This is a genomic window from Mycobacteriales bacterium (genome assembly GCA_030697205.1).
Lineage (GTDB): Bacteria > Actinomycetota > Actinomycetes > Mycobacteriales > SCTD01 > JAUYQP01.
Map to the genome: position 1 here is coordinate 1 of JAUYQP010000001.1, position 57671 is coordinate 57671.

General features: G+C 73.4%; 52 protein-coding genes and 2 tRNA genes. 28 read left to right on the plus strand and 26 right to left on the minus strand.

Annotation, left to right across the window (positions count from 1 at the left end):
* The 10 genes from Q8R60_00005 to Q8R60_00050 form a co-directional block, all read right to left on the minus strand.
* Positions 1–2411, minus strand: a 2411-nt coding sequence (locus tag Q8R60_00005; protein ID MDP3710851.1) for a hypothetical protein, incomplete at its 3' end; no start/stop codon positions are given.
* Positions 2412–2505: 94 nt separating this feature from the next.
* A complete protein-coding gene (hemB, locus tag Q8R60_00010) occupies positions 2506–3486 on the minus strand; it encodes a porphobilinogen synthase (protein MDP3710852.1) in 981 nt (326 codons plus the stop codon).
* A complete protein-coding gene (locus Q8R60_00015) occupies positions 3483–5012 on the minus strand; it encodes a uroporphyrinogen-III synthase (GenBank protein ID MDP3710853.1) in 1530 nt (509 codons plus the stop codon). Before Q8R60_00015 ends, hemB begins: the two co-directional genes overlap by 4 nt.
* A 73-nt stretch (positions 5013–5085) precedes the next feature.
* Positions 5086–6009 (minus strand): hydroxymethylbilane synthase, encoded by a 924-nt coding sequence (gene hemC, locus Q8R60_00020; GenBank protein ID MDP3710854.1) that lies wholly within the window; start codon positions 6007–6009, stop codon positions 5086–5088.
* Positions 6006–7304 carry a glutamyl-tRNA reductase gene (locus tag Q8R60_00025; protein MDP3710855.1) on the minus strand — a complete coding sequence of 433 codons (1299 nt, stop codon included), beginning with the start codon at positions 7302–7304 and terminating at the stop codon, positions 6006–6008. The genes hemC and Q8R60_00025 overlap by 4 nt, the downstream gene beginning before the upstream one ends.
* Entirely contained in the window at positions 7301–7972 is a 672-nt protein-coding gene (locus tag Q8R60_00030) for a redox-sensing transcriptional repressor Rex (GenBank protein ID MDP3710856.1), read from the minus strand. The genes Q8R60_00025 and Q8R60_00030 overlap by 4 nt, the downstream gene beginning before the upstream one ends.
* 88 nt (positions 7973–8060) lie before the next feature.
* Positions 8061–8324, minus strand: coding sequence for a glutaredoxin family protein (locus Q8R60_00035; GenBank protein MDP3710857.1), 264 nt, complete (start codon positions 8322–8324; stop codon positions 8061–8063).
* 2 nt (positions 8325–8326) lie between these two features.
* Positions 8327–9844 carry an AMP-binding protein gene (locus Q8R60_00040; protein ID MDP3710858.1) on the minus strand — a complete coding sequence of 506 codons (1518 nt, stop codon included), beginning with the start codon at positions 9842–9844 and terminating at the stop codon, positions 8327–8329.
* Positions 9845–9977: 133 nt separating this feature from the next.
* A complete protein-coding gene (locus Q8R60_00045; protein ID MDP3710859.1) occupies positions 9978–11873 on the minus strand; it encodes a hypothetical protein in 1896 nt (631 codons plus the stop codon).
* Between the two features lie 205 nt (positions 11874–12078).
* Positions 12079–12858, minus strand: a complete 780-nt coding sequence (locus tag Q8R60_00050) for a polysaccharide deacetylase family protein (protein ID MDP3710860.1) — start codon at positions 12856–12858, stop codon at positions 12079–12081.
* 119 nt (positions 12859–12977) lie between these two features.
* On the opposite strand from Q8R60_00050, the gene Q8R60_00055 reads away from it, so the two are divergent.
* Positions 12978–13652 (plus strand): hypothetical protein, encoded by a 675-nt coding sequence (locus tag Q8R60_00055; protein ID MDP3710861.1) that lies wholly within the window; start codon positions 12978–12980, stop codon positions 13650–13652.
* A gap of 11 nt (positions 13653–13663) precedes the next feature.
* Here Q8R60_00055 and Q8R60_00060 read toward each other — a convergent pair whose 3' ends face one another.
* Together Q8R60_00060 and Q8R60_00065 are read right to left on the minus strand one after the other, a co-directional pair.
* Positions 13664–14530 (minus strand): LLM class F420-dependent oxidoreductase, encoded by an 867-nt coding sequence (locus Q8R60_00060; GenBank protein ID MDP3710862.1) that lies wholly within the window; start codon positions 14528–14530, stop codon positions 13664–13666.
* Positions 14531–14566: 36 nt separating this feature from the next.
* Positions 14567–15514, minus strand: coding sequence for a DUF5937 family protein (locus Q8R60_00065; protein MDP3710863.1), 948 nt, complete (start codon positions 15512–15514; stop codon positions 14567–14569).
* Positions 15515–15570: 56 nt separating this feature from the next.
* On the opposite strand from Q8R60_00065, the gene Q8R60_00070 reads away from it, so the two are divergent.
* On the plus strand, positions 15571–16767 hold the full coding sequence (locus Q8R60_00070) for an MFS transporter (GenBank protein ID MDP3710864.1): 1197 nt from the start codon (positions 15571–15573) through the stop codon (positions 16765–16767).
* Here Q8R60_00070 and Q8R60_00075 read toward each other — a convergent pair.
* Positions 16739–16809 (minus strand) — tRNA-Gly (locus tag Q8R60_00075). The two genes, Q8R60_00070 and Q8R60_00075, sit on opposite strands and share 29 nt — an antisense overlap.
* Before the next feature lie 35 nt (positions 16810–16844).
* On the opposite strand from Q8R60_00075, the gene Q8R60_00080 reads away from it, so the two are divergent.
* The 5 genes from Q8R60_00080 to clpX all read left to right on the plus strand — a co-directional run bounded on the left by Q8R60_00080 (position 16845) and on the right by clpX (position 21330).
* Positions 16845–16917 (plus strand) — tRNA-Pro (locus Q8R60_00080).
* An 81-nt stretch (positions 16918–16998) separates the two neighbouring features.
* Positions 16999–18411: a trigger factor gene (gene tig / locus Q8R60_00085; protein MDP3710865.1), complete on the plus strand. Its 1413-nt coding sequence runs from the start codon at positions 16999–17001 to the stop codon at positions 18409–18411.
* A 212-nt stretch (positions 18412–18623) separates the two neighbouring features.
* On the plus strand, positions 18624–19274 hold the full coding sequence (locus tag Q8R60_00090; GenBank protein MDP3710866.1) for an ATP-dependent Clp protease proteolytic subunit: 651 nt from the start codon (positions 18624–18626) through the stop codon (positions 19272–19274).
* Between the two features lie 12 nt (positions 19275–19286).
* Positions 19287–19931, plus strand: coding sequence for an ATP-dependent Clp protease proteolytic subunit (locus Q8R60_00095; protein MDP3710867.1), 645 nt, complete (start codon positions 19287–19289; stop codon positions 19929–19931).
* 112 nt (positions 19932–20043) lie between these two features.
* On the plus strand, positions 20044–21330 hold the full coding sequence (clpX, locus tag Q8R60_00100) for an ATP-dependent Clp protease ATP-binding subunit ClpX (GenBank protein ID MDP3710868.1): 1287 nt from the start codon (positions 20044–20046) through the stop codon (positions 21328–21330).
* A gap of 213 nt (positions 21331–21543) precedes the next feature.
* Here the strand turns inward: clpX and Q8R60_00105 are convergent, their stop codons facing one another.
* Complete coding sequence (locus Q8R60_00105) at positions 21544–22290, minus strand: thioesterase family protein (protein ID MDP3710869.1); 747 nt, start codon at positions 22288–22290, stop codon at positions 21544–21546.
* Between the two features lie 88 nt (positions 22291–22378).
* Between Q8R60_00105 and Q8R60_00110 the strand changes: the two genes are divergently transcribed.
* From Q8R60_00110 to Q8R60_00125, 4 genes are read left to right on the plus strand one after another with little or no spacing between them, the layout of a single operon-like run.
* Positions 22379–22966, plus strand: a complete 588-nt coding sequence (locus tag Q8R60_00110) for a hypothetical protein (GenBank protein ID MDP3710870.1) — start codon at positions 22379–22381, stop codon at positions 22964–22966.
* A 9-nt stretch (positions 22967–22975) separates the two neighbouring features.
* Entirely contained in the window at positions 22976–25507 is a 2532-nt protein-coding gene (gene valS / locus Q8R60_00115; GenBank protein ID MDP3710871.1) for a valine--tRNA ligase, read from the plus strand.
* Positions 25504–26823 carry a folylpolyglutamate synthase/dihydrofolate synthase family protein gene (locus tag Q8R60_00120; GenBank protein ID MDP3710872.1) on the plus strand — a complete coding sequence of 440 codons (1320 nt, stop codon included), beginning with the start codon at positions 25504–25506 and terminating at the stop codon, positions 26821–26823. The genes valS and Q8R60_00120 overlap by 4 nt, the downstream gene beginning before the upstream one ends.
* 56 nt (positions 26824–26879) lie before the next feature.
* Positions 26880–29411, plus strand: coding sequence for a bifunctional diguanylate cyclase/phosphodiesterase (locus tag Q8R60_00125; GenBank protein ID MDP3710873.1), 2532 nt, complete (start codon positions 26880–26882; stop codon positions 29409–29411).
* On the opposite strand, the gene Q8R60_00130 is transcribed toward Q8R60_00125, so the two are convergent.
* Both Q8R60_00130 and Q8R60_00135 read right to left on the minus strand, forming a co-directional pair.
* Positions 29399–29956, minus strand: coding sequence for a methylated-DNA--[protein]-cysteine S-methyltransferase (locus tag Q8R60_00130; GenBank protein ID MDP3710874.1), 558 nt, complete (start codon positions 29954–29956; stop codon positions 29399–29401). The two genes, Q8R60_00125 and Q8R60_00130, sit on opposite strands and share 13 nt — an antisense overlap.
* Positions 29947–30456 (minus strand): sigma-70 family RNA polymerase sigma factor, encoded by a 510-nt coding sequence (locus tag Q8R60_00135; protein MDP3710875.1) that lies wholly within the window; start codon positions 30454–30456, stop codon positions 29947–29949. Before Q8R60_00135 ends, Q8R60_00130 begins: the two co-directional genes overlap by 10 nt.
* Before the next feature lie 78 nt (positions 30457–30534).
* Between Q8R60_00135 and ndk the strand changes: the two genes are divergently transcribed.
* The 6 genes from ndk (at position 30535) to rodA (ending at position 37145) form a co-directional block, all read left to right on the plus strand.
* Entirely contained in the window at positions 30535–30945 is a 411-nt protein-coding gene (gene ndk / locus Q8R60_00140) for a nucleoside-diphosphate kinase (protein MDP3710876.1), read from the plus strand.
* Positions 30946–31174: 229 nt separating this feature from the next.
* On the plus strand, positions 31175–32194 hold the full coding sequence (locus tag Q8R60_00145) for a rod shape-determining protein (protein ID MDP3710877.1): 1020 nt from the start codon (positions 31175–31177) through the stop codon (positions 32192–32194).
* Between the two features lie 3 nt (positions 32195–32197).
* Entirely contained in the window at positions 32198–33124 is a 927-nt protein-coding gene (gene mreC, locus Q8R60_00150) for a rod shape-determining protein MreC (protein ID MDP3710878.1), read from the plus strand.
* The gene (mreD, locus tag Q8R60_00155) at positions 33121–33627 is read left to right on the plus strand and encodes a rod shape-determining protein MreD (protein MDP3710879.1); all 507 of its coding nucleotides are present in this window, start codon (positions 33121–33123) and stop codon (positions 33625–33627) included. The genes mreC and mreD overlap by 4 nt, the downstream gene beginning before the upstream one ends.
* A gap of 36 nt (positions 33628–33663) precedes the next feature.
* Positions 33664–35949: a penicillin-binding protein 2 gene (mrdA, locus tag Q8R60_00160; GenBank protein ID MDP3710880.1), complete on the plus strand. Its 2286-nt coding sequence runs from the start codon at positions 33664–33666 to the stop codon at positions 35947–35949.
* On the plus strand, positions 35946–37145 hold the full coding sequence (gene rodA, locus Q8R60_00165) for a rod shape-determining protein RodA (GenBank protein ID MDP3710881.1): 1200 nt from the start codon (positions 35946–35948) through the stop codon (positions 37143–37145). The genes mrdA and rodA overlap by 4 nt, the downstream gene beginning before the upstream one ends.
* 94 nt (positions 37146–37239) lie before the next feature.
* Here rodA and Q8R60_00170 read toward each other — a convergent pair whose 3' ends face one another.
* Positions 37240–38328 carry a hypothetical protein gene (locus Q8R60_00170; GenBank protein ID MDP3710882.1) on the minus strand — a complete coding sequence of 363 codons (1089 nt, stop codon included), beginning with the start codon at positions 38326–38328 and terminating at the stop codon, positions 37240–37242.
* 214 nt (positions 38329–38542) lie between these two features.
* Here Q8R60_00170 and Q8R60_00175 point away from each other — a divergent pair, with 214 nt between their 5' ends.
* The 8 genes from Q8R60_00175 (at position 38543) to Q8R60_00210 (ending at position 49197) form a co-directional block, all read left to right on the plus strand.
* Positions 38543–40459 carry a TIGR03960 family B12-binding radical SAM protein gene (locus tag Q8R60_00175; protein ID MDP3710883.1) on the plus strand — a complete coding sequence of 639 codons (1917 nt, stop codon included), beginning with the start codon at positions 38543–38545 and terminating at the stop codon, positions 40457–40459.
* Between the two features lie 4 nt (positions 40460–40463).
* Positions 40464–41255 (plus strand): TIGR03936 family radical SAM-associated protein, encoded by a 792-nt coding sequence (locus tag Q8R60_00180; protein MDP3710884.1) that lies wholly within the window; start codon positions 40464–40466, stop codon positions 41253–41255.
* A 123-nt stretch (positions 41256–41378) separates the two neighbouring features.
* Positions 41379–44477 (plus strand): Rne/Rng family ribonuclease, encoded by a 3099-nt coding sequence (locus Q8R60_00185; GenBank protein MDP3710885.1) that lies wholly within the window; start codon positions 41379–41381, stop codon positions 44475–44477.
* 208 nt (positions 44478–44685) lie between these two features.
* Entirely contained in the window at positions 44686–45000 is a 315-nt protein-coding gene (gene rplU / locus Q8R60_00190) for a 50S ribosomal protein L21 (GenBank protein ID MDP3710886.1), read from the plus strand.
* A gap of 4 nt (positions 45001–45004) precedes the next feature.
* Positions 45005–45259: a 50S ribosomal protein L27 gene (rpmA, locus tag Q8R60_00195; GenBank protein ID MDP3710887.1), complete on the plus strand. Its 255-nt coding sequence runs from the start codon at positions 45005–45007 to the stop codon at positions 45257–45259.
* Positions 45260–45328: 69 nt separating this feature from the next.
* The gene (obgE, locus tag Q8R60_00200; GenBank protein ID MDP3710888.1) at positions 45329–46774 is read left to right on the plus strand and encodes a GTPase ObgE; all 1446 of its coding nucleotides are present in this window, start codon (positions 45329–45331) and stop codon (positions 46772–46774) included.
* Positions 46771–47844 (plus strand): glutamate 5-kinase, encoded by a 1074-nt coding sequence (proB, locus tag Q8R60_00205; GenBank protein ID MDP3710889.1) that lies wholly within the window; start codon positions 46771–46773, stop codon positions 47842–47844. Before obgE ends, proB begins: the two co-directional genes overlap by 4 nt.
* 108 nt (positions 47845–47952) lie before the next feature.
* Positions 47953–49197, plus strand: a complete 1245-nt coding sequence (locus Q8R60_00210) for a glutamate-5-semialdehyde dehydrogenase (protein MDP3710890.1) — start codon at positions 47953–47955, stop codon at positions 49195–49197.
* Here Q8R60_00210 and Q8R60_00215 read toward each other — a convergent pair.
* From Q8R60_00215 to Q8R60_00240, 6 genes are all read right to left on the minus strand, one after another.
* Positions 49185–49523, minus strand: coding sequence for a hypothetical protein (locus tag Q8R60_00215; GenBank protein ID MDP3710891.1), 339 nt, complete (start codon positions 49521–49523; stop codon positions 49185–49187). The two genes, Q8R60_00210 and Q8R60_00215, sit on opposite strands and share 13 nt — an antisense overlap.
* Before the next feature lie 29 nt (positions 49524–49552).
* Positions 49553–50044, minus strand: a complete 492-nt coding sequence (locus Q8R60_00220) for a hypothetical protein (protein ID MDP3710892.1) — start codon at positions 50042–50044, stop codon at positions 49553–49555.
* Positions 50041–50844, minus strand: coding sequence for a YndJ family transporter (locus Q8R60_00225; protein MDP3710893.1), 804 nt, complete (start codon positions 50842–50844; stop codon positions 50041–50043). The genes Q8R60_00220 and Q8R60_00225 overlap by 4 nt, the downstream gene beginning before the upstream one ends.
* Positions 50841–51506 (minus strand): TetR family transcriptional regulator, encoded by a 666-nt coding sequence (locus Q8R60_00230; protein MDP3710894.1) that lies wholly within the window; start codon positions 51504–51506, stop codon positions 50841–50843. Before Q8R60_00230 ends, Q8R60_00225 begins: the two co-directional genes overlap by 4 nt.
* 66 nt (positions 51507–51572) lie before the next feature.
* Positions 51573–51995 (minus strand): ABA4-like family protein, encoded by a 423-nt coding sequence (locus Q8R60_00235; protein MDP3710895.1) that lies wholly within the window; start codon positions 51993–51995, stop codon positions 51573–51575.
* Positions 51995–52867 (minus strand): NAD(P)-dependent oxidoreductase, encoded by an 873-nt coding sequence (locus tag Q8R60_00240; protein ID MDP3710896.1) that lies wholly within the window; start codon positions 52865–52867, stop codon positions 51995–51997. Before Q8R60_00240 ends, Q8R60_00235 begins: the two co-directional genes overlap by 1 nt.
* 103 nt (positions 52868–52970) lie before the next feature.
* Here Q8R60_00240 and Q8R60_00245 point away from each other — a divergent pair, with 103 nt between their 5' ends.
* Both Q8R60_00245 and Q8R60_00250 read left to right on the plus strand, forming a co-directional pair.
* Entirely contained in the window at positions 52971–53471 is a 501-nt protein-coding gene (locus Q8R60_00245; GenBank protein ID MDP3710897.1) for an RNA polymerase sigma factor, read from the plus strand.
* Complete coding sequence (locus Q8R60_00250) at positions 53468–54481, plus strand: hypothetical protein (GenBank protein ID MDP3710898.1); 1014 nt, start codon at positions 53468–53470, stop codon at positions 54479–54481. Before Q8R60_00245 ends, Q8R60_00250 begins: the two co-directional genes overlap by 4 nt.
* 1 nt (position 54482) lies before the next feature.
* Here the strand turns inward: Q8R60_00250 and Q8R60_00255 are convergent, their stop codons facing one another.
* Entirely contained in the window at positions 54483–55241 is a 759-nt protein-coding gene (locus tag Q8R60_00255) for a VOC family protein (protein ID MDP3710899.1), read from the minus strand.
* Positions 55242–55391: 150 nt separating this feature from the next.
* Between Q8R60_00255 and Q8R60_00260 the strand changes: the two genes are divergently transcribed.
* Complete coding sequence (locus Q8R60_00260; protein MDP3710900.1) at positions 55392–56318, plus strand: endonuclease/exonuclease/phosphatase family protein; 927 nt, start codon at positions 55392–55394, stop codon at positions 56316–56318.
* On the opposite strand, the gene Q8R60_00265 is transcribed toward Q8R60_00260, so the two are convergent.
* Together Q8R60_00265 and Q8R60_00270 are read right to left on the minus strand one after the other, a co-directional pair.
* Positions 56303–57130 (minus strand): hypothetical protein, encoded by an 828-nt coding sequence (locus Q8R60_00265; protein ID MDP3710901.1) that lies wholly within the window; start codon positions 57128–57130, stop codon positions 56303–56305. The two genes, Q8R60_00260 and Q8R60_00265, sit on opposite strands and share 16 nt — an antisense overlap.
* Positions 57131–57140: 10 nt before the next feature.
* A complete protein-coding gene (locus Q8R60_00270) occupies positions 57141–57671 on the minus strand; it encodes a hypothetical protein (GenBank protein MDP3710902.1) in 531 nt (176 codons plus the stop codon).

The window sequence follows — 57671 nt, forward strand, 5'->3', positions numbered from 1 at the left end:
GGCACCGGCGGCGGGATCGGCGGCGCCGGCAGGGCGGCCGCGACCGGTCTCGGCTGAGGTGCGCCAGGCGCCTCCACCCCCGGCGGCACCGGGCCGCCGGGCAGCGGCTCGCAGGTGACGCGGAGCGGCAGGGCCGACCCACGGCGGGCGCCGACGCGGGGCAGCAGCGAGAGGTCGAAGGTGCCGCCGTACGCCGCCGGGGCGCACGTCACCGACACGGAGTAGGCCAGGGCTGCCGACTCCTTGACGTTGACCGTCGTCGCGGCCGACAGGCTCCGCACGGTCGCGCGGAGGTCGGCGGCGGCGGCGGGCGGTGACACCTCGACGCCGACCGGCTGCTCGTCGCGCAGCGTCGCGAGGATCCGCAGCAGCGGGGAGGCCAGCTCGATCGTGCCGTCGCCAGTCTCGGGGACGCCGACGTCGACCGGGCCGACGTCGCCGTTGGGCACGACCTGGCAGACGAGCGGCGCGCCGGCGGCGAGCTCGACCGTGCCGTCGCCGTCGCAGTCGACGCCTCCGGCGGGCGCGAGGGCTCCGGTCGCGCGCGCCACCGCGCCGAGCTCGCGGTTGAGCCGGCCGGGGTCGAGGGTGGGGGTGGGGTCGTCGGCGACCTGGGTGACGCTGCGCTGGCGCACGACCTCGATGCCGACGTGGCGCACACCGTCGTCGCGCATCGCCCGGACCGCCTCGTCGCGGGTCGCGCCGTCAGGGTCGTCGCTCGGCAGCTCGTCGGTCGCGTGGACGACGACCCGCAGCGAGCCCTGCCGCCAGCTGGCCCCCTCACCGCGGGGGACGGGGTCGCCGTTGGCCGGCTTGAGGATGCCGGTGCCGGTCGACATCTGGTGCAGCGCCGTCCACGCCGGCTCGGCGCCACCGGCGGTCGACACGGTGGCGAGCGCCTTGCGCAGCGGCTCGCCGGGCGGGCTGATGTCGAGGCGCCGGTGGTAGCGGGTGCCGGCGGTGTCCTGGTACTCCCCCAGGCCGAACTGCGCGTCGATCCGCTTCTCCCCCAGCTCGCGGGCGAGCTGGGCGAAGCCGTTGACGAGGCCGTTGACGACGTCGTCCATCGACCCGGAGGTGTCGAGCAGGAAGAAGACGTCGATCGGGGTCGGCTCGGGCGAGAGGTCGAGGTCGAGGTCGAGGGTGGCGGTCTCGTCGCGGGCGAGCGCCACCTCGGTCGGGCCGCTGAGCACGGTCTCGGGCGACAGCGGCGGCAGCGGGGTGCCGACGGGGCCGACCGAGAGCCTCCTCGGCAGCGTCGCCAGCCGCGCGCCGGGGATCCAGCGGGCGAGCCGCGTCTCGCCGCGGAAGACGAACGACGACCCTGACAGGTCGACGTCGAGCAGCGGGCCGAGGTCGAACTCGTCGACCGCGACGAGGCGGTCGCCCAGCACGTCGTAGCTGTAGACGTCGGTCGCGGTCGTGACGACGAACTGGTCGAGCCGCGCCCCGCCCGCGCCGGACTGCACCGGCCCCTCGACGACTCCCCGGCCCCCGGCACCCAGGGGCCGGACGTCGAAGGAGCTGCCATCCTTGGAGTAGCGCAGCTGGTGCGGTGAGGACCGCGCGTCGACCTGCTCGAGCAGCCGCACGTTGATCGGGTTGTTCTCGTCGACGGTCACCGCGATCGCGGGCACCAGCGCTCCGTCGGCGTCGAGGAGCAGCGTCCAGGTCGCGCCGGAGTCCTGGCTCGCGTGGACCGCGTCGCCCTGCACGGCGTAGACGACCTGCGGGGCCTTCGGGTGGACCGCGACGGCGGTGACCGCCGCGCCCGGCTCGGGCAGCGGCGTCGTGAGCGCCCACGAGACCCCGCTGTCCGACGTGCGGTGGAGCCGGCCGCCGGCCACGGCGTAGACGGTGCCCGACGCCGACGGCGCGACGGCCAGCGGGCCGGGGACGCCGAGCGGCAGCGTCAGCGGGCTCGTCCGCGCAGGCGCGAGCTCCCCCCACAGCACTGCGGTGGTGGAGACCAGGCCGCGGGTAGGTGAGCCCTCCGGGGCGAGCGGCCCGAGCGGGTCGGCCTCCGACAGCACCTCCACCGTCGCGGCGACCGCACCGCTCGCGGCGGACAGCCCGCGGACCCGGTCGGTCTGGCGGGAGTAGGGCAGCTCGGCGGTCGGGGTCTCCGGCAGCACCAGCACGCTGCTCCACGTGCAGCCGGTGTCGGTCGAGGCGACCACCTCGACGCCGTTGGTCACGAACCACTTCGCGGCGTCGCCGGCGTGCGCCACGACCGCCGCGGGGCCGACGCTGAAGCGCGGGAGCGCGTAGGTCCACCAGACCCCCGACACACCGCCGCGCTCCGTCGTACGCCCGACGCAGGTCGCAGCAGAGGACGCCGGCAGGGCAGCCGGGACGGCCACCAGTGCGCAGGCAGCAGCGACCAGGGTCGCCACGAGCGCGCGCCTCACCGCTGGGTCCTCCTCCGGCCTGTCCGAACCCGCACAAGCCGGGCACAGCGTGCCAGAGACAGGAGTACGACGCGGACGCCGCGACACCTGCCGGTTAGGCCAACCAGCCCGCTGCTTCGGTCGCCCAGTAGGTGAGGACCATCGACGCGCCCGCGCGGCGGATGCCGGTGAGGGTCTCGAGGACGATGCGCTGGCGGTCGACCCAGCCCTGCGCGGCGGCGGCCTCGACCATCGCGTACTCCCCGGAGACCTGGTAGGCCGCGACGGGCACGTCGACGGCCTGCGCGACCGCGTGGACGACGTCGAGGTAGGCCATCGCCGGCTTGACCATCACGGCGTCGGCGCCCTCGGCGACGTCGAGCAGCGCCTCACGCACGCCCTCCTCCGTCGAGCGGGCGGCGTCCTGCTGGTAGGCCGCGCGGTCGCCGAACTGCGGCGCGCACTCGGCGGCGTCGCGGAAGGGGCCGTAGAAGGCGCTGGCGTACTTCGCGGAGTAGGCGAGCACGGGGACCTCAGCGAAGCCGGCCCCGTCGAGCGCGTCCCGGATCGCCGCGACCTGGCCGTCCATCATCCCGCTCGGTGCGACGACCTGGGTGCCCGCGCGAGCCTGCGCGACGGCGGCGCTCGCGTAGCGCTCCAGGGTCGCGTCGTTGTCGACCTCGCCCTCGGCGGTGAGCAGCCCGCAGTGGCCGTGGTCGGTGTACTCGTCGAGGCACAGGTCGCTCATGACGACGGTCGCGTCACCGACCTCCGCCGCGAGGTCGGCGAGCGCGAGCTGCACGACCCCCGCCGGGTCGTCCGCACCGGAGCCGCGGGCGTCCTTGACCTCGGGGATGCCGAAGAGGATGAGCCCGCCGACACCGGCCGTGACCGCCTCGTGGGCGGCCTTGCGCAGCGAGTCGCGGCTGTGCTGGACGACCCCGGGCATCGAGGCGATCGGAGCCGGCTCGGTGAGCCCCTCCTTGACGAACAGCGGCAGCACGAGGTCGGCCGGGTGCAGCCGGACGTCGCTGACCAGCCGGCGCAGGGCAGGGGTACGCCGCAGCCGCCGTGGGCGGGCGCCCGGGAAGGTCACTTGCGGGCGGCCTTGCGCCGGCGCGCCATCGACGGCGCCGGGATCCCCTCCGCCCGGCGCTCCGCGGCGTGGGCAGCGAGCGCCTCGACGAGCGACTCGACGTCGGGCTTGGGCGCCACGACGTCGACGCGCAGGCCGAGCTCCTGGGCGGTCTTCACCGTCTGCGGGCCGATGCAGGCCAGCACTGTCGTGTCGTGGGGCTTGCCCGCGATGCCGACGAGGTTGCGGACCGTGCTGGAGCTGGTGAACAGCACCGCGTCGAAGCCGCCGCCCTTGAGGGCCTCGCGGGTCTCGGCGGGCGGGGGCGCCGCCCGGACGGTGCGGTAGGCGGTGACGTCGTCGACCTGCCAACCGCGCTCGGTGAGGCCGGCAACGAGGGTCTCGGTGGCGATGTCGGCGCGCGGGAGCAGGACGCGGTCGATCGCGTCGTAGCCCTCGTCGAACTCGTGCCAGCCCGCGAGCAGGCCCTCGCTGGACTGCTCACCGGTCGGGACGAGGTCGGGCTTGATGCCGAGCTCGACCAGCGCGGCGGCGGTGGCGTCGCCGACCGCGGCGACCTTCACGCCGGCGAAGGCGCGGGCGTCGAGGCCGAACTCCTCGACCTTCTCCCGGACGGCCTTCACGGCGTTGGTGCTGGTGAAGGCGACCCAGGAGTAGCGGCCGGTGACGAGGCCCTTGATGGCGCGCTCCATCGGCGCGGGGGTGCGCGGCGGCTCGACGGCGATGGTCGGGACCTCGACGGGCAGGGCGCCGTGGCCGCGCAGCTGCGCGGACAGCACACCGGCTTGGTCGCGGGTGCGCGGGACGAGGACCTTCCAGCCGTAGAGGGGGCGGCTCTCGTACCACCCGAGCCGCTCGGACCGCGCCGCTGCGGCGCCGACGACGACGACCGCCTCGCCCTGCAGGCCGGTGGTGTCGCGGTCGACGGAGTCCAGGGTCGACAGCACGGTGCGCTGCTCGGCGCCGGTGCCGCCGACCGTGACCGTCACGGCCTCGGTGCCCTTGCGGCCGTGCTCCTGCAGGGCCGCCGCGGCCTTGGCGACGCCGGAGGCGGCCATCAGCACGACCAGGGAGCCCGGGGCGCCGGCGAGGGCGCGCCAGTCGGTGGTCTCGTCGGCGCGGGCGACGGTCCGCGGCATGCCGAGCGGGGTGCCGGCGAAGGCGGGGACGGCCACGGGGGCGGGTACGCCGGGGGCGACCTCGAGGCGAAGCTTGGCCTTCGCGACGGCGTCGGCCTCCTTCGGGCCCTCGTCGGTGGTGAACGGGTCGCCGGGCAGCAGGCGCACGACGTCGCGGCCCTCCTTGGCGGCGGCCGTGATGCGCGGGCCCTGCGCGCCGGTGGTCAGCTCGACCTCGACGCCCTCGGGGACGAGGGCGAGCACGGCCTCGCCGACGCCCGCGTCGACGAGCAGCAGGTCGGCGCCGGTGATCAGCGCGACGGCCCGCTGGGTCAGCAGCCCCGGGTCACCGGTGCCGGCCCCGACGAGGGCGACCGTTCCGGCGGGCTTCTTGGCGCGGGTGCTCATGCGGTGTCTCCTGATCGAAGGCGGGGGTGCTGCGGGGAGTCGAGGGGTGTGAGGGGTCCGGTCACGCGAGAGCTCATGCGCGGGCCGTGCCGAGCAGGGTGTCGGCGCCGAGCTCGAGCAGCTCGTCGGCGAGGCGGGCGCCGAGGGCGGCGGCGGTGTCGGGGGTGCCGGTCGCGGACAGCCGGACGGCGTCGCTGCCGTCGAGGGCCACGACGACACCGCGCAGGTAGAGCTCGAGGCCGTCGTCGCCCTCGGAGACGTCGGCGAGCGCGCCGACCGGTGCGCTGCAGCCGCCCTCGAGGCGGGCGAGCAGCGCGCGCTCGGCGTCGACGCAGGCGCGGGTGTCAGGGTCGTCGAGGGCCTTGAGCAGGTCGAGCAGTTCGTGGTCGTCGGCGCGGCACTCGATCGCGAGCGCGCCCTGCGCGGGGGCGGGCAGGACCTGCAGCGGGTCGAGTACCTCGGTGACCTCGTCGAGCCGGCCGAGCCGGGCCAGGCCGGCGCGGGCGAGCACGACCGCGTCGAGCTCCCCGCTGGTGACCTTGCCGACGCGGGTGTCGACGTTGCCGCGGATCGCGACGACGTCGAGGCCGAGCCCGAGGGCGCGCAGCTGGGCGGCGCGGCGCGGCGAGCCGGTGCCGACCCGCGACCCCTCCGGCAGCTCGCCGAGGGTGCGGCCGCCGCTCGCGACGAGGACGTCGCGCGGGTCCTGCCGGGGCGGGACGGCGGCGACCACGAGACCGGCGGCGGGCGCGGTCGGGAGGTCCTTGTAGGAGTGGACGGCCAGGTCGACCTCGTGGCGCAGCAGCGCGTCGCGCAACGCCGTGACGAAGACCCCGGTGCCGCCCATCTGCGCGATGGCGCCCGGGTCGACGTCGCCCTGGGTCTGGACCGTCACGAGCTCGCAGGCCCGACCGAGGTCGCGGACGGCCGCGGCGACGGTGCCGGACTGGGTGAGGGCGAGCGCCGACCCACGGGTGCCGAGACGAAGGACGCTCACTCGTCGTCCTCGAGCTCGACGGGCGCGGCGGTGACGGCGTGGACGGCGCCGCGGTCGAGGCCGAAGAGCTCGCGCAGCGCCTCGGCGTAGGAGAGCCCCGCCGGTGCCTCGTCGAGCTCCTTGACCCGCACGGTCGGGCCGTGGAGCAGGGTCTGCACGACCCGGTGGACCGTCTGCTCGACCTCGGAGCGCACCCGGTCCTCGAGCTCGGGGAGGCGGCTGGACAGCCGGGTCAGCTCGGCCTCCATGACCTCGGCCGCACGGGAGCGCAGCGCGACGACGGTCGGCGCGACCTTGGCGGCGCGCTGGGCGGCGAGGAAGCGGCCGACCTCCTCGGTGACGATGCCGCGGGCCGCCTCGACGTCGTCGGCGCCCTCGCCGGCGAGGGCCTGCTGCAGGGTCGCGAGGTCGACGAGCGTGATGCCGTCGAGCTCGCGGACCGTGGGCTCGACGTCGTGGGGCAGCGCCAGGTCGAGGAAGGCGAGCGGCCGGCCGTCACGGGCCTTGACGACCCGCTCGACGAGGTCGTGGGGGATGACGAGGCCGGTGGCGCCGGTGGAGGAGACGACGAGGTCGACCTGGCCGAGGGTGTCCTCGAGGTCGTCGAGGGAGATGCCGCGGCCCTCGAGCGCGGTCGCGAGGTGCTCGGCCTTCTCGAGGGTGCGGTTGGCGACGACGACGTCGTCGACGCCGGCGCGCCGCAGGGTCGCCCCCGCGAGCGCACCCATGGACCCGGCCCCGACGACGAGGACGCTGCGGCCGGCCAGCGGCCCGATCGCAGCGACGGCGTGCTCGAGACCGACGGACACCAGCGACTGGCCTGCCTCGTCGATGCCGGTCTCTGCGTGGACCCGCTTGCCGACCCGCAGGGCCTGCTGGAACAGCTCGTGCAGCACCCGGCCGGCCGACGCACCGTCACGCGCTGCGGCGTAGGCCCGGCGCAGCTGACCGAGGATCTGCGACTCCCCGACCACCATGGAGTCCAGACCGCTCGCGACCTGGAAGAGGTGCTGGACGGCCTGGCCCTCCCAGTGGACGTAGAGGTGCGGGACCAGCTCGTCGTGGGCGACGCCGGAGAGGCGGGACAGCAGGTCGGTCACCGCGTCGACGCCCGAGTGGAAGGCCTCGCTGTCGGCGTAGACCTCGACCCGGTTGCAGGTCGCGAGCACGACGGCCTCGCCGATGTCGCGCATGCCCTCGAGCACGCTCGTGGTGTCACCGACGCCGAGGGTGACCCGCTCGAGCAGGGCCACGGGCGCGCTGCGGTGGGACACGCCCACGGCGAGGACGCTCATGCACCCACCCCCTGCAGGGCGGCCTTGCGGTGCTCGTGGAAGGACAGGATCTGCAGCTCGGTGGCGAGGTCGACCTTGCGGACGTCGACGCCCTCGGGCACCGCCAGCACGGTCGGCGCGAAGTTGAGGACGCTCGTGACGCCGGCGGCGACGAGCCGGTCGCAGACGTCCTGGGCCGCGTCGGCGGGGGTGGCGATGACACCGATGGAGACCTGGCCGTCGCTCACGACCTCGGCGAGGTCGTCGACGTGCCGCACGGCCAGCCCGCCGACCTGCTCGCCGACGCGCGCCGGGTCGGCGTCGAGCAGGCCCGCGACCCGGAAGCCGCGGCTGGCGAACCCGCCGTAGCCCGCGAGGGCGTGGCCGAGGTTGCCGACCCCCACGATGACGACGGCCCAGCCCTGGGCCAGACCGAGGGTGCCGCCGATGTGGTGGACCAGGTCCTCGACCTCGTAGCCGACCCCGCGGGTGCCGTAGCTGCCGAGCTGCGAGAGGTCCTTGCGGACCTTCGCGCTGGTCACGCCGGTCGCGGTCGCGAGCTCCTCCGACGACACCGTCGTGCTGCCCGCCTCCGCGAGCGCCGACAGCGCCCGCAGGTAGACCGGCAGCCGCGCGACGGTGGCCTCCGGGAGGTCGCCCCGCCGACGGGCGGGCGCGTGCTCGGTCACGAGGGTCCTCGACTGTCGGAGGTGACTTGCTCGACGTCGAGGTTACGCGCTTGTGAACGGATGCACAAAGTCGGTGACGGCCGTCACGTCACACCCCGAGGGCCCGCCGCAGCGCCCTCTCGTCGACCTGCCAGTAGGCGTGCTCGACTCCATCGAGGAGCACGACGGGCACCTTGTCGGAGTACGCCGCCTTCGCCCCGGAATCGGCGTCGACATCCACGACGAGGTACGCCGCACCCGCGTCGCGCGCCGCCCTCTCCACGACGGGAGCCGCCTGCTCGCACAGGTGGCAGCCGACCCGCGTGACCAGCGTGACCGCGCCGACCCGGGGGCGCTTGCGTAGCAGCCGCACGGTCAGGCCTGCTCGCGCAGGCGGCCCTTCGAGACCTTGCCGGTCGCGGAGTGCGGCAGCTCGGTGACGAACTCCACCGACGTCGGGCACTTGAAGCGGGCGAGCGACCGTGCGGCGTGGGCGATGACGTCGTCGGCGCTGAGCCGGGCACCCTCGCGGAGTACGACGAGGGCCTTCACCGACTCGCCGGTGTAGGGGTGGGCGATGCCGATGACGGCCGCCTCCTCGACGTCGTCGTGGGTGGCGAGCACCTCCTCGACCTCGCGCGGGTAGACGTTGAAGCCGCTCACCAGGATCAGCTCGCGGCGCCGGTCGACCAGCCGGAGGTCGCCGTCGTCGTCGATCACCGCGACGTCACCGGTCGCCCACCAGCCGTCGGTGTCGGGACCACCCTCGCCGTCGGGCCAGTAGCCGGAGAAGAGGTTGGCGCCGCGCACCACGACCTCACCCGGGTCGCCCTCCTCCACCAGCGCGCCGGACTCGTCGCGCAGCTCGAGCTCCACCCCCGGGATCGGCCGGCCGATCGAGTCGGGCTTGGCGACCTCCGACATCAGCGTCGTGGTGAGCACGGGTGCGGTCTCGGTCAGGCCGTAGCCCTCGAAGACGTGGTGGCCGGTGACGTCGAGGACACGGTGCAGCACCGTCGCCGGCAGCGGCGCCGAGCCCGACAGGGCCAGCCGCACCGTCGTGAACGCGTCGCCGACGTCGGGCAGCATCGACCACGCGACGTACATCGGGGGCGCGCCCACCACGTTGGTGACCTGGCACGACCGGATCAGCTCGAGCGTCTCGACCGGGTCGAACCGCTCGGCCAGCACGCCGGTCGCGGCGTGGCGGGCCACCATGCCCAGCCCGCCGTTGAGGCCGTAGACGTGGAACAGCGGCAGCACCAGCAGCACCACGTCGTCGGACTCCACGACCGGCGGGTCGATCTGCGCGCACTGGTCGAGGTTGGCCAGCAGGGCCCGGTGGCTGAGCATCGCGCCCTTGGGCCGGCCGCTCGTCCCCGAGGTGTAGAGCACGACCGCGAGGTCCTCCCCGCCGGCCGTCGTCGTCGTCCCCGACTGGGTGCCGCGGTCGAGGAGGGCGTCGAGCGACAGCGCTCCCTCGGGTGCCGTGTCGACGTCGGCGACGACGAGCTGCGGCCCGGCCGACGCGGCCTGCGCCGTCGCGGCCCCGCTGCGGCTGGTGACGAGCACCTTCGCCCCGCTGTCACCGAGCACGTGCGCGAGCTCGTCGGCGGTGTAGCCGGTGTTGACCGGCACCGCCACGAGCCCCGCGCGCAGCGCCCCGAAGTAGACCGCCGGGAAGTCGGGGGTGTTGCCCAGCTGCAACGCGACCCGGTCGCCGGTGGCCAGCCCGAGCGACAGCAGCCCGGCCGCGGCCCGGTCAACCCGGGCGTCGAGCTCGGCCCAGGTCGTCGTCGTGTCGCGGAACACCAGCGCTGCCTTGTCTCCCGCGCGCTCGGCGGCCTGGCGCACCAGGTCGGCGAGGTTGCCGCCGGTCACACCGCTGGTCACGGGACCTCCGGGTCGGGCTGAGGGGCAGGGCCGCTGCGGAGTCAAGCACGCACGGGCACCCCCGCGCCCGACAGTGACGCGCTCGCGTCGTTCGCACGCGCCCGTGCCGTCGCCCTTGCCCCGCGGTCTGCCCTTACGCGGCTGTCTCGTCCTCGTCGTGCTGGGGCTCGTGGCTGGTGACGGGTGGGAGGTCGAGGTGGGGGTCGTCGAGGTGTTCCCAGGTGTGGTCGCGCCAGGGGTCGTCGAGCAGCTGTTGGCGGTGGTCGGGGTCGGGGTCGTGGGGGTTGGGGAGGGTGTGGGGGTCGACGAGGTGGAGCTGGCGCTCGAGGTAGGCGTCGGCGTCGGGGGGTTCGGGGTCCCAGGGTTGGGGGTCCTCGAGCTGGTCGTCCCAGCCGTCGGTGACGGCCTGCAGGGGGCGGAGCTCGGTGGGGACGCTGGGGTAGGTGCTGTGGCGGGTGATGCTCCGGCCGGTGGGGCTGGTCCAGGTCACGACGGGCTGCCCATCGATCTCGGTGCGGGTCTTGGTCCAGCCGGTCTGCTTGAGGCGGTGGTGGTGGCGGCACAGGGGGCCGAGGTTGCACTGGCAGGTGGGGCCTTGGGGCCAGGCGAGGTCGTGGTCGAGGTCGCAGCGGGTCGCGGGCACGGTGCAGCCCGGGAACTCGCAGGTGAGGCTGCGGCGCTGGACGTAGCGGCGTAGGGCTGCGGGGGGCCGGTAGGGCCCGGGGTCGAACGCACCTCGCGACGTTCCCGCGGCGGCGGGTCCCGTTGCGGTGTCGTGCCCGGTGTGTGGGCAGGCTGCCGCCGGCTCTGCTGTCGGGGCTGGGGCTGGGCGGCTGGTGGGCGGTGCGCTCCCGGGCGTACCGGGGGTGCCGTGTGGTGTGGGTGGTGCGCCGGTCGGGTCCGGCTGGCCTGGTCGGTGCCTCATCTGCGGCGGTGGGGGTGGGTCGGTCATCGTGAGCAGGGTGTCGCGGATGTCTTGGGGGTCGCGGTTGAGCTGGATCGGCTTGCCGGGGTCGCCGAGGGGCGCTCCGGTGACCGGGTGGACGCTTTGCCTGCTGACTAGTGGTGACTGGTGGAGTTGTTGGCGGATCCAGTCGGCGTCGACGGGGCCGGTGAGCTGGCTGGTGCCGGGTCCGTGGCCGAGCAGGAAGCCGGCGGTGTCGGCTTGGTCGAGCAGCGTCGCCAGGGGCGCGAGCACGATGATCGAGACCTTGCCGGGCTGGCACGCGGGCGTGAGTGGCAGCGCCGGGTCGGCCGTCGCGCCGGCTCCGTCCGCGCCGCCGGACCCTGCCCCGCCCCTGCCGCCGCCTCCCGCGTTGCCGGTACTGCCGGGGTTGTGGGTGGGGCAGGGGGTGGCGCGGCCCAGGACGAGGTCGAGCAGGGTGTCGAAGCGGTGGGCGTCGTGGCTGATGTCGGGGTCGCGGAACCGGTCGTCGCCTGCGCGTTGGGCGATGGCGGCCATGAGGCGGGTGATGTCGTGGGCGGGTCCGTGGATCCACAGGCCGGCTTGGCCGTCGGCGAGGGGGACGTGGCTGATCCCGCGGCCTGTCGCGGCGGTCTCGCGGCGCTTGTGCTCGGCGGTGAGGTCGAGCGCGGCGCGGGTCTGGCGGGCGACGAGGGTGACGGGTCGGGTCCCGACCTGCGGGCCGTGGGCCAGGACGGCGTCGACGACCGTGTCGGTGTGTGCGGGGGACAGCCCGTCGGTCTCGGTGAGCAGCGCGGTGACTTGCTCGGGGGTGAGGGTGTCGTAGATCGCGAACGAGACGGCGAGGGCCGCGACGCGGGTCGCTTCGCGCAGGAGGCGTTCGGCGCGGCGTTCGCTGATGCGCAGGCAGAACGCGAGGCTGATGTCGGTGAAGGCCGCGGCGGGGCCGGAGGCGGCGTGCAGCTGCAGGGTGAGCTGGAGGAGCCGGGCGTGTTCGGCGGAGTTGGTCTGCGCCCACGCTTCGAGCTCGGCTTCCAGCGCCTCAGCCCGACCGGGGTCGGGGCAGCCCGGAGCCACCGGCGTGGTCGCTCCGGTGGCTGGCATGGATTCCCTTTCCCGTCTGACGTCAGTAAAGCATCGGCAACCTGATGTTGCAACACTGGGTGCACGATGTGTCCCGCGGACCTGGCACGGGCAAGGCGGCGTGCCCAGCGGGCCAGGTCAGTGGGCACGTCATCGTCACCTGGAACCGGCCCTGACAGAGACGCAGACCGCAAAGGTGTGGACAGCCGACCGACCTGTGGACGGGCTACAGCGCGAACATCTCCGAGGCCGTGACGAAGCGGTAGCCCCGGGCCTTCGCCTCGCGCAGCACCTGGGGCATCGCCGCGACCCCCACGTGGTGCGGGCCAGGACCGCCGTCGTGACCGAGCAGGACCATCCCCGGGTGCAGCACGTCGAGGACCTCACGGGCGACGTCGTCGGAGTCCGCTGGGCCCTCACCGCTCTTCTCGTGCAAACGCACGTCCCACATCAGCACGTCGAGGTCGCGCTCGGCCGCAGCCTCGAGGACCGCCCCCGACAGCCGGCCGAAGGGCGGCCGCAGCATTCGGGGCCGTGAGCCGGTGGCCCGGCGGATGACGTCGTCAGTCCGGTCCAGCTCGTCGGCGACCGCCGAGGCACCGAGAAGGCACAGGTCGGGGTGGTCCCAGGTGTGGTTGACCAGCTCGTGGCGACCGCTGACCCGTCGCCGCAGGAGCGACTCCTGCCGGGCCGCCCGGCTCCCCACCACGCAGAAGGTCGCCGGCACCTTCGCGTCGTCGAGCAGGTCGAGCAGGGGGGCGGTCAGCTCCTCGACCGGCCCGTCGTCGAAGGTGAGCGCGAGGACCTTCTCCGTGGTCGTCGCGCGCCACATCACGCGCAGGCTGTCGGCCCGGCGCGGCTCGACCGAGCTGGCCGCATCGGCGCGCAGCCGCATGTCCGCGCGGTCACGCCACCCCACGATGCTTCCGCCGGCGACGACGCCGGCGCCCGTCAGCCCGGCCGCGCCGAGGCCCCGCAGCAGCCCGCGCCGATCGATGCCCCCCACGTGATCGAGAGTACGACGCACCACCTGCCTGTGGGTCGCTTCCAGCAGGTCTGGGATCCGTCGGGAAGACGTCGCCTGGGCCACCTCATCCGTTGGCCGCGCCTGCGCGAACATCAGGTATGACGCTTGCCCGAGCCCTTCCGGTGATCCTGCCCGCTGCCGGTGTGCTGGCCGTCTGGGCGGTCCGCCCCGGAGTCGTCGAGAACGCCGCGCGCAGTCCGCTGGCCTGGGTCGTCGTCGTGGGTGGGATCGCCGCCGCAGTCGGCGCGCGCGCCGCCGCAACCCGACTCGGTGCCTCGTCACTGCTCGCCCGGGGACTCAGCGCCGCACTGGTCGTCGGGCTCGTCGCGGTCGTCCTCGCCCCGTCCTTCCGTCAGCGCACCCTCGTGGAGGACGTCCCCGCCGACCTGCTCGCCGGCGCGGCCGGACCGCCCGCCACCGCGCCCGACCCGAGCACTCCGGTGAAGATCCCGGCAATCCTCGACAGGACCGGTCAACTCGAGGGCATCGGCCACACCGCACATGGCAGGGTGCACCTGCGCACGAGCGGCGGTGCGTCGTACCTCGTCTTCGACGACGTCGACATCGAGGGCAGCGTCGGTCCCTCGGTGCACCTCCTGCCGGAGGGTCGGCGCGAGCCGGGTGGCGGCGGTGTGAGGTTGGGGGCGCTCAAGGCGGAGCGGGGCACCTTCACCTACCGCCTGCCCTCGACGGTCGACCTCACGCGACGCTGGTCGGTGCTCGTCTGGTGCGACCCCTACGACACTCCGATCGCCGCGGCCGACCCGAGGTGAGGGGGGTGCGGCTACGTCGCTGACAAGGCCGCCAGATCCGGCAGCAGGCGCTCGCAGACCTCGGCCACCCAGCGGGCCGGGTCGGGCCCGCCCGGGCTGACGAAGACCTGGGCGACGCCGAGGGCGGCGTACTCCTGCATGGTGGCGAGGAAGGCAGTCGGGTCGGCGAGCGGGTCGGTGTCGACGACGATGGTGCGCTCCACCTCGGCAGGGTCGCGGCCGACGTCGGCGCAGTGCCGGTCGAGGACCTCGAGCTTGTGGGCGACCTCGGCGATGTCGGTGGCGAACAGGTTGCACGCGTCGGCGTACTGCGCGACGAGCCGCAGCGTCTTGCGCTCACCCGAGCCGCCGACGAGCACGCGCGGCCGGTGCAGGGGAGCGGGCACGCAGACGGTCTCGGCCAGGTCGTAGTGCGTGCCGGCGTAGGGGCCGTCGTCCGGTCCCCACATCTGCGCGCAGACCTGCAGCGCCTCCTCGAGCCGCTCGAAGCGCTCGGCCAGTGGCGGGAAGGGGACGCCGAGGCCGAGGTGCTCGCGGTCGTACCAGGCCGCGCCGATGCCGAGCAGCGCGCGACCACCGGACAGCACGTCGAGGGTCGCGATGGTCTTGGCGAGCAGCCCGGGGTGGCGGTAGGTGACGCCGGTGACGAGCAGGCCGAGCTGGACCCGCGAGGTCTGCCCGGCGAGGAAGCCCAGCGCGGTGTAGCCGTCGAGCATCGGCTCGGCCGGGCCGCCGTAGGGCTCCATCTGGAACCAGTGGTCCATCAGGGTCAGTGTCGTGACGCCGCCCTCGTCGGCGGCCCGCGCCGTCGCGGCCAGGACCGGCGCGATGGTGGCGGGGTCGCGGGGGAAGCGCGAGACGTGGACGGCGAGCTGCACGGTGACCTCCTGGGCGTGTCCCCGAAGTCGACCACGTCAGGCCGTCAGTGGCCCGGCGACGAGCGCATCTCCCAGGCCCGTCCGCTCCCAGCGGGAGTCGCGACCGGAGCGCCGGACGTCCACCAGCCCGGCCGCGCGCAGCACCCGCAGGTGCTCGCTGACGGTGCCCGCGCTGCGGCCGAGGCGGACCGCCAGGGCACCCGTGCCGGCAGGCTCGTCCAGCAGCGCCAGCAGGTCGGCGCGACCCCGCCCGACGACCTGCACCAGCGCGTCCGCGGGCGCGACCGGCGCGGTCCAGGCAGTGGCCACACCACGGGCTGGGTAGACCACCATCGGCTGGTAGGGCGGGTCGAGGACCACCAGCGGCCGGCCCATCCCGAAGACGCTCGGCATCAGCACGACGCCCTCGCCCTGCAGGTCGCGCCGGTCGTGCACGGGGGCGCGCACCCGCAGGATGCCGTCGACCCACTCGACTGCCGGGTGCAGGTCGTCGAGCAGCGCGGCGATCCCGCCCTGGACCAGGCGCCGGGACCGGTGGTCGACGTCGGTGGCGAGCACCCGGTGCAGGCGCGGCCAGTGCGGCCGGAGCAGGGCGTCCCAGGCCGCGCGCAGCTCGCGGACGGCGCGGTCGCGCAGGACCGCCGGGCGAGCGCTGAGCGCGGCGGCGTCACCGCCCGCGGCCACGCAGCGCCGCACCTCCTCGCGCACGGTGGCCAAGGGCGTCTCGGCGACGAGGGCGACCTCCTCGTCGATGCTGCGCTCACCCGCCACCGGCGGCGGGGTGAGGAAGTCCGGGGTGTAGCGGGCCTGCACCCCCAGGAGCAGCGGTGTGGGCGGCGGGTCGACGAGCCGCCGCCACGCCCGCAGGGGCGTCGGCAGGGGACCGCGACTGACCGCACGGACGGCCGCGGTCGTCTCCCACAGCGGTGACACGGCGAAGCGCAGGCGGAGCACGTCCTGCGGGCTGGTCCTGAGCTCGATCACTTCGGCCTCCGCCGAAACGATAGGTGACGCCGACGAGCACGCAGACCCTGTACGACGTGGCGACCTACCGCGAGGTGCTGCGCCACCGGGAGATGCCGGCGGTGATGACGGCCCACGCCATCTCGCTGACCGGGTCCGTCGCCGCCGAGGTCGCGCTGTCGGTGCTGGTCTACAGCCGCACCTCGTCACCGTTTCTCGCCTCCCTGACCCTCGCCTGCGCGTTCGTGCCCCAGGCCTTCAGCGCCTTCGTCCTGTCGGGCGTCGTCGACCGCGTCCCGCCGAGGCGGCTGCTCGTCGGGATCGACCTGCTCTGCGCGCTGCTCGTCGCCTGCATGGCCGTGCGCGAGGCACCGATCTGGGTGCTCCTGCTGCTGGCCGCCTGCGTCGGGGTGGTGACCCCGCTCTTCAGCGGAGCCCGGGCCGCCACCCTGGCCGACGTGCTGGAGGGCGAGACCTGGGTGCGGGCCCGGTCGCTGATGCGGGTGATCTCGCAGAGCTCGCTGCTCATGGGCTTCGCGGTCGGCGGCATCGCACTCACCGTCGTCACGCCGCGGACGCTGCTCGTCGTCGACGCCGTCTCCTTCGCGCTGTCCGCAGCCCTGCTCCGGCTCGGGACCTCCGAGCGGCCCGCCCGGGCCGCGGGTGGACCCCGACCCTCGCGGGCCGCGATCGCTGCCCTGCGCCACCCCCGAATCCGCCCGGTGCTGCTGCTCACCTGGCTGCCCGCGGCGTGCGTCTGCTCCATCGACGCGCTCGCCACCCCCTACGCCGCGCCGTCCACCATCGGCATCGGCGCCCTGCTCGTCGCAGCGGCAGCCGGCTCGGTCCTGGCGGAGGTCCTCGGTCGTCGGGTCACCCGGGTGGCCCCCGTCGCCGCGCTGACCGGTGTCGGGCTGCTGCTGTTCGCCTTCCACCCGCCGGTCTGGCTGGCCGTCCCTGTCGTCGTCCTCGCGATGCAGGGCGGCGCTATCGGGCAGTGGCTCGACGCGCGCCTGCTCGAGGAGCTGCCGCTCGACCTGCGCGGTCAGCTGCTCGCCCTGCAGCAGGGCCTGCTCATGGGGATCCAGGGCGCCGGCGTCGCGCTGTCCGGCGCGCTGGCGGAGGTCTTCCCGCCGTACGCCGTGCTCGCCGGGGCCGGTGTCGTGGCTTTGGTGACGGTCGCGGTGCTGCTCCCGCAGGTGCAGCACCGCGCCCCCACGGCGCTGACGCCGGTGGGGGCGGGGGAGCGGGCGACGGGAATCGAACCCGCGTAGCCAGTTTGGAAGACTGGGGCTCTACCATTGAGCTACGCCCGCGCGAGAGCGCGACCACTACTGTGGCCAGGCGCACGCGGGGCGTAGCGTAGTGGCTAGCGCGCCTGCTTTGGGAGCAGGAGACCGCGGGTTCGAGTCCCGCCGCCCCGACTCCCGTTCCGAACACCCGCCAGACCCATGCACGACCCACGCAGGCCGCCCCATCCCGTCGATCGTCTGAAGGACACCCCTGTGCAGAGCGCTGTCGAGACCCTGAGCCCCACGAGGGTCAAGCTGACCGTCGAGGTCCCCTTCGACGAGCTGAAGGCGGACCTGGACAAGGCCTACAAGAAGATCGCCTCCCAGGTGAAGGTCCAGGGCTTCCGCCCCGGCAAGGTGCCGCCGCGCATCCTCGACCAGCGCGTCGGGCGCGGCGTCGTGCTCGAGGAGGCCGTCAACGAGGCGCTGCCGCGCCTCTACGGCGAGGCCGTCGAGGAGACCGGCGTCAGCCCGGTCGGGCGTCCCGAGGTCGACGTCACAGAGTTCACCGACGGCGACAAGCTGGCCTTCACCGCCGAGGTCGACGTCCGCCCCGAGTTCGACCTCCCGGCCTTCGACACCGTCACGGTGACCGTCGACGCGGTCGACGTCGCGGAGGCCGACGTCACCGAGCAGCTCGACGCGCTGCGCGCCCGCTTCGCCAAGCTCACCCCCGTCGAGCGGGCCGCCGGTGACGGCGACTTCGTCACCATCGACCTGGCCGCGACCGTCGACGGCGCGGAGGTCCCCGGCGGCACGGCGGCCGGCATGTCCTACGAGGTCGGCAGCGGCACCCTGCTCGACGGTCTCGACGACGCCGTGCGCGGCAAGCAGGCCGGCGACGCCGGCACCTTCGACACCCTGCTCGTCGCCGGTGACCTCGAGGGCCAGACCGCCCAGGTCGCCGTCACGGTCCGCTCGGTCAACGAGCGCGAGCTCCCCGAGGCCACCGACCAGTGGGCCTCCGACACGACCGGCTTCGACGACCTCGCGGCCCTCACCGGCGACATCCGCGGCCGCATCGAGCGGATGAAGAAGCTCGAGCAGGGCACCGAGGCGCGCGACAAGGTCCTCGAGGCGCTGCTCGAGAAGATCGAGGTCCCGCTGCCCGAGTCGGTCCTCGAGACCGAGCTCGGCTGGCGCACCCAGACCACGACCGACCAGCTCTCCCGCAACGGCCTGACCCTCGAGGGCTGGCTCGAGAGCGAGGGCAAGACCCAGGAGCAGTGGGACGCCGAGGTCGCCGAGGGCGCCCGCACCGCGGTCAAGGCCCAGCTCGTCCTCGACGCCGTCGCCGACGCCGAGGAGCTGCAGGTCACCGACGCCGAGCTCACCGACCAGGTCGTGCGCCGCGCCGCGCGCTCCGGCATGTCGCCCGACGCCTACGCCCAGGCCATCGTCCAGTCCGGCCAGCTCACCGGCCTCGTCTCCGAGGTGCGCCGCGGCAAGGCGCTCGCGACCGTCATGGAGGCCGCGACCATCACCGACACCACCGGTGCCGCGGTCGACCTCGAGTCGCTGCGCGACGACCTCACCCCGAGCCGTGACGACGTCGAGGTCGACGAGGACGGCCGCCCCTTCCACGTCCACGACGACGGGGCCGTGCACTACCTCGACGAGAGCTGACACGCACGACCACAGGCACGACCACAGCCACTGCAGGTACGACGGGGAGCCCGCGCTCCCCGTCGTACTGCTGTGTGGGGGTGGGCTCGCCCCGGCTTGGTCGTACGCCGACAGCGGAAAGCGCTCGTCCGGGGAGTGCGGGCCCCGACGGGAGGGTTAGTGTCGCCGCCAGAAGAGATCCGCACAGCGACAAGCGAGGCAGGCCCGTGACGATGCAGTCGACCGTGCACGACACCCCCGGACTGGTGGTCCCCAGCGCGCCCGCGCTGCGCTCCGCCGGCGGCAGCAACGGCTTGGACGACCAGGTCTTCAACCGCCTGCTCAAGGAGCGCATCATCTTCATGGGCTCGGCCGTCGAGGACTCGATGGCCAACGCGATCTGCGCGCAGCTGCTGCTGCTCGCCGCGGAGGACTCCGACCGCGACATCTTCCTTTACATCAACAGCCCCGGCGGCTCGGTGAGCGCCGGCATGGCGATCTACGACACGATGCAGTTCGTCAGCAACGACGTCGCGACCGTCGGCTTGGGCCTCGCCGCCTCGATGGGGCAGTTCCTGCTCTGCGCCGGTGCGAAGGGCAAGCGCTACGCCACCCCGCACGCGCGGATCATGATGCACCAGCCCTCGGGCGGCATCGGCGGCACCGCGGCCGACATCGCGATCCAGGCCGAGCAGATGCTCTACGTCAAGAGGACGATGGCCGAGCGGATCGCCTTCCACACCGGGCAGACCGTCGAGCAGATCGGCATCGACTCCGACCGCGACCGCTGGTTCTCCGCGGCCGAGGCCAAGGAGTACGGCTTCATCGACCACGTCGTCGGAGCAGCCTCCGACGTCCCGTCCGGCGCCGGTACCCGGGCCTAGGAGGAGCACCCCATGTCGTTCTCAGACGTCACCAACTACACGATCCCGATCGTCATCGAGCAGACCTCCCGCGGGGAGCGCTCGTTCGACATCTACAGCCGGCTGCTCAAGGAGCGCATCATCTTCCTGGGCACGCCGATCGACGACGGCGTCGCCAACGTCGTGATGGCGCAGCTGCTCCACCTCGAGTCCGAGGACCCGGACCGCGACATCTCCATCTACATCAACTCACCCGGTGGCTCGTTCACCGCGCTGCCGGCGCTCTACGACACGCTGCAGTTCGTCCGCCCCGAGATCCAGACGATCTGCATGGGCCAGGCGGCCTCCGCCGCCGCGGTCCTGCTCGCGGCCGGCACCAAGGGCAAGCGGCTCGCGCTGCAGCACGCCCGGGTGCTCATCCACCAGCCCTCCGGCGGTGGCGAGGGCCAGTCCTCCGACATCGAGATCCAGGCCCGCGAGATCCTCCGGATGCGCGAGCTGCTCGAGAAGATGATCTCCGACCACAGCGGCCGCGACCGCGAGCTGGTCCGCAAGGACATCGAGCGCGACAAGATCCTCACCGCCGCCGAGGCGGTGGAGTACGGCCTCATCGACGAGGTCGTCACCTCGCGCAAGGCCGCGGTCGCGGCGTCCTCCGGTGGCTCCAGCAACATCTGAGCCTGCCGACAGGAACCCGGTGGACACGGCACGGATCGGCCCCTCAGGCGGTACCGTTCGAGGGGAAGGTCGGGCGCGGACGCGCGCTCGGACGAGAGGGACGAGGTCCTAGGTGGCACGCATCGGTGACGGCGGTGACCTGCTCAAGTGCTCTTTCTGCGGGAAGAGCCAGAAGCAGGTCAAGAAGCTCATCGCCGGTCCCGGCGTGTACATCTGCGACGAGTGCATCGACCTCTGCAACGAGATCATCGAGGAGGAGCTCTCCGAGAGCTCCGAGCTGAAGTGGGACGAGCTCCCCAAGCCCAAGGAGATCTTCGACTTCCTCGACGGCTACGTCATCGGCCAGGACACCGCCAAGCGCTCCCTCGCCGTCGCCGTCTACAACCACTACAAGCGGGTCCAGGCCGGTGCGCACGACGGGCACAAGGGCGACCCGGTCGAGCTGCAGAAGTCCAACATCCTGCTGCTCGGCCCGACCGGCTGCGGCAAGACGCTGCTCGCGCAGACGCTCGCCAAGATGCTCAACGTCCCCTTCGCGATCGCCGACGCGACCGCGCTGACCGAGGCCGGCTACGTCGGCGAGGACGTCGAGAACATCCTGCTCAAGCTCATCCAGGCCGCCGACTACGACGTCAAGAAGGCCGAGACGGGGATCATCTACATCGACGAGGTCGACAAGATCGCCCGCAAGTCGGAGAACCCCTCGATCACCCGCGACGTCTCCGGTGAGGGCGTCCAGCAGGCGCTGCTGAAGATCCTCGAGGGCACCACCGCCTCGGTGCCGCCGCAGGGCGGGCGCAAGCACCCGCACCAGGAGTTCATCCAGATCGACACGACCAACGTGCTGTTCATCGTGGGCGGTGCCTTCGCCGGCCTCGACAAGGTCATCGAGCAGCGGATCGGCAAGAAGGCCGTCGGCTTCGGCGCGATCCTGCACTCCAAGCACGAGGTCGACGGCAACGACGTGTTCGGCAAGGTCATGCCCGAGGACCTCCTCAAGTACGGCATGATCCCCGAGTTCATCGGCCGCCTGCCGGTCCTCACCAGCGTCCACAACCTCGACCGCGAGGCGCTGATCCGGATCCTCACCGAGCCCAAGAACGCCCTGGTGCGCCAGTACAAGCGGCTGTTCGAGCTCGACCAGGTGGAGCTCGAGTTCGACGAGGGCGCGCTGCACGCCATCGCCGACCAGGCGATCCTGCGCGGCACCGGTGCCCGCGGTCTGCGCGCGATCCTCGAGGAGGTGCTGCAGTCGGTGATGTACGACCTGCCCTCGCGCGGCGACGTCTCTACATGCATCATCACGCGCGAGGTCGTGCTCGAGCACGTCGCGCCGACCCTCGTGCCGCGCGACGCCTCGGCTCCGGCCCGTCGCGAGCGCCGCGAGAAGTCCGCCTAGACCTCTCGCCCGCCGGACTGCCCGCCCTGGCGGCCTCGCCACGTCTCTTGAGGTAGCGCCGAAAGTGGCGATCACGCCTGCTCGGCCACGCTCGCATGATCGCCACATCTCGGGTGGGCGCGTCCTGCCTGGCCGCCCTCTCGCGCAGATGTGGCGATCACGCCTGCTTGGTCACGCTCGCATGATCGCCACATTCCGCGGGCGGCGCGCGGCTTACGCCCGGTAGCCCGCGAGCTGGCGGGCCTGGCAGACGAGGCGGCCCTGGCTGTCCCAGATCTCGCACTCCTCGTCGAGCCAGCCGTCCTGCACGAGCCGGGCGCGCTGGACCGCGCGCAGCCAGCCCGGGGCGGGCAGGCCGCGCACGAGGACGGTGAGCTCGACGGTCGGCACCCAGCCGGGGATCGCGAGGTCGAAGGTCACCGGCGGCAGCGCGTCGGCGAGCACGAGCAGGTCGAGGGCGCTCGCGTCGCCGGCGGCCATCCGCACCCAGCCCTGCACGAAGCCCGTGCGGCCGGGCTCGCCGCGGGTGTAGCCGGTGGTGGCCGGGTCCAGGCGCATGTCGACGTGGTCGAGGTGGCCGACCCGGAAGCCCGGGACGGGCTCGGCGGGGGAGCGGGGGCAGTCCTCGATGGGTGGAAGTGCGGGCGGTGCGGTGTCGGACCACAGCGGCTCGGCGCTCTCGTCGTACCTCCCCGTGGTGACCAGGGCCTCGACCTTGAGGGCGCCCTGCACCAGGCGGGTGCGGGTGGTCGCGACGCGGCGGCCGGTGCGCAGCCGCTCGACCTCGATGTCGGCGACCCCGGGGTCGGGCGAGGCGACGTAGTGCGCGCTCACCGCCATCGGGTGCGGGTGGTTGTCGTCGACGGCCCGCTCGGCGAGGGCGCGCAGGAGGTAGCCGCCGTGCGGCTTGCCGCCGATCGACCAGGAGACGTCGATCTCGAAGGAGGGGTGCGCGGTCACGCTGGCCGACGATAGGCGGCGCACAGGGCACTGCTCCGTTCGGGTGCCGTCGTTCAAGCAACCCGGCCCTGACCCCGACATAGCGGACATGGCTGCCCGCCGTGAACCCGAGGGCCACCGACCCGGCGCACTCGTCGTCGTCGCGCTCATCGCGCTCGCCGACTCCCTGCTCGTCCTGCTGCTCGCCGGTGCCCTTCTGACCGGGAGACCCCTCGTGAGCGCCGTGCTGCTGGCCGTGCTGCTGGCCGTCGCGCTGGCGGGCGCGCTGCGCGCTGTCGCAGTGGCGGTCGGCGCGCTGCTGGCGGTCCGCGCTGGGCGTCATCCCCGCCCCGCGCGCCCGGTGGTCGTGGTCGCGGAGCAGTCCACGCCGGAGTCCGACCCCGCCTTCGGACCCGCCGCGCGGCGCCGCGAGGTGGGCGTGGATCTCGCCGAAGCCCGCCTGGAGGCTGCCCGCCGTCGCGGCGCGCCGCTGGGCGAGGTGCTCACCCTCTCCGTCGCCCTGCGGCGCGCCCGCCTCGACCACGCCGAGGCCCTGCTGGCCGCAGGCGCCGACCTGCCCGGCGACCTGCTCGTGGACCTCGCCGAGCGGGGTGCGGGACCGCTGCCGCCCTACCCGCGCGAGGAGCCGCAGATCCAGCGGCGCCGGGTCGACCAGCGCGCTTCCGAGGCTCCCTAGACTCGCGGTGTGACCGCGTCCCGCATGCCCGACAAGCCCACCCTCGACGGCCTCGAGGCGGCCTGGGACGCGGTCTGGGCCGAGCAGGGCACCTACGCCTTCGACCGCACGGCCACCCGCGAGCAGGTCTACTCGATCGACACGCCGCCGCCGACGGTGAGCGGCTCGCTGCACATGGGCTCGGTGTTCGGCTACGCCCAGACCGACAGCGTCGCGCGCTTCCAGCGGATGCGCGGCAAGGTTCTCTTCTACCCGATGGGCTGGGACGACAACGGACTGCCGACCGAGCGGCGCGTGCAGAACTACTTCGGCGTCCGGTGCGACCCGAGCCTGCCCTACGACCCGGCCTACGCGCCGCCGGCCGAGGTGCCGAAGGAGCCGGTCAGCATCAGCCGGCGCAACTTCGTCGAGCTGTGCCTGCAGCTGACCGCCGAGGACGAGAAGGCCTTCGAGCACCTGTGGCGCACCCTTGGGCTGTCGGTGGACTGGGCGCAGACCTACACGACGATCGGGCCGGAGGCGCAGCGCGCGTCGCAGCGCGCCTTCCTGCGCAACCTCGCCCGCGGCGAGGCCTACGCCGCCGAGGCCCCGACCCTGTGGGACGTCGACTTCCGGACCGCGGTCGCGCAGGCCGAGCTCGAGGACCGCGAGCAGCCCGGCGCCTACCACCGGATCGCCTTCACCCGTGTCGACAGCCTGCGCCCCGACGGCGAGCGGGTCTTCATCGAGACCACCCGTCCGGAGCTGCTGCCGGCCTGCGTCGCGCTCGTCGCGCACCCCGACGACGCCCGCTACCAGCCGCTGTTCGGCACCACGGTGACGACGCCGCTGTTCGGGGTCGAGGTGCCGGTGCGCGCCCACGAGCTCGCCGACCCGGAGAAGGGCTCCGGCATCGCGATGATCTGCACCTTCGGTGACACCACCGACGTCACCTGGTGGCGCGAGCTCGATCTGCCGGTCCGCTCGGTCATCGGCCGTGACGGCCGGCTGCTGCCCACCCCGCCCGACGGTGTGGCCCCCGAGCCCTACGCCGAGCTCGCCGGCAAGGGCGTGAAGCAGGCGCAGAAGCGCATCGTTGAGATGCTCGCCGAGTCGGGCGACCTCGTCGGGGAGCCCAAGGCGATCACCCACCCGGTGAAGTTCTTCGAGAAGGGCGACCGGCCGCTCGAGGTCGTCACGTCGCGCCAGTGGTACATCCGCAACGGCGGCCGCGACGCCGGCACCCGCGAGGAGCTGCTGCAGCGCGGCAAAGAGCTGCAGTGGTCGCCCGGCCACATGCAGGCCCGCTACGACAACTGGGTCAGCGGCCTCAACGGCGACTGGCTCGTCAGCCGACAGCGCTTCTTCGGCGTACCCATCCCGCTCTGGTACCGCCTCGACGCCACCGGCGAGCCGATGTACGACGAGCCGCTGGTCCCCGCCGAGTCCCTGCTGCCGGTCGACCCGTCCTCCGACGTCCCGGCGGGCTTCACCGAGGACCAGCGCGGCGTGCCCGGCGGCTTCGTCGGTGACGCCGACGTCATGGACACCTGGGCGACCTCGTCGCTGACCCCGCAGATCGCCGGCCGCTGGGAGGACGACCCCGACCTGTTCGGTCGTGTCTACCCGATGGACCTGCGCCCCCAGGGCCCGGAGATCATCCGGACCTGGCTGTTCTCGACGGTCGTGCGCGCCCACCTCGAGGACGGCGTCCTGCCCTGGCGCGACACCGCCATCAACGGCTGGGTGCTCGACCCCGACCGCAAGAAGATGAGCAAGTCCAAGGGCAACGTCGTCACGCCGCTGCCGCTGCTCGAGGAGTACGGCTCCGACGCGATCCGCTACTGGGCCTGCTCGGGCCGCCCCGGCACCGACACGGCCGTCGACTTCGCGCAGATGAAGGTCGGCCGCAAGCTCGCGACCAAGCTGCTCAACGCGTCGAAGTTCGCCCTCGGCTTCCCGGCGGTGGCCGAGGGCGAGGTCACCGAGCCGCTCGACCTCGCGATGCTGGCGCAGCTCGCCGACGTCGCCGGTGCCGCGACCGAGGCCTTCGAGGCCTACGACTACGCCCGCGCGCTGGAGCGGACCGAGGCGTTCTTCTGGACCTTCTGCGACGACTACATCGAGCTGGTCAAGGGTCGCGCCTACAGCGAGGGCCCGGCCGCCGACTCGGCGTCGCGCGCGCTGCGGCTCGCACTCGACGTGCAGCTGCGGCTGCTCGCGCCGTTCCTCGCTTTCGCCGCGGAGGAGGTCTGGTCGTGGTGGCGCGAGGGGTCGGTGCACCGTGCGGCCTGGCCGTCGCTGACCGCAGCCGGCGACCCGGCGGTGCTCGACGTCGCGGGGGAGGTCCTCGGTCACGTGCGCCGGGCGAAGTCCGCCGCCAAGGTTGGCATGAAGACCCCGGTGACCTCGCTGGTGGTGACCGACACCGCCGAGCGGCTCGCGCTGGTCGAGCTCGCCCGCACCGACCTCGTCAACGCCGGTCTCGTCCAGGCGCTCGAGCTCGTCGTCGGCGAGCCCGCCGTCACCGTCGAGCTCGGCGAGCCGCCGGTCAAGGCGTGACCCTCGACCCGGTGCTCGCGGCGCTGGCCGGCCGCTTCCCGTCCGAGGACCGGATGCAGCCCGACCTCGACCGGATCCGCTTGCTGTGCGACCTGCTCGGCTCGCCGCAGCTGGCCTACCCGTCGATCCACCTGACGGGCACCAACGGCAAGACGTCGACGGCGCGGATGGTCGACAGCCTGCTGCGCGCCTTCGGGCTGCGGCCGGGCCGCTACACCAGCCCGCACCTCGACAGCCCCACCGAGCGGATCGTCGTCGACGGCACGCCGCTGACCGACGAGCGCTTCGCCGAGGTCTTCGCCGAGCTGCTGCCCTACGTCGAGCTCGTAGACAGCCGCTCCGAGGTCCCGATGACGTTCTTCGAGGTGCTGACCGGGATGGCCTTCGCGGCCTTCGCCGACGCGCCCGTCGACGTCGCGGTCCTCGAGGTCGGGCTGGGTGGTGCGTGGGACGCGACCAACGTCGTGCAGGCCCAGACCTGCGTCGTCCTGCCGGTCGGCCTCGACCACGTGCCGCTGCTCGGCACGACGCTCGCCGAGATCGCGGGGGAGAAGGCCGGCATCATCCACGAGGGCGCCACCGTGGTCCTCGCCCAGCAGCCGGTCGAGGCGGCCGAGGTGCTGCTGCGCCGCTGCGTCGAGGTCGGCGCGACCGTGGCACGCGAGGGCCTGGAGTTCGGGGTGCTGGAGCGCCGCACCGCCGTCGGCGGGCAGCTGCTCACCCTGCAGGGGCTGGCCGGCACCTACGACGACGTCCTGCTCCCGCTGCACGGCAGCTACCAGGCGGCCAACGCCGCGGCGGCCCTCGCTGCCGTCGAGGCCTTCCTCGGCGGCGCCGGCTCGCTCGACCCCGACGCCGTGCGTGAGGGCTTCGCGTCGGTGACGACTCCGGGTCGGCTCGAGGTGGTGCGCACCTCGCCGACCGTGCTCGTCGACGCCTCCCACAACGCCCCGGGGATGGTCGCGACCGTGGCCGCCCTCGCCGAGTCCTTCGCCTTCACCGACCTCGTCGCCGTGGTCGCGGTGCTCGGTGACAAGGACGCCCGCGGCATCCTCGAGGCGCTCGAGCCCGCGGTGTCGCGGATCGTCGTCACCGAGAGCGGGTCGCCCCGGCGGATGCCCGTGGAGATGCTCGAGGCACTGGCCTGCGAGGTCTTCGGCGAGGACCGGGTCCGCGCCGAGGACCGCCTCGACGACGCCCTCGACACCGCGGTCCGCCTCGTCGAGGAGGACGCCGAGCTCGGTGGCGGAGGGGTCCTCGTCACCGGCTCCGTCGTCACCGCCGGAGAGGCCCGCAGGCTGCTCGCCCGCCGCTAGCCGCTTCAGGTCCCGTCCGCTCGTGCCGACACGGGGGCATGGGGGGTGGACCGCTCGTGCGCACCGGCGCGCCCGCGCGCGTCCTGCTCGTGACCGGCACCCTGCTCGCGGTCGTCGGGCTCGGCACGGGGCTGCTGCCCCACGAGCCGCTGCTCACCGACGGTCCCGACCTGCACTGGGCGCTGCTCGCCGGGCTGTTCCTGCTCGGCGACCAGGTCGGCCTGCACGTCGAGCTGCGCCGACGGACGCTCATCTTCCAGCTCACCGAGGTACAGATGCTCGTCGGTCTCGCGCTCGTGCCGCTCCCCGAGCTGCTGCTGGCTCGTGTCCTCGCGGGCCTCGTCCACAACCTGATCAAGCGCCGCAGCGCGGTCAAGGTGGTCGGCAACGTCGCGCTGCACAGCGCCGAGGTCGTCACCGCCGCGACGCTGCTCCACCTCGTCGACCCGGCGGTAGCCCTCACGGGGGCCTGGGCCTGGCTGGTCGCCCCCGCCGTGCTGGTCGTCACGATCGTCGTGGGTCACGTGGCGCTGACCTCGCTTGCGTCTGCGCACGTCGGTGCCCGTCAGCTCGACAGGGAGTCCTTCGTCGCGCTCGCGCCGTTCCTCGCGTGCGTGGTCGCGGAGGCGCTCGTGGCGCTGCTCGTCCTCGAGCTGCTCGACACCCCGGCGGCGTGCGCGGCGCTCGTCGTGCTGGGCGCCGCCTTCGGGACCTACCACCGGGCGGTGACCCGTCAGCGCGGCCGCTTCGCGCAGCTGCAGCTGCTGTCGCACTTCACCGAGGCGCTGGTGGGTCAGGTGGAGACCGACGAGGTCGTCGCCACGGTGCTCGAGCAGACCGCGGAGGTGCTGCGGAGCGACCGGTCCGAGCTGCTGCTCGTGGGCGATGCCGAGGGTCCGGCGCGCTGGGTCCGCCACACGCCTCTCGGTGGCCCCGTCGTCCAGGAGGGACCGCCGCCGCAGGACCACCCGGCGCTGGTCCTGGTCCGGCGGCACGAGGCCGCCGTGCTCGTGACCCGTCGCTCCGACGTCGCCGGCCGTGCGCTGCTCGCCGAGCTCGGTGCCCGCAACGCCGTCGTGGCGCCGCTGCGCCGCGGCTCGACCGTCGCCGGCGCGCTCGTCGTCGCCGACCGCAGCGACCGGATGCTCGACTTCACGTCGCACGACCGCGAGCTGGCCGAGTCGCTCGCCGCTGCCGCCACAGTGGCGCTCGACAAGGGGCGGCTCTTCGACCGGGTGCGACAGGAGGCAGCGGTGCGCGAGCACCAGGTCCTCCACGACGCCCTCACCGGCCTGCCCAACCGCGCCCTGCTCACCCGCCACCTGCAGTCCGCCCTGCGCGAGGGCGAGGTCGGCGTGCTGCTGCTCGACCTCGACCGCTTCCAGGACGTCAACGACTCGCTCGGCCACGACGTCGGCGACCGGCTGCTGCTCAAGGTCGCGGCCCGCCTGCGTGACCGCCTCGCCCCCCGTTTCGCGGGGGGTGGCGGCTGGCTCTCGCGGCTCGGCGGCGACGAGTTCGCCGTGGTCCTGCCCGGTCTCGCCGAGGCCGACCTGCTCACCGAGGCGCAGGCGGTGCTCGGGGTCTTCGACGAGGCGTTCCCGTTGGGGGACACGGCTCTCGTCGTACGCGCCTCGATCGGTGCGGCCTGCCGCGCCCACAGCAGCCAGCCCGGCCGGCTGCTGCAGTTCGCCGAGATCGCGATGTACGACGCCAAGCGGCGTGGCGGCGGGTGCAGCGCCTACCTCGCCGGCGACGAGGACGTGGCCCGGCGGCGCCTCGAGCTGGTCGGCGCGCTGCGCCGGGCGGTCGAGGCGAGCCAGCTCACCGTCGCCTACCAGCCCAAGGTCGACCTCGCCACGGGTCGCCCGGTCGGGGTCGAGGCGCTGGTGCGCTGGACGTCGCCCGACCACGGCATCGTCGGGCCGGACGAGTTCGTGCCGCTCGCCGAGCAGTCCGGGCTCGTCGGTGCGCTGACCACGCTCGTCCTCGACACCGCGCTGGAGCGGGCCGCGTCGTGGGCCCGCGCCGGCCGCGACCTGACCGTGGCCGTCAACATCAGCCCGCGCGGGCTCGCCGACGGCTCGCTGCTCAGCGCCGTCCCGCTGCTGCTCGAGCGGCACGGCGTCGCCCCCGACCGGCTGGTGCTCGAGCTCACCGAGGGCACCGTCATGAGCGACCCGGCCGTCAGCGTCGAGGTGCTCGAGCGGCTCGCTGCGCTGGGTGTCGGCCTGTCGATCGACGACTTCGGGACCGGCTACAGCTCGCTGGCCTACCTCAAGCGGCTGCCCGTCCACGAGGTGAAGATCGACCGGGCCTTCGTCATGGGCATGGCCGGTGACGGCGACGACGCCGCGATCGTCCGCTCGACCGTGCACCTCGCCCACGACCTCGGCCTCACGGTGGTGGCCGAGGGCGTCGAGGACGCGGTCGCCTATGCCGGCCTGCAGGCGCTGGGCTGCGACGTCGCGCAGGGCTACCTGCTGTCGCGCCCGCTCACCGCCGACGACCTGGAGACCTGGCTCGACAGCTGGCCCGGTCACGGCCACGCCCTGCTCGGCGCGCCGCCCCAGCGTCAGCCGGTCTGAGCCCGCTCGGCCGCAAGCAGCGCCTGCTTGTAGGCGCTGCCGAAGACGTAGTCGCCGACGCCGCCGTCGGAGCGGACCACGCGGTGGCAGGGCACCAGCACCGGCACCGGGTTGCGGCCGAGCGCCGAGCCGACGGCCCGCACCGCCGCCGGTCGCCCGATCGCCGCGGCCACCCAGGCGTAGGACCGCACCTCGCCGACCGGGATCTCCCGGGCCGCGCCGAGCACGTCGACCTCGAACGCCGACCGTCCGCGCAGGTCGACATCGATCCCGCGTGACGAGCCGCTGGCGAGCGCGGGCAGCAGGTCGGCTGGGGGCATGGAGGGGCGGCGCAGCCCGCGGTCGAGCCGTCCCCTGACGGCCGCGCGCAGCGCCGCGTCGTCCTCGCCCGGGAGGACGAGCGACACGCCGTACGCCGACCAGGCGACCGTGAGCGGGCCGGCCGGGCCGGCGACGACCGCCCAGTCGTCGGCCGGACCGGTCCGGTCGAGGACCCGGTCGGCGAGGCCGGGCGGGGCGGGGGAGCGCAGCGAGGTCAGGTCCATGTGACCGGGTCCTTCCGGAGCAGGGCGAGGCCGCGCGACACCTGGGCCTTGACGGTGCCGACGGGCAGGTCGAGGGCGGTGGCGACCTCGGTGTAGGGCAGGCCGACCACGTGGCGCAGCACGACGGGCGCGCGGTAGGCCTCGGGCAGGGCCGCGACGAGGTCCGCGAGGGCCCGGTCCCCGACGACCGCCTCCTCGTGACCCGCGACGCCGGTCTCGACCGGCGCGTGCACCGTCACCGGCCGACGCGAGGCGGTGCGCAGGGAGTTGCGCCAGGTGTTGAGGCAGATCGTCACGAGCCAGGGCCGCGGCTGCAGCGCCGCCCACCGCTCGGCGTCCCAGCCCGACATCGCCTTCCAGGCCGCCGCGAAGACCTCCTGGACGAGGTCCTGGGCGTCGACGCGCGAGCCGGTCAGCCGCAGCGCGGTCGTCCACACCGCGTCGGTGTGCGCGCGCACGAGTCGCGGGAACTCGAGGTCGGGGTCCGGGGTCGGGTGCACGGCGACAAGAACACCACCGATGCCCGGTAGGTTGCGTGCCGCACCCGCACCCCCGACACGTCTACGAAGGAATCACCTGTGGCCACCGAGCGCACCCTCGTCCTCGTCAAGCCCGACGGCGTCCGCCGCGGCCTCGCCGGCGAGATCATCAGCCGCCTCGAGCGCAAGGGCCTCACGCTCGTCGCGATGGAGCTGCGCACGCTGCCCCGCGAGGTCGCCGAGGAGCACTACGGCGAGCACAGCGAGCGCCCGTTCTTCGGCGAGCTCGTCGACTTCATCACCGGCGGCCCGCTCGTCGCGCTCGTCGTCGAGGGCCCGCACGCCGTCGCCGGCACCCGTCGCCTGATGGGCGTCACCAACCCGGTCGAGGCGACCCCCGGCTCGATCCGCGGCGACTTCGCCCTCGAGATCGGGCAGAACCTCGTCCACGGCTCGGACTCGCCCGAGTCGGCCGCCCGCGAGATCGGGATCTTCTTCCCGTCCCTGTGACGTGACGCGCGCCACCTCCCGGCCCTTCCCACGCGGGCCGGGGGTGCGCGTCGTACGCGTGGCCGTGGGTCTGGACCTCCGGTGGAGGTCGACGGGCGCTTCGTCGTGGGCGGTTTCGCGGCTAGGATGGGGCAACTACGCGCCGGTCTGACCGCTCCCGGACGCGCTCCCAAGCTCCCTGATGGAAGGCCCCGCCAGCCTCATGGCCCGCAAGTCCTCGTCGTCCTCCATGTCCTTCCTCGGCCGCGACATGGCCGTCGACCTCGGCACCGCCAACACGCTCGTCTACGTGCGTGGCCGCGGCGTCGTCCTCAACGAGCCCAGCGTCGTCGCCATCAACACGCAGACGAAGGGCATCCTCGCCGTTGGCACCGAGGCGAAGCGGATGATCGGCCGCACGCCCGGCAACATCGTGGCGATCCGCCCGCTCAAGGACGGTGTCATCGCCGACTTCGACACCACCGAGCGGATGCTGCGCTACTTCATCCAGAAGGTGCACAAGCGCCGTCACTTCGCCAAGCCGCGCATCGTCATCTGCGTGCCCTCGGGCATCACCGGTGTCGAGCAGCGCGCGGTGAAGGACGCCGGCTACCAGGCCGGGGCGCGCAAGGTCTACATCATCGAGGAGCCGATGGCGGCCGCGATCGGCGCCGGGCTGCCCGTCCACGAGCCGACCGGCAACATGGTCGTCGACATCGGCGGTGGCACCACCGAGGTCGCGGTCATCTCGCTCGGCGGCATCGTCACGAGCCAGTCGATCCGCACCGGTGGCGACGAGCTCGACTCCGCGATCATCTCCTACGTGAAGAAGGAGTACTCCCTGATGCTCGGGGAGCGCACCGCCGAGGAGATCAAGATGGCGATCGGCTCGGCCTTCCCGATGCCCGACGAGCCGCACGCCGAGATCCGCGGCCGCGACCTCGTCTCCGGTCTGCCGAAGACGATCGTCGTGAGCGCCGAGGAGATCCGCAAGGCGATCGAGGAGCCGGTCAACGCGATCGTCGACGCGGTGAAGAACACCCTCGACAAGTGCCCGCCGGAGCTCTCCGGTGACGTCATGGACCGCGGGATCGTCCTCACCGGTGGCGGTGCGCTGCTGCGCGGCCTCGACGAGCGCCTCAAGCACGAGACCGGCATGCCGGTCCACATCACCGACAACCCGCTGCACTCCGTGGCCATCGGCTCCGGCAAGTGCGTCGAGGAGTTCGAGGCCCTGCAGCAGGTCCTCATCTCCGAGCCCCGCCACTAGCTCTTGCGGGGGTCCCGGCAGCTGCGGCTGCTGCTCGTCCTCTTGGTCCTCACCGCCTTCACGCTGACCGCGCTCGACTACCGGGCCGGTGGCGGCTCGGCCTTCGGGCCGGTCCGCCGCGGCGTCGACGCGGTCTTCGGGCCGGCGCAGCGCGCCGTGGGGGGAGCAGCGCGGTCGGTAGGCGACGCCCTGGGTGGGCTGCCCAACATCGGGACCTACCGCGGCGACAACGAGGCCCTCAAGGCGGAGAACGAGCGGCTCACGGCCCTGCTCGCCGAGACCGACGACCTGCGCCGTCTCGAGAAGCAGTGGAACGACCTGCTGAAGCTCAAGGACTACGGCACCTACACCGTGGTGCCGGCCCGCATCTCGGGCTTCGGCAGCGCCTTCGGCTTCGAGCGCACCGTGACGCTCGACGCGGGCTCCAAGGACGGCGTCAAGGTCGACCAGCCGGTGGTCAACGGCCAGGGGCTGGTCGGGCGGGTCAAGCGGGTCGGGCCCTTCACCAGCACGATCGTGCTGGTCACCGACGAGCTGTTCACCGTGGGCGTCGTGCTCGACAAGCGCAGCACCTTCGGCTTCGTCGACGGTGACGGCGGCGAGGCGATGACGCTGAAGATCCCGCAGCGCGACGGCAAGGTCGAGGTGGGCGACCTGCTGCTCACCACCGGCTCCAGCGTGGCCGTCCCCGGCATCCCGGTCGGCCGGGTCACCAAGGTGGCCGGCGGCGGGGGAGGGCTGGCCCGCAGCGCCGACGTCGACCCGATCGTCGACCTCGGCGCGCTCGACGTCGTCGGCATCGTCACCGACGGGCCGCGCTCGACGCCGCGGCTGCCGATCCCGCCGTCGCCGGTGCCGACGCCCGCTCCGCCCCGACCCTCGGTGACCGCCACCCCGAGCGCCACGCCGAGCGCCACCCCCTCGCGGTGACGCCCACCCGGTTCCTGCTCGGCGCCGCCACCGTCCTCACCGCCCTGCTCCTGCAGACCACCGTCGTCACGCGGCTGCCGCTGCCGGGCGTCGAGCCCGACCTGCTGCTCGTGCTCGTCGTCGCCTTCGCGCTCGCCGAGGGGCCGCTGTCGGGCATGACGACAGGCTTCGTCGCCGGGCTGCTCAGCGATCTGCTGTCGACCCACGAGGTCGGCCGGCTGGCACTTGCCTACGCCCTCGCCGGCTACGTCGCCGGGATGCTGCGCGACGACGCCGACCGCTCCGCGCTGCTGCCCTTCGGGGCGGTCGCGCTCGGCGGCATGACGGCCCTGCTCGCCTTCGCCGCGGAGGGCGTCCTGCTCGGCGACACCCGCATCACCTGGGGCGCGACAGCACTCGGCCTGGCGAGCTCGGTCCCGTACGATGTGGTCCTGACGCCGTTCGTGGTCCCCGTCGTCGGGGCCCTCGTCCGCAGGCTCGACGTGGACCCGCTCCGGCGTTGATCCCGACCGACCCCTGCCCCTGAGGAGCACCCCGGCGTGAGCGATCGCTCCCGGCTCCGGCTCTTCGTCCTGCAGGTCCTCGTCGTCTCGATCCTCGCCACGCTGCTCGGCCGCCTCTGGTACATCCAGGTCTACCGCGGCGAGTCCTTCGCACAGGCCGCCAACTCCAACCGCGTCCGCGAGGTCATCACCCCCGCGCCCCGCGGCGTCGTCGTCGACGCCCGCGGCCGCACCCTCGTCGACAACCGCACCGCCCTCGTCGTGTCGGTCAACCGCTCGCTGATGCGCCTCGAGAAGGACGACGGCGAGGCGGTGCTGGCCCGGCTCGCGACCGTCGTCGGCATCCCCGCGGCCGAGCTCACCAAGAAGATCGCGCCGTGCGGCAAGGGCGACCGCCCGCCGACCTGCTGGAACGGCTCTCCCTACCAGCCGGTCCCGGTCAAGGCTTACGGCACCGACAAGCGCGCCGAGCTCGAGCGGGTCCTCATGGTGCTCGAGCACCGCGAGGACTTCCGGGGGGTGACCGCGGAGTTCCAGGCGGTCCGGGAGTACCCCGGCGGCACATCAGGCGCCCACCTGCTCGGCTACCTCGGCCCGATCTCCGACGACGAGCGCACGCAGCCCGGCTACGCCAAGGCGGTCTCCACCGCCGAGGTCGGCCGCACCGGCGTGGAGCAGGTCTACGACGCAGCGCTGCGCGGGGTCGACGGTGTGCAGCAGCTGCTCGTCGACAAGGACGGCAACGTCACGGGCGAGCAGACGGAGGGCTCGACCGAGCCCACTGCCGGTGACCAGCTCGTGCTGTCGATCGACCGCGACGTGCAGAAGGTCTCCGAGGACGCGCTGCGGAAGTGGGTCGAGTTCGCGCGCACGCAGGACGCCCGCTGCCAGCCCGGCACCGCGCCGATCAAGTGCGGCAAGCTGCGCGCCGACTCCGGTGCCGTCGTCGTGATGGAGGCCAAGACCGGCCGGCTCGTCGCCATGGCCAGCTACCCGTCGTTCGACCCGACGCAGTTCGTCGGGGGGATCTCGACGAGCGAGTACGCCGCGCTGACCGACGAGAAGAACGGCATCCCGCTGATCAACCGTCCGGTCCAGGGCCTGTTCGCGCCCGCCTCCACCTTCAAGGTCATCTCGACGGCGGCGGCGGTGGAGAGCGGCTTCTACTCGCTGGGCGGTACCTACGACTGCCCAGGCTCCTACGCCCCGCTCAACAACAAGCGCAACTTCGAGGGGCGCGGGCTGGGCCGGATCGATCTGCGCACCGCGCTGGTGAAGTCCTGCGACACCATCTTCTACAACTTCGCCTTCCGGCAGTGGCAGCGCGACGGCGGGCTGAAGCCGGTCGCCAACCCCGGCGACCACATGTACAAGATGGCCAAGGCCTTCGGGTTGGGCGAGCGCACCGGTGTCGACCTGCCCAGCGAGCGTCGCGGTCGGGTCCCGGACCGGGCCTACAAGCGGGCCTTCTGGGAGGACACGAAGGACGACTACTGCGCGGGGATGAAGCGGCGCAAGGACGGCGACCCGCTCAAGCAGCTCGTCACCGAGCAGTGCCTCGAGGGCTTCGTCCTGCGCGGTGGCGACACCGCCAACTTCTCCATCGGTCAGGGCGACGCGCTGGTCTCCCCTCTGCAGCTCGCCACGGTCTACGCGGCGGTCGCGAACGGCGGCACCCTGGTGACCCCGAGCGTCGCCCGCGCGCTGCTGTCCGCCGACGGCACCCGCGTCACCCCGGTCGTCACGACGCCGCGCGGCAAGGTCCCCGTCTCGGCGCAGGTCCTCGACTTCATGCGCGAGTCGCTCGGTGGCGTCACCCAGCCGGGCGGCACCGCGTCGTCGGCCTTCGCCGGCTTCCCGGTCCGCGTCGGTGGCAAGACCGGCACCGCCGAGGTCGCCAACAAGCAGGACACCTCGTGGTTCGCCTCCTTCGCACCGGTGTCGGACCCGGAGCTCGTCGTCGTCGGCATGGTGAGCCAGGGCGGCACCGGTGGCTCGATCTCCGGGCGCATGGTCGCCGACGTCTACAAGGGCATCTACGGCGCCGACGGCCGCAAGGCGGCGCTGCCGGGCGGCAAGCTCCCCGCCGCGCTGCCGCGGGTCCGGCCCGACGGGCAGATCGCCGGCCCCGGCGTGAAGGTCCCCGGCCCGGCCCCCACCGTGACCGCCCCCTACGTCAAGCCGCAGCCCGTCCCCAAGGAGCAGTCCGCGCCCGAACCGTCGGCCGAGCCGGTGCAGGCACTCGGTGGCCCGCCCACGGCGACGCCCGCGTCGACGGCTCCCCGTCGTACGCCCCGGGTCTCCGGTCGGAGGCTCGAGTGACCGACTGGACCACGCCACGGGTCTCGCCGATGGCGCTGCGGCCGCGGTCGGCGTCGCTGCGCGAGCGCGCGATGGACCGCGAGTCGCCGCTGCGCAACCTCGACTGGTGGCTGATGATCTCGGTCGCCTCGCTGATCGGTGTGGGCGCGCTGCTGGTGTGGTCCGCGACCGAGCAGCGGATGGTCAACGCCGGGCTCGACCCGCAGACCTTCCTCAAGAAGCACGTCATCAACGCCGTGATCGGGCTGATGCTCGGGTCAGCCGCGGCGCTGGTCGACTACCGCGCGCTGCGCGCCTACGCGCCGATCGTCTACGGCGCGTCGTGCCTCGGGCTCGTCGCCGTGCTGTCGCCGCTCGGCTCCACGATCAATGGCGCGCACTCGTGGATCGTGCTGCCGGCCGGCTTCCAGGTGCAGCCGTCGGAGTTCGCCAAGGTCGCGCTCGTGGTCGGGATGGCGACGCTGCTCGGGGAGAAGCGCGACGGCGAGGACGCCCCGCGCGACCTCGACGTCGTGCTGCTGCTCGCGCTCGCGGCGATCCCGATGGGGCTGATCATGCTGCAGCCCGATCTGGGTACGACGCTGGTGCTCGTCTTCGTCATCCTCGGCGTGCTGGCAGTGGCCAACGCGCCCGCCCGCTGGATCGTCGGTCTGCTGCTGGCCGGCGTGTTCGTCTGCTTCGCCGCGGTGCAGCTCGGGGTCCTCGAGGACTACCAGCTCGACCGGTTCCGGGCCTTCGCCGACCCGTCGGCCGACCCGCGCGGCGCCGGCTACAACGTCAACCAGGCGGTCACCGCGATCGGCGCGGGCGGGCTGTTCGGAACGGGGCTGTTCAAGGGCACCCAGACCAACGGGCGCTTCATCCCCGAGCAGCAGACCGACTTCGTCTTCACCGTCGCCGGCGAGGAGCTCGGGCTGGTCGGCGCCGGCGCGATCGTGCTGGTGCTCGGCATCGTGCTGTGGCGGGGCCTGCGGATCGCGCGGCTCACCACCGACCCGTTCGGCCGGCTGGTGGCGGCCGGGGTGGTGTCGTGGTTCGCCTTCCAGAGCTTCGTCAACATCGGGATGACGCTCGGGATCATGCCGGTGACGGGGCTCCCGCTGCCGTTCGTGTCCTACGGCGGGTCGGCGATGTTCGCCAACCTCATGGCCGTCGGGCTCCTGCAGAACGTCCACATGCGCTCCCGCGACCTCTGACCCGCCCCCCGCCCCCCGCCCCCCGCCCGCCCCGGTGATCAACAGGGGATCTGCACGGGACACGCCGGTGATTCGCGTGCAGAGCGCCTGTCGATCATGGACGGGCGGTGCGGGCCATGAGGCGACGGTGCTCGCCGACGACCCGCTGTCGCAGCGCAGCCTGACCGCGCCGGCAGTCCCACCACGTCGCGCGCTCGGTCCACCAGCCCTGGCCACGGGTCCCGCAGTCGCGGCGGTTGTCCTTGGCGACCATGCGCTCCCCGGCATGCGCCCGCTTGCCGTCGGTCTCCACGGCGAGCTTCGCTGCCCGGTCGCCGAGGTCGACACGGGCCAGGATGTCGCCGCGGTCGTCGTAGATCTTCACCTGCGGCTCCAGCCCGGGCAGCGCGGGCTGCAGGACGAGCCTCGCCAGCGTCTCGGCCACTGACTCGGCGCGACCGTCCGCCACGTCAAGCGCTGCGCGGAACGCCGGCGCCCCCTGCTCCCCGTGGTGTCGCTCCGCCATGGCCACGAGCGCCGACGACGTGACGAGATGCCTGTGGAGCGCCGCATCGATCGCGCAGACGAGGGCCTCGTGGGTGAGGACGCCCGCGCAGTCGTAGAGGGTCCGCGCCCTCGTCGTGACCCACAGACCCCAGGCCGTCCGCTCGACCTCATCCGCATACAGCGCGAGCTGGTGCCGATGCAGCTCGCGAGGGGGAGCGGGGACGAAGCGGTTGCCGACCAGGCGTCCGGTGTCAGGTGGAGCCGCGACGACCAGGTCGCGCAGGTGCGACGGGACGTGCACGTGGTCCAGGCGGTGCTCGTCGGCGCCCGTCGCCGGGTCGTCGTCGTCGATGAGCGGCAGGCGGTGCACACGGGCGGCTGTCCGCAGGCAGACCACCACGCGGACCGGACGGGGCGCACCGGCAGCGCCAGTCTCCGGAAGGCTTGCGTCGTCGTACTCCTGGTCGTCCTGCTCCTGGTCGACGTCGACCGTGCCACCGCTGGCGAGGACGGCGGCTAGGGCGCGTTGGTCCGGGTCGAGGTCCGTTCCGCCGTCCGCGAGGACACCCGGCCACGGGCTCTGCCACGTGCCCTGCGCGACGAGGCGGTCCACCCGACCCCGGCTGAGGAGCGGGATCGCGTGGGATCGGGTCCACACACCCAGCGAGGTGTGGCCCAGTTCGGACAGTGACGTCATGCGACCACCGTCTGGAGGGCCGGCGCGCGCGACAAGGCCCACCGACTGATCTGTGGACAGGGTCCGAAGATCCACAGGTGGTCTGCACGAGACTCGCCGGCGTGTTCCGTGCAGACCACCTGTCGATCTTGCGGGGGTAGGCGGGCTCCCGGGGAGAGGGTGCTGATGATCTTCCGGGCGGCGGGCGGGGGGTGTACGCCGTACCCTGGTCCGCATGCCTGGCGAGTCTGTGTTCCCCCTGCTCGAGCCGCTGCTCCCGCGCGTCCAGAAGCCGATCCAGTACGTCGGCGGTGAGCTCAACAGCACGGTCAAGCCCTGGGAGGACACCACCGTCCGCTGGTGCCTGATGTACCCCGACGCCTACGAGGTCGGGCTGCCCAACCAGGGCGTCATGATCCTCTACGAGGTGCTCAACGAGCAGCCCGACGTCCTCGCCGAGCGCACCTACAGCGTCTGGCCGGACCTCGCGGCGCTGATGCGCGAGGCGGGCGTCCCGCAGTTCACCGTCGACGGGCACCGCGCCGTCAAGGACTTCGACGTGCTCGGCATCAGCTTCGCCACCGAGCTCGGCTACACCAACATGCTCGAGGCGCTCGACCTCGCGGGCATCCCGCTGCACGCGACGGACCGCGACGAGACCCACCCGATCGTGCTCGCGGGCGGCCACGCGGCCTTCAACCCCGAGCCGATCGCGGCCTTCATCGACGCCGCGGTGCTCGGCGACGGCGAGCAGGCCGTGCTGGAGATGACCGACACGATCCGGCGCGCCAAGGCCGAGGGCCTCACCCGCGAGCAGGCGCTGCTCGAGCTCGCGAAGTCCGGTGGCGTCTACGTCCCGCGCTTCTACGACACTGACTACCTGCCCGACGGCACCATCGCCCGGGTCGCCCCCAACCACCCCGACGTGCCGTGGCGGGTGGCCAAGCGCACCGTCATGGACCTCGACGAGTGGCCCTACCCCAAGCAGCCGCTCGTCCCGCTCGCGGAGACCGTCCACGAGCGGATGAGCGTCGAGATCTTCCGCGGCTGCACCCGCGGCTGCCGCTTCTGCCAGGCCGGCATGATCACCCGCCCGGTCCGCGAGCGCTCCATCACCGGCATCGGCGAGATGGTCAAGGCCGGACTCGAGGCGACCGGCTACGAAGAGGTCGGGCTGCTCAGCCTCTCCAGCGCCGACCACTCCGAGATCGCCGAGATCTCCAAGGGCCTCGCCGACCGCTACGAGGGCACCCAGACGAGCCTGTCCCTGCCCAGCACCCGCGTCGACGCCTTCAACATCGACCTCGCCCAGGAGCTCTCCCGCAACGGTCGCCGCTCCGGCCTCACCTTCGCCCCCGAAGGCGGCAGCGAGCGGCTGCGCAAGGTCATCAACAAGACCGTCAGCAAGCAGGACCTCGTCGACACCGTCACCGCGGCGTACTCCGCCGGGTGGCGCCAGGTGAAGCTCTACTTCATGGCGGGCCTGCCCACCGAGACCGACGAGGACGTCCTCGAGATCGCCGAGATGGCCCGCGCGGTCATCCAGGCCGGCCGGCAGGCGACCGGCACGCGCGAGGTCCGGTGCACGGTGAGCATCGGCGGCTTCGTGCCCAAGCCGCACACGCCGTTCCAGTGGGCGAGCCAGCTCGGCCACGAGGAGACCGACCGCCGCCTCAAGCTGCTGCGCGACGCGATCCGCGAGGACAAGAGCACCGCCAAGGCCATCGGCTACCGCTACCACGACGGCAAGCCCGGCACCGTCGAGGGCCTGCTCAGCCGCGGCGACCGCCGGGTCGGTGCGGTCATCGAGGAGGTCTGGCGCCAGGGCGGCCGCTTCGACGGCTGGAGCGAGCACTTCTCCTACGACCGCTGGATGGCGGCCGCCGAGACCGCGCTGGCCGGCACCGGTGTGGACGTCGACTGGTACACCACCCGCGAGCGCGGCGAGCACGAGGTCCTGCCCTGGGACCACCTCGACAGCGGCCTCGACAAGGAGTGGCTCTGGGCCGACTGGCAGGACGCGCTCGACGAGACCGAGCTCGACGACTGCCGCTGGATCCCGTGCTTCGACTGCGGCGTCTGCCCGCAGATGGGCACCGAGATCCAGATCGGCCCGACCGGCCGCACCCTTCTCCCGCTCTCGGTCGTCTAGCGGCGTGGCGAAGAAGCCCCCCGGCCTGCCGCAGCCCGCGCCGGTCCAGCGCCTGCGCCTGCGCTACGCCAAGCGCGGCCGCCTCCGCTTCACGAGCCACCGCGACATTGCGCGCGCCTTCGAGCGCGCCCTGCGCCGCGCCGACGTCCCCATGGCCTACAGCTCCGGCTTCAGCCCCCACCCCAAGGTCAGCTGGGTCGGTGCAGCCCCGACCGGGGTGGCCTCGGAAGCGGAGTACGTCGAGATCGGTCTGGCCCGCATCGTCGACCCCGAGGCGCTGCGGCGTGCCCTCGACGAGAGCCTGCCCGTCGGCCTCGACGTGCTCGAGGCGGTCGAGGCTCCCGTCGGCACCAGCCTCCCGGACCGCGTCGAGGCCTCCCGCTGGGCGATCCGCCTGCCCGGCCTCGCGCTCGCCGACGTGGAGTCCGCGGTCGCGGCCTTCGTCGCCGCGGCGGAGGTCCCCGTCGAGCGGCTGACCAAGGACGGCGTACGCCGCTTCGACGCGCGCGGGCCCGTCGTACGGCTCGTCGCGACCGATCCGGGGGACGGGTGTGCGACACTTCTCCTGGTTGTACGGCACGTGACGCCTGCTGTTCGACCCGACGACGTCCTCTCCGCACTGCGTGCGGTGGCAGACCTCGTGCCGCCGGTGCCTCCCGAGGCCACCCGGCAGGCACAGGGCCCACTGAGCGCGGACGGCGAGGTCGGCGACCCGCTCGCACCCGATCGCGGACATGATCCCGCCGGGGCAACGCGACAGGACGCCGACCGGGAACAGACCGTCGGCGGCCCCTGAGCCCTTCGGAGCCCGGGAGCACCCCACCAGACTTCTCCCGCCCCGGCCGACCCGGCCGAGACGGGTCGAACCCCCCGGGTCACCGCGATGCGTCAGCGCGGGGACCGGACCGGAGCACCAGCCTTGCTCGACAACGACACCCCCACCACCGACGGCTCGGACAGCACGGACGGTGCGGCGACTGCGCCCGCCGCTCCGGTGAAGGCCCCGCGGCGACGCGCCACGAAGGCGACCGCAGCCCCCACGGCCGACCCGACCGCCGGGCCCGCCTCCGCCGCCGACGCGACCACCGACCCGCCCGGCGCGGGTGACCCCGCCGACGGCGCGGCCGAGGCGGCACCTGCGAAGAAGGCCCCCGCGAAGCGGACCGCCAAGAAGGCGCCCGCCAAGAAGGTCGCGGCCAAGAGCGCCGAGTCGACCGAGTCGACCGACAACACTGCGACCGCCGCAACGAGCGACTCCGCCGACGCCGCCGACGCGAGCGACGTCGTCGAGGTGACCGATGGGGCGCTCAAGCCGCGCACCCGCCGCCGCGCTTCGGTGGCCGTCCCCTTCCAGCCGCCGGTTGTCGAGGAGACCCCGACCGAGCTGGCCGAGGACGACGCCGAGACCGACGACGAGACGGCTGCCGAGACCGCCTCCGAGAACGCTGCTGAGTCCGCCGCCGCAGCTGAGCCCGCTGCCGACGGGGACGGCACTGCCGCGCCGCGCCGCCGTCGTCGCGCCGGCACCACCGGCGCGATCGCCCCGGCGACGTTCCTCGCAGCGGTTCCTTCCCCTGTCGACTCCGACTCCGCCACGGATGAGACCGACGAGGCCGGTGACGACGACGAGGCCGGCGAGGACGGTGACCGTCCGCGGTCGCGCCGTCGTCGCGGCCGTCGCGGCCGTGGCCGCCGCCCCGAGGGCGAGGGCACCGAGGGTGAGGACGCTGACGGCGAGGACACCGACGGCGAGGACGCCGACGCGGCGCCCGCCACCGCCAGGACCCGCCGCCCCGCCACCCGTCCCGCGTCCGGCACCAGCGGCACTGGCAGCACCGACGAGTCCGACGACAGCGAGGGTGCCGACGGCACCGACGACGAGTCCGAGGACGACGGAGGTGAGGGCGGCGCGGCCGGCACGGCGCGCCGTCGTCGGCGTCGTCGCCGCAGCGGATCCGGGGGAGGAGCCGACCTCGGCACCGACGACCCGCCCGGCACCGTCGTGCACGTGCGTGAGCCGCAGGCCCGCCAGCAGCGCGTCCGTGGCGCCAGCGCCGCCGACGAGGACGGCGTGCGCGGCATCAGCGGCTCGACCCGCATGGCCGCCAAGCGCGCCCGTCGGCAGGAGGGACGCGACTCCGGTCGCCGCCGCCCGCCGATCCTCACCGAGGCCGAGTTCCTGGCCCGCCGCGAGGCCGTCGACCGCCAGATGCTGGTGCGCCAGAAGGGCGACCGCACCCAGATCGCGGTGCTCGAGGACGGGATCCTCGTCGAGCACTACGTCACGAAGGCCTCCGCGCAGTCCTTCGCCGGCAACGTCTACCTCGGCCGGGTGCAGAACGTCCTGCCCTCCATGGAGGCCGCGTTCATCGACATCGGCAAGGGCCGCAACGCGGTGCTCTACGCCGGCGAGGTCAACTACGACCTGCTCGGGGCCGGTGGCGGCAACCAGGCGCGCAAGATCGAGTCGGTCCTGAGCTCCGGCCAGGAGGTCCTGGTCCAGGTCACCAAGGACCCGCTCGGCCACAAGGGCGCCCGGCTCACCAGCCAGATCTCGCTGCCCGGCCGCTACCTCGTCTACGTGCCCGAGGGCTCCATGACGGGCATCAGCCGCAAGCTGCCGGAGAACGAGCGCACCCGCCTCAAGTCGATCTTGAAGAAGATCGTCCCGGACGACGCCGGCGTCATCATCCGCACCGCCGCCGAGGGCGTCGGCGAGGAGGAGATCGAGCGCGACGTCCGCCGCCTGCAGGCGCAGTGGGAGGTCATCAAGACCAAGTCCACGCAGGGCGGCGCCCCGACGCTGCTCCACGCCGAGCCCGACCTCGTCATCAAGGTCGTCCGCGACGTCTTCAACGAGGACTTCACCTCGCTCGTCGTCCAGGGCGAGAGCGAGTGGGAGACCATCCGCGACTACGTCGAGTTCGTCGCACCCGACCTCACGCCGCGGCTGTCGCGCTGGGAGGACACCCGCGATGTCTTCGCCGCGCACCGCGTCGACGAGCAGATCGCCAAGGGCCTCGAGCGCAAGGTGTGGCTGCCCTCCGGCGGCTCGCTGGTCATCGACCGCACCGAGGCGATGGTCGTCATCGACGTCAACACCGGCAAGTACGTCGGGAAGGGCGGCAACCTCGAGGAGACCGTCACCCGCAACAACCTCGAGGCCGCGGAGGAGGTCGCCCGTCAGCTCCGCCTGCGCGACCTCGGCGGCATCATCGTCATCGACTTCATCGACATGGTCCTCGAGAGCAACCGCGACCTCGTCGTGCGCCGCCTCGTCGAGTGCCTCGGTCGTGACCGCACCAAGCACCAGGTCGCCGAGGTCACCTCGCTCGGCCTGGTCCAGATGACCCGCAAGCGGGTCGGGCAGGGTCTGCTCGAGTCGTTCTCGGAGACCTGCGAGCACTGCAACGGGCGCGGCTACCTCACCCACGCCGAGCCGATCGACCGCAAGGAGAGCACCGAGCGGTTCGACGACCGGCCCAGCGCCGAGCAGCGCCGCCGTGACCAGCGTGACAGCCAGAAGGACCGCGAGCGGGGCCCCAAGCCCGGGGCACCCGTCCGCAGCGCCACGCCCGCGTCGACCGGTGACGCGCCGGCCGACGACGCGACCGGTGAGACCGGCGAGGAGAGCACCGGGCCCAAGCGGCGCCGCCGTGGCGGTCGCGGAGCCGGGTCCTCGACCCCGCCCGCACCCGCCGTCGACCCCGCCGACGAGCTCAAGGAGATCGAGGCCGGCACCCCGGACCCGACGCCCGAGTCCTCGTCCGAGTCCTCGCCCGAGCTCACGCCCGACCCCGCGGATGTCACCCCGGTGGAGGAGCTGGCCGACGCCGAGCTCGCCGTCGGCGACGCTGTCCAGAACGAGCCCGAGGTCGAGCCCGCCCCCGAGCCCGAGCCCGAGCCCGACCCCGACCCCGAGCCCGACCCCGAGCCGGCTGCCGACCCGGCCCCCGAGGCGCGACCGCGTCGCCGACGGGCCACCAGCCGGCCGGCCGGACCGCCCACCCAGGAATGACGCAGGACTGACCCCAGGGTCGGCCCTGCGGCCGTCGGACGCGTCGCGTCGTACTCCTCACATCCCTCACGGGGTCGGGGCGTTCGACGGCGGCGGCTGCGTCCGGTAGCCTCTCCGGGTCGGCTCTTGAGCCGCCACTCCCGCGCGCCCGCTGAAGCGAGCTGCGCGGCATGAACCACACCAGTGCTTGAAGTCGAGGAGTCCCACCGTGTACGCCATCGTCAAGACCGGCGGCAAGCAGTACAAGGTCGCTGTCGGCGACGTCGTCGAGGTCGAGAAGGTCGTCGGCGACGCCGGCACCACGCTCACCCTGCCGGCGCTGCTCGTCGTCGACGAGGGCACGGTGACCAGCGACGCCAGTGCGCTCGCCGGCGTGACCGTCAGCGCCGAGGTCGTCGCCCAGACCAAGGGTCCGAAGATCCGCATCATGAAGTACAAGAACAAGACCGGTTACAAGAAGCGCATGGGTCACCGCCAGCAGCTCACCCAGGTGCGCGTGACCGCCATCGACACGAAGGGCTGACGACATGGCTCACAAGAAGGGCGCATCCAGCTCCCGCAACGGTCGCGACTCCAACGCGCAGTACCTCGGCGTGAAGCGCTTCGGCGGCCAGGTCGTCAAGGCCGGCGAGATCCTCGTCCGCCAGCGCGGCACCCACTTCCACCCCGGTGACGGTGTGGGCCGTGGCGGCGACGACACGCTGTTCGCCCTCGAGGCGGGTGCGGTGAAGTTCGGCCGCAAGCGCGACCGCAAGACCGTCAACATCGTCCCGGTCGGCTAGCCGACCGCACAGCGTCACGAAGGGCGGGCCGGGACTTCCTGGCCCGCCTTTCGTCTTTGAAAGGACACCATGACCAGCTTCGTCGACCGCGTCGTGCTGCACGTCGCCGCCGGCGACGGTGGCCACGGCTGCGCGTCCATCCACCGCGAGAAGTTCAAGCCCCTCGGCGGCCCCGACGGCGGCAACGGCGGTGACGGCGGCGACGTGATCCTCGTCGTCGAGCACAACACGACCACGCTGCTGGACTACCACTTCCACCCGCACCAGAAGGCCACGAGCGGCAAGCCCGGCCAGGGCGGCAACCGCGACGGCGCCTACGGCACGACGCTGGAGCTGCCCGTCCCCAACGGCACCGTCGTCTTCGACGCCGACGGCAACCAGCTCGCCGACCTGGTCGGGGAGGGCACGAGGTACGTCGTCGCGGCGGGCGGGCGCGGCGGCCTCGGCAACGCCCAGCTCGCCAACCCCAAGCGCAAGGCTCCCGGCTTCGCACTGCTCGGCGAGCCCGGCAAGGTCCTCGACGTCGTGCTCGAGCTCAAGAGCGTCGCCGACGTCGCGCTGGTCGGCTTCCCGAGCGCGGGCAAGTCCTCGCTCATCGCCGCGATCAGCGCGGCCCGCCCGAAGATCGCCGACTACCCCTTCACAACGCTGGTGCCCAACCTCGGCGTCGTCGAGGCCGGTGGCGTGACCTTCACCGTCGCCGACGTCCCGGGCCTCATCCCGGGGGCGTCGCAGGGCAAGGGCCTGGGCCTTGAGTTCCTGCGCCACGTCGAGCGCTGCTCGGTGCTGGTGCACGTGCTGGACTGCGCGACCTTCGAGCCGGGTCGCGACCCGCTCACCGACCTCGATGTCATCGAGAGCGAGCTCGAGCAGTACAAGACCCAGCTGTCCGACCGGCCGCGCCTGGTGGTCCTCAACAAGGTCGACGTGCCAGAGGCCCGCGACCTGGCCGACATCGTCACCGCCGACCTCGAGGCCCGCGGACTGCAGGTCTTCCCCATCAGCGCGGTCTCGCGCGAGGGCGTGCGCGAGCTGCTCTTCGCGCTGGCCGCGATGGTCGACGCCGACCGCAAGGCCACCCCGGTCGAGGAGTCGACCCGCATCGTGCTGCGCCCGACCGCGGTCGACGACCTCGGCTTCACCGTCGAGCCCGACGTCGAGGGCGGCTTCCTGGTGCGCGGCGACAAGCCGGAGCGCTGGGTCCAGCAGACCGACTTCAACAACGACGAGGCCGTCGGCTACCTCGCCGACCGGCTCAACCGCCTCGGGGTGGAGAAGGCGCTGGCCGACCTCGGTGCGGAGCCCGGGGTCGAGGTGACGATCGGCGAGGTGTCCTTCGGCTGGCACCCCACGCTCGCCGAGGACTTCGTGTCGACGACCCAGGGCGCCGACATCCGCCTCGACGACAACAGCCGGGTCCGCGCCTCCGACCGCCGCTACGCCAAGGACCTGCGCCGCGCCGAGCGACTGGGGCTCGACGTCACCCCTGACCTCGCCGCGGAGGACACGGAGTGACCCGGGAGGCGGTGGCGCGCGCCCAGCGCATCGTCGTCAAGGTCGGCTCGTCGTCGCTGACCACCGCCGCGGGCGGGCTCGACACCACCCGCCTCGACGCCCTCGTCGACGCCGTCGCCGGCCGGCCGGGCCTCGTGCTCGTCTCCTCCGGCGCCATCGCGGCCGGGCTCGCCCCGCTGGGGCTGGCCCGCCGGCCACGCGACCTCGCGACCCAGCAGGCGGCTGCCTCGGTCGGCCAGGCCGAGCTGGTCCACGCCTACTCGCTGGCCTTCGCCCGCCACGGCCGCACCGTCGGTCAGGTGCTGCTCACTGCCGACGACGTCGTGCGGCGCTCCCACTACCGCAACGCCCAGACGACGCTGGACCGGCTGCTGGCACTCGGCGTGGTGCCGGTCGTCAACGAGAACGACGCGGTCGCGACCGACGAGATCCGCTTCGGTGACAACGACCGCCTCGCCGCCCTTGTCGCCCACCTCGTGCGCGCCGACGCGCTGGTGCTGCTCTCCGACGTCGACGGCCTCTACGACGGCGACCCCCGCCGTGCGGGCGCGCGGCTCGTCGAGGAGGTCCGGGGTCCTGCCGACCTCGAGGGCCTCGACATCGGCGGCTCGGGCTCGGGCCTCGGCACCGGCGGGATGGCCAGCAAGGTCGATGCGGCCCGCGTCGCGACCGGAGCCGGCGTTCCCGTCCTGCTCTCCTCGGCCGACCGGGTCGCCGACGCGCTCGAGGGGGTCGGGGGCACCTTCTTCGCGCCCACCGGCGCGCGCACGACCGCACGGCTGCTGTGGCTCGCGCACGCCTCGACGCCGCGCGGCCGGCTGGTGCTCGACGCCGGGGCGGTCGCGGCCGTCGTCGACCGCCGCCTGTCACTGCTGCCCGCCGGCATCACCGCGGTCGACGGTGACTTCGCCGCCGGCGACCCCGTCGACCTGGTGGACCCCTCGGGCGCAGCCGTCGCCCGCGGCCTGGTCGGCTACGACGCCGCCGAGCTCCCCCCGCTGCTCGGCCGCTCGACCCGCGAGCTCGGCCTGCGCGAGGTGGTCCACCGCGACGACCTCGTGGTGCTCTGACTTTCGTCCTTTCGTCCTTTCGTCCTTTCGTCCTTGCGTCCTGCGGTCGGCGTTGCGCCTGCGCGCTGGCGCCGTAGGACGTAGAGGGGGAGTCGTAGGCTCCCTGGCATGAGCCAGGTCCTCGACGCGTGCCGACGGGCGCGGACGGCTGCGGCCGGTCTCGCGCCGCTCACCCGCCAGGCGAAGGACGCGGCGCTGCTCGCGATGGCCGACGCGCTGCTCGCGGAGTCCGACCGCATCCTGGCCGCCAACGCCGAGGACGTCGCAGCAGGGCGAGAGGCGGGTACGACGGAGTCGCTCCTGGACCGCCTCGCCCTCACCCCCGCGCGCGTGGCCGCCATGGCCGACGGGCTGCGGCACGTCGCGACGCTGCCCGACCCGGTGGGGGAGGTCGTGCGCGGGTCGTCGCTGCCCAACGGCCTCGAGCTGCGGCAGGTGCGGGTGCCGCTCGGGGTCGTCGGCATCGTCTACGAGGCGCGACCCAACGTCACCGCCGACGCCGCGGGTCTGTGCGTGAAGAGCGGCAACGCGGTCCTCCTGAGGGGCTCCGCGTCGGCTTACCGCAGCAACACCGTGCTCGTCGACGTGCTCGCCGCGGCGGCGACCGCGGCAGGGTTGCCGGAGCACAGCGTGCAGCTGGTGCCGGGCGTCGACCGCGACTCGGTCAAGGAGCTCATGCAGGCCCGGGGGCTCGTCGACGTCCTCATCCCGCGCGGAGGGGCCGGCCTCATCGAGGCGGTCGTCAGCGAGTCGCAGGTGCCCGTGATCGAGACCGGCGTCGGCAACTGCACCGTCTACGTCGACGCGACCGCCGACCTCGACAAGGCCGTCGCCATCATCGTCAACGCCAAGGCCTCGCGGCCCTCGGTCTGCAACGCCGCGGAGACCCTGCTCGTGCACTCCTCCGTCGCCGACGCCTTCCTGCCGCGGGCCGTCACCGCGCTCAAGGCTGAGGGCGTCGTGCTCCACTGCGACGCGCGCGCTGCGACGTTCGACGCCGACGCGGTGCCGGCCACCGACGAGGACTGGGCCGCGGAGTACCTCTCCCTCGACCTCGCTGTCGGTGTCGTCGACTCCCTCGACGATGCGGTCGCCCACATCCGCCGCTGGGGGAGCGGCCACACCGAGGCGATCGTCACCCGTGACGTCGACGAGGCTCGCCGCTTCGTGCGCTCGCTCGACAGTGCCGCCGTGATGGTCAACGCCTCGACCCGCTTCACCGACGGCGGGGAGTTCGGCTTCGGCGCCGAGATCGGCATCTCCACCCAGAAGCTCCACGCCCGTGGCCCGATGGGCCTGCCCGAGCTGACCAGCACGACCTACGTCGTCACCGGCGACGGTCACATCCGCTGACGAAGTCCCGGAGCCGCACCCGCGAGGCTGGTCAGGCCTGCGCACGGCGCCGCGAGGAGCACCACCGCACCCAACATGGCGAACAGGAGCGCTAGGGGCGTGAGTGCCATCCACAGGGCTCCGACCCACGCAGCGCGGCGGCGTGTGATCGGCCAGTGCTTGCGTGCAACGGGGACGAGGAGCAGCACGGCGAACAGAGGTGGAACTGCGAGCAGGTAGGCGAAGGCGATCCACCCGTCGGTGGAGGTCCAGCCGTCGAGCTGAGCCGCGGCGAGTAGGAACTGGCCGACGAGAGCGACTACCCACAGCCACAGACCGATCGTCACGCCGCGCGAGGCTGAGCGTGACCGTGTCGTCATAGTCGGCCGACTGCTGGTAGCACTGTGGTTCCCCCCGCGGGTGTCGAGTACCGCGCCGCGGGCACAGGGGTGCGGACTGCCCGCACGACGACCGCGGCCACCCCCCACGGAACTGTGATGCAGAAGCCGAGGGTCGCTGCGACCACGAACAGCCCGAGGAAGTCGCCGTCCTTGGTGTCGACGGCGATGCCGACGATGACCGCGGTGCCGAGGCACGTCGACGCTGCCGCGAGGGCGTGCCGGAGCTGTCGCTCGAGTCCGTCGCCCTCGTGCGGGCGCAGCACCCGCGCCAGGCACCAGAACGCGACTGGGCCAACGGTCACGCCGGTCACCGCCGTGACGACGTCGCCTCGTCCAGGTGCTGCCGCGAGCAGGACGGCCCACAGCAGCACGAGCGGGAGCGCGGACACGGCGAGGGCCCTGCGCGCGGTGCTGGCACGACGCCAGCCCTCGACGGGCCGAAAAGGGAGGATGACGTGCTCGCTCACAGCTGCTCCTTGGTGACGGTGGTCCAGCCGAGGACGCCGGCGAGGCCGACGCCGAGGGCGTTGCCGACACCGTGCGTGGCGGCGGTCTGGGTGAGGGTCAGGTGCGGCAGGTCGGTCGCGTCGCCGAGCGCCCACGACACCGCGAGCAGCATGGTCAGCGGGGTGACGGCCGCGGCGACGGCGAGCAGCTGACCGCCGCTGTCGTCGAAGCGGACCAGGTGGAGCACCGCCCACGAGCAGGCGAGCAGCCCGGCCGTCAGCGACAGCGCGCCGGTCAGCTCGAGCCACGGTCCGAGGAAGTGACCGGCGGCCACCAGGGCTGTGCCGGTGGGGGCCGCCAAGCAGGCGAAGGACGTCTTGCGTCCCGGAGCGGCGACGTGGGTCAGACCGACGAGCAGCGAGGCCGCGAAACCGGCGACGCAGAAGTGCAGGACGGTGAGCCGCCAGACGGTCGCGTCGAAGCCGAGGAACGGCGCGATGCTGCTGCGGTCGACGACCAGGGCGAGGGCGACGACCCCGAGCGAGCTCGAGGCGCTCACCGCGGCGGCCACCCGCGCGTCGACCCTCTCGGTCACCCGCCGCAGTCCGACCGCAGCCGTCCCCGCGCACAGGACCGCCATCGGCAGCCCAAGCAGCACAGCGGGCAGACCCGCGTCGAGCAGCATTGACACCGACGCGAGGGTGCCGGCGGTGAGCCAGGCCGCGACGGGAGCGGTGAGGGGGAGGGCCAGCAGTCGCACGCCGAGCGGCACGACGAGCCCGAGGCTGACCACGAGCAGCGCGACGAGCAGGCCGTTCATCGGGAGCTCCTCAGGTCGCGGACCAGTGACAGCACGTCGTCGAGCAGGGACCGCAGCACGCGGTAGCGCGCGAGCCCGACGAGCCGCACGACCATCGGGACGGTGCGGTCGACGAGCAGGTAGGTCGAGCGGCTGCCGGGGGAGCGGTCGTGCACCCAGTAGAGGACGACGCCCATCTGGTAGAGCCACAGCAGCCCGGGCAGCTCGTCACGGAGCGCCTCCGGGAGCTTGGCGCTCGACCCGCTGACGGCCTCGGCGTAGAGCGCCTGGCTCATCGCGCGGGCCGGCGCGCTCTGGTCGCTGAAGGGCGACAGCGGACTGGCCGGGTCGGCGGCGGTGCGGAAGAACGACGCGGCGAAGGCGCGGTAGGGCTGCATGGTGTCGATGCGCGCGGTGAGCACGCCGTGCACCCGCTCGGTGAGGTCGCGCGAGCCGACCAGCGCTGCCTCGGCGGCGTCGCCGTGCTCGAGCTGCGACCGCTCGTAGAACGCCTGGACGAGGTGGTCCTTGCCCGCGAAGTACTGGTAAGCGTTACCGGTCGAGACGCCGGCGCGCTGGGCGATCGCCCGCATCGTCGTCGCGTCGTAGCCCTGCTCGGCGAACAGGTCGAGCGCGACGTCGACGATGCGCTGGCGGGTGAGCTCGCCCTTGGTAGGAGCCATGGATCCTCGTTTCTGAACGTGTTCAGTTATGAGAGTACGCCGAAACCCTGGTGTGTCCAGCAGCGGTCAGCGGCGGGCGACCGCGGACTGGCCGAGCCAGAGGGTGAGACCGGCCGGGCCGGCCATCCAGGTGAGCAGCAGGGCGACCCGCGTGGACCGGCCCTTCTCGAGCCCCTGCTCCCAGACCCACCGGCCCACGAAGAGGTCGAACGCGATGTAGTGCGCCCAGCCGGCCAGGAACCCGCGCGGGTTGCCGAGCCCGACGCGCACGGACTCCGGGTCGCGGAAGTCCACCCGCTCGCCGCCCCAGCCGCTGGCGAGCAGGCCGATGTACGAAGCACCCAGCGCGGCGTAGAGGGGTGTCGCCAGCCGGACCACGGTGGCGGTCAGAGCCGAGCGGGGCAGCAGGATCATGGCGAGCCAGATCGGCGCGGTGCAGGTGTTGATCACGGCGTACATGCGCTTGTCGCGCGCGGTCATCGGTGTCATCAGTGCGAGTCTGCCTGTCCCTCGTCGGCCACGTGCCCGGTGACCGCGGCGTAGTCCTCGCCGGAGTGGCCGGCGGCCAGTGCGCGGCGGGCCTGGTCGAGGCACGCGCGGGTGACCTCGAGGTCGCTGTCGGCGGCGGTGACGACGAGGTCGAGGTCCTTGGCCAGGAGGTCGAGGGAGAACGTCGTCGCGGCGTAGTCGCCGGCCTCGACCATGGCGCGCTTCTGGCCGAGGTACCAGCCGTAGGCGGTGCCGCCGAGGACGTCGAGCAGGACGGTGCGGTCGAGGCCCAGGTCGCGGCCGAGCCGCAGCGACTCACCCAGGCCGGCGGCCATGACGCCGAGGCCCTGGTTGACGCAGAGCTTGAGCGCCGACCCGGCACCGACCTCACCGACCCGACGGACGCGGGCGGGGTCGCCCCAGAGGTGCAGCAGTGGCAGCGCGTCGTCGTAGTCCTGCTGTGCGCCACCGACGAGCACGCCCAGCGTGCCGTCGGTCGCCGGACCGGTCGAGCCGGCGACGGGGGCGTCGACGTAGCGCAACCCGGCCTTCGCGCAGGTCGCGCCGAACCCGTGCGCGGCCTCGGGCCCGATGGTCGAGGCGTCGACCACGAGGGTGCCGGGGGCGGCCGCGGCACACACGTCGGTGAGGACATCGCGTACCGAGTCGGGCCCGAAGAGCATGAGCACGACAACCTCGGCGCCGTCGACCGCGGTCTCGACGGACCCCGCCTCGGTCGCACCGAGCTCGAGCAGCGGCCCGGCCTTGCCGGGGGTGCGGTTCCACACGGTCAGCGGATGGCCGGCGCGCGCGACGTGGGCGGCCATCGGCACGCCCATCCGCCCGAGCCCGAGGAAGGCGACAGCAGTCATGCCGCCGACCCTAGGCTGGCTCGGCAGCGACCGCTTGGTGATGGCGCCAGGGCGGCCTCCAGCGTGCTGTGAACCTGGCAGGCTCCAGCGGACTGGTGTCGTCATGAGGGCGGCGACAGCACCAGCGGTGGGGGTGGTGGAGCAGGTGGCGCAGGCCGACGGCTTCGACGCCTTCTTCGAGCAGACCTGGCCCGAGCTCGTGGCCTTCTGCATCACCCTCACGGGGCAGCGGCACCTCGGGGAGGAGGTCGCTCAGGAGGCCTTCACCCGCGTCTACGTCCGCTACCCGGCCCTTCGCGAGCCGCGCCCGTACCTCTTCCGTGTCGCCGCCAACCTCGTCAAGGCATCGTGGCGGAAGGCGCAGCGCGACGCCGCCTTCGTCGAGGACGCTCACGACGCCGCGGTCCCGGCACCCGACACCGCGACGATCGACGCGGTCCGGCGGCTCGACCCGCGACTGCGCGACGTCGTGCTCCTGCACTACTACGCCGACCTTTCCGTCGAGGACGTCGCCCGCGCCCTCAAGCGCCCCACCGGCACCGTCAAGCGCCGCCTGTTCGAGGCCCGCGCCCGCCTCGCCGAGACCCTCGGAGACCTCGCATGAGCCTGCAGCCAGACCGGTCGCACCGCTTCCCGGCCGCGCCAGGCGTCCTTGAGGCCGTGCGGTCCGAGGGCGGTCGTCGTCGTCGTACCCGCCTCGCGATCGGTGGCAGCGCGATCTCGGTGGCCGCCGTCGTGCTGGCCGTGTCGTTGCTGCTCCCCAGCTCCACCGACGGGACCGCTCCACTGCCCGTGGCCACGGCCCCGACCAGCTGCCCGGCCGAGCTGCCGACCGATGTCCCCGAAGGCCCGGTCGGGTACGACGACGGGGGTGAGCGCCTCGTCCCCGACGCGACGCCGCAGACGATGACGCTGTGCCGCTACCGCACCGACGAGGACGCCCCCGTCGAGGGGCCGCGGCAGGTGGGCAGCGGCCTGGACCGCATCGCTGCCGACCTCGCGCTGCCGCAGGAGCTCGAGGGCAGCCAGCGGATCTGCCCGGCTGTCCTCGAGATCCCGTCCTTCTCCTACCTCGTCCGGCTCACCTACGCCGACGGCAAGGCGGTCTGGGTCCAGTCGGAGACCGGTGGCTGCGCCACGACGCGCAACGGCGACTTCACGAGCAGCGTCGGGATCGGCGGCGACCTGAACCTCACGTGGTCCGCGGAGAGCTGGTCGCGCCAGCCGCAGCCGCGGACCTCGGATGAACGCAACTGCTACGCCTACGACAGCGGGCGGGCGGGGCAGGAGCGGCAGCTCCTCCCGGAGGGCTACGTCGACGTCGGGGCATGCGTCGACAACGCGTTCCGGGCCCTGTCAGCGGAGGAGACCCGGCGCCTTGTCGACGCCCTGGACCTGCTGGGGAGAGACCCCTACACGAACGGCTGCTCGGACCCGCCGCCGTCGGACGAGTTCACACCCGTGACGTTCGTGGCGCGCTACCCCGAGGGGCGCGACGTCCACCTGGAGCTGGCGCCGTTCTGCGACAACCAGCTCGCCAACGGCTCGCTGGAGGCGCATCCCCACGGCGACGTCTTGCAGGAGCTGCTGGACATCGCCGAGGGGACGACGTGACTCAGCCGGTCATGGCGAGCAGGCCGAAGGTCGCGCCGTGGGGGTCCTGCACGACCGCGAAGGTCCCGCCGGGGAACTCCATGAACGGCACGACGAGGGTCGCGCCGAGCGCGACGGCCTGAGCCGCCTTCGCAGCGGGGTCGCCGGCGACGAAGTAGGGCAGCCAGTGGGACGGCACCTCGGCGGGCACGCCCTCGGGGGTGTCCATGCAGCCGGCGACGGACTGGCCGGCGAGCTGCAGCTCGGTGTAGCCCTCGGGCGCGACGGAGGTCCAGCCGAAGACGCGGCCGTAGAACGGGAGAGCGGTCGCCTGGTCACGGGTCGACAGCTCGATCCAGGCGAGCGTGCCCTCTTCTCCGACCGCCTCCGCGCCGATGTGCTGGCCGGGCTGCCAGACGCCGAAGAACGCGCCGACGGCGTCGGTGTAGACGGCCATGGTCCCGAGCGGGCCGACCTCCATCGGGGGAGCGACGACGTTGCCGCCCGCCTCAGTGACGAGCTCGGTGGTCTTCGCGGCGTCGTCGGTCGAGACGTAGACCGACCAGCCGACCGGCTGCTGCGGGTCTATCAGCGGCATGACGCCGACGACCTTGCGACCGCCGAGCTCGAAGTTGGTGTAGCCCCCGAAGGTCTCGGGGTCGCTGTCGGGCGCGGTCCAGCCGAACAGCCCGCCGTAGAAGGCGCGCGACCCCTCGAAGTCCGGTGTGCCGAGGTCGGCCCAGGCGGGCTCGCCGGGGGCGTAGGAGGTCTTGTCGGGCATGGCGTTCGCTCCTTCGAGAGTGGTGGTCGTCGCCAGTGCAGACGCCGACCGGGTGCCGCGCTCGTCGCCGCGCCACCGGCCAGGTCCGACTGTCGCACGGGCGGGTGACACTCTGGCGTGGTGCGGGCAACGGCAGGGTCAGCGCTCGGCGTGCTGGCCCGGCTCTGGCTCGGCGCGCTCGTCCTGCTCGCCGCCGTCCGGGTCACCGGCCTCGAGCGCGGAGCCCTGCTCGCCCTGCTGGTCGGGGCACTGCCGGTGACGCTGCTCCCGGCGTACGCCCTGCTCGTCGGCTTCGCCCTGCGCCGTCGGTGGCGCGCGACGCTGATCGCCGCCGCCGTGGTCGCGGTGCACGTCGTCGTGGTCGTCCCGACGCAGCGCATGGTCGCCGCGGGGGAGGGTCAGCCGTTGCGGGTCGTCACCGCCAACCTCTACGTCCTCAACGAGCAGCCGGAGGCGGCCGGGCGGGTGCTGCGTGCCCTGCGTCCTGACGTCCTCGTCGTGCCCGAGCTCGATGCCAACGGGCTGGCCGGGCTCACCGCCGCCGGGCTGATCGACGACCTGCCCTTCGTGATGACGCCCTTCGACGGCCGGTCGGAGACCGTCGGGCTGCTCAGCCGCTTCCCGCTGCGAGACCAGGAGGTACGCCGGACCGGCGGGCGGGCGCTCCCACGCGCCACCGTCTCGGTGGGTGGGCGCGCCGTCAGGCTCGTGGCGCACCACCCCTTCCCGCCGGTGACCGGGCTGGAGCGGCTCTGGCGGGAGTCGCTCGCCGACCTGCGCCGCGAGGTCGACGAGACCGACCTGCCCGTCGTCGTCGCCGGCGACCTCAACGCCGACCGCGACCACGCGGTGTTCCGCCGGCTGTTCGACGTGGGCCTGCGCGACGCGCACGACGAACGCGGGCGCGGGCTGGTCCGCACCTGGCCGGCCGCCTTCCCGCTGCTGCACCTCGACCACGTCCTCGTCCGGGACGGTGCGGGTGCGGCGATCGGGGTCTCGGACGTGCGCGAGCAGCGGCTGCCCGGCAGCGACCACCTCGCGGTGGTCGCCGACCTGCGGGTTCAGCCGAGCTGGTAGCCCACCGTGCCGGCCAGGGGTGCGCGGTCGTTGGCGGTGGCGTTGCCGCCGACCGTGCCGCCGCCGTCGCGCGCCCAGTCCGCAAAGGCCTTCGTCCAGCCGTCGCGCCGGCCCCCGACCGCGCTCCAGGGCACCGTGAAGACCAGCTGGTCGCCGATGATCTGGAAGCGGCCGGGGTAGCGCACGAAGCCCTCGGGAGTGGACAGGTAGGCGAACCAGCCGTCGTCGCCGCCGTCGGCGAACAGCTGGTAGTCGGACTCGAACTCGCCCGAGCGGTCGTAGAGGTCGACCCCGACGCCGAGCACCTCGGCCGTCGCGGTGCGCAGCGGCACGGCGCCACCCATGCGGACCGTGGCCCGCAGCCGGGTGCCGTCGTCCTCGAGCAGGACACCCACGACATCGGCGTACGCCGGGCCTTGCGTGCCGTGGTCGCGACCGGGGTCGGTCACGGTCCCCACGGCCCGGTAGGGACCCTCGCCGGCTGGCGCCGCTACCGGCTCGGGGCGCGAGACGGGGGGTGCCGCCGTCGCGGTCGCACCCTGCGGACGAGGGCCGGTGCCCGCGCTTGCCGACGGTCCCGGGGCGGTCGGTGCGGCGGGTGCCGACGAGGCCGGCGGCGCTGCCGCGGCCGTGGTCACGACGGGCTCGGGGCGCACCGCCAGCTCGCGCCGGGGGGTGGGGCTGACGTCCGGCTCGCCGACGGTGCAGCCGCTGAGCAGCAGCGCGAGCAGCATGGCAGGGACCGCCGCCGGCATCAGGACAGCCGAAGGGCCGGCGGGGGATACCCACCGGCCCTTCGGGTCGCGTCGCACGAGGCGGACGCTACTTCCAGTCAGCGCCGCCACGCATGTCGTGCGGGACCTCGATGACGAACGGGGTCTGGCCCTCGTCCCCCGACGAGCAGGTCTTGTCGTCGAACATCGCGGTCCAGTTGATGACGTAGGTGCGGCCGTCGCCCTTGCCGGAGCGCTCGGCGCGCAGCTGGAGGCCGGCCGTGGCCGAACCGTCACCGGTGGCGACGAGGGTCTCGCCGTCCTCGGAGGTGGCGTTGAAGTCGGGGTCGTGGTTGGAGCCGCCGTCGCCGCCCGAAGCGTCCTGGACGTCAGGCATGAGGGTGAGCTCGACCGGCCCGGCGCCGTCCGCGTCGGTGGCCGTGACCGGCTCGTCGACGAACTTGTGGTTCGGCGGCCAGAGCTTGAGCGGGCCGTTGAGGACGACCGTGTCGCCGTCACCGCAGTCGCGGGAGTCGCTGACGGCGGTGTACTTGTTGCCACCGGCGATGCTCGGGGCGGCGATGCCCACGGCCGCGAGGGCCGCAGCGAGGCCGACGAGGCCTGCCTTCTGAAGCTTCAC

Excerpts from the sequence above, each read along its gene's own strand:
- Q8R60_00015 (MDP3710853.1), bottom strand. The coding sequence starts at position 5,012 with ATGAGCACCCGCGCCAAGAAGCCCGCCGGAACGGTCGCCCTCGTCGGG.
- Q8R60_00025 (MDP3710855.1), bottom strand. The coding sequence starts at position 7,304 with ATGAGCGTCCTCGCCGTGGGCGTGTCCCACCGCAGCGCGCCCGTGGCC.
- Q8R60_00045 (MDP3710859.1), bottom strand. The coding sequence starts at position 11,873 with ATGCCAGCCACCGGAGCGACCACGCCGGTGGCTCCGGGCTGCCCCGAC.
- Q8R60_00055 (MDP3710861.1), top strand. The coding sequence starts at position 12,978 with ATGACGCTTGCCCGAGCCCTTCCGGTGATCCTGCCCGCTGCCGGTGTG.
- Q8R60_00090 (MDP3710866.1), top strand. The coding sequence starts at position 18,624 with ATGCAGTCGACCGTGCACGACACCCCCGGACTGGTGGTCCCCAGCGCG.
- Q8R60_00095 (MDP3710867.1), top strand. The coding sequence starts at position 19,287 with ATGTCGTTCTCAGACGTCACCAACTACACGATCCCGATCGTCATCGAG.
- Q8R60_00110 (MDP3710870.1), top strand. The coding sequence starts at position 22,379 with ATGGCTGCCCGCCGTGAACCCGAGGGCCACCGACCCGGCGCACTCGTC.
- Q8R60_00130 (MDP3710874.1), bottom strand. The coding sequence starts at position 29,956 with ATGGACCTGACCTCGCTGCGCTCCCCCGCCCCGCCCGGCCTCGCCGAC.
- Q8R60_00145 (MDP3710877.1), top strand. The coding sequence starts at position 31,175 with ATGTCCTTCCTCGGCCGCGACATGGCCGTCGACCTCGGCACCGCCAAC.
- Q8R60_00170 (MDP3710882.1), bottom strand. The coding sequence starts at position 38,328 with ATGACGTCACTGTCCGAACTGGGCCACACCTCGCTGGGTGTGTGGACC.
- Q8R60_00175 (MDP3710883.1), top strand. The coding sequence starts at position 38,543 with ATGCCTGGCGAGTCTGTGTTCCCCCTGCTCGAGCCGCTGCTCCCGCGC.
- rpmA (MDP3710887.1), top strand. The coding sequence starts at position 45,005 with ATGGCTCACAAGAAGGGCGCATCCAGCTCCCGCAACGGTCGCGACTCC.
- obgE (MDP3710888.1), top strand. The coding sequence starts at position 45,329 with ATGACCAGCTTCGTCGACCGCGTCGTGCTGCACGTCGCCGCCGGCGAC.
- Q8R60_00210 (MDP3710890.1), top strand. The coding sequence starts at position 47,953 with ATGAGCCAGGTCCTCGACGCGTGCCGACGGGCGCGGACGGCTGCGGCC.
- Q8R60_00225 (MDP3710893.1), bottom strand. The coding sequence starts at position 50,844 with ATGAACGGCCTGCTCGTCGCGCTGCTCGTGGTCAGCCTCGGGCTCGTC.
- Q8R60_00230 (MDP3710894.1), bottom strand. The coding sequence starts at position 51,506 with ATGGCTCCTACCAAGGGCGAGCTCACCCGCCAGCGCATCGTCGACGTC.
- Q8R60_00235 (MDP3710895.1), bottom strand. The coding sequence starts at position 51,995 with ATGACACCGATGACCGCGCGCGACAAGCGCATGTACGCCGTGATCAAC.
- Q8R60_00240 (MDP3710896.1), bottom strand. The coding sequence starts at position 52,867 with ATGACTGCTGTCGCCTTCCTCGGGCTCGGGCGGATGGGCGTGCCGATG.
- Q8R60_00245 (MDP3710897.1), top strand. The coding sequence starts at position 52,971 with ATGAGGGCGGCGACAGCACCAGCGGTGGGGGTGGTGGAGCAGGTGGCG.
- Q8R60_00250 (MDP3710898.1), top strand. The coding sequence starts at position 53,468 with ATGAGCCTGCAGCCAGACCGGTCGCACCGCTTCCCGGCCGCGCCAGGC.
- Q8R60_00255 (MDP3710899.1), bottom strand. The coding sequence starts at position 55,241 with ATGCCCGACAAGACCTCCTACGCCCCCGGCGAGCCCGCCTGGGCCGAC.